The organism is Rhodococcus sp. 5A-K4 (genome assembly GCF_046097995.1).
Lineage (GTDB): Bacteria > Actinomycetota > Actinomycetes > Mycobacteriales > Mycobacteriaceae > Rhodococcus_F > Rhodococcus_F erythropolis.
On record NZ_JBJURM010000020.1, the window covers coordinates 57,672 to 115,342 of the forward strand.

Annotated in this window: 51 protein-coding genes, 2 tRNA genes and 1 riboswitch (2 of these 54 cut by a window edge); of the genes, 27 read left to right on the forward strand and 26 right to left on the reverse strand. The window is 63.5% G+C overall.

The window, feature by feature from the left end:
• The 4 genes in view from ACKAMS_RS23560 to ACKAMS_RS23575 are tightly spaced (at most 33 nt apart) and all read left to right on the forward strand, a layout consistent with a single transcriptional unit that may run on beyond the window.
• Positions 1-726, forward strand: the 3' portion of a protein-coding gene (locus ACKAMS_RS23560; protein WP_047888145.1) for a hypothetical protein. The gene continues 360 nt to the left of window position 1, outside the view; only the last 726 of its 1,086 coding nucleotides appear in the window; the start codon falls outside the window, past its left edge; the stop codon is at positions 724-726.
• Between the two features lie 33 nt (positions 727-759).
• Positions 760-2,265, forward strand: coding sequence for a TIGR02677 family protein (locus tag ACKAMS_RS23565; RefSeq protein ID WP_408989608.1), 1,506 nt, complete (start codon positions 760-762; stop codon positions 2,263-2,265).
• Positions 2,262-3,704 (forward strand): TIGR02678 family protein, encoded by a 1,443-nt coding sequence (locus ACKAMS_RS23570; RefSeq protein ID WP_408989609.1) that lies wholly within the window; start codon positions 2,262-2,264, stop codon positions 3,702-3,704. Before ACKAMS_RS23565 ends, ACKAMS_RS23570 begins: the two co-directional genes overlap by 4 nt.
• Positions 3,701-7,876, forward strand: a complete 4,176-nt coding sequence (locus ACKAMS_RS23575; RefSeq protein ID WP_408989610.1) for a TIGR02680 family protein — start codon at positions 3,701-3,703, stop codon at positions 7,874-7,876. The genes ACKAMS_RS23570 and ACKAMS_RS23575 overlap by 4 nt, the downstream gene beginning before the upstream one ends.
• Before the next feature lie 57 nt (positions 7,877-7,933).
• Here the strand turns inward: ACKAMS_RS23575 and mshC are convergent, their stop codons facing one another.
• On the reverse strand, positions 7,934-9,175 hold the full coding sequence (mshC, locus tag ACKAMS_RS23580; RefSeq protein ID WP_020969678.1) for a cysteine--1-D-myo-inosityl 2-amino-2-deoxy-alpha-D-glucopyranoside ligase: 1,242 nt from the start codon (positions 9,173-9,175) through the stop codon (positions 7,934-7,936).
• Between the two features lie 10 nt (positions 9,176-9,185).
• Positions 9,186-11,375: an MMPL family transporter gene (locus ACKAMS_RS23585; RefSeq protein ID WP_408989611.1), complete on the reverse strand. Its 2,190-nt coding sequence runs from the start codon at positions 11,373-11,375 to the stop codon at positions 9,186-9,188.
• Between the two features lie 30 nt (positions 11,376-11,405).
• Here ACKAMS_RS23585 and ACKAMS_RS23590 point away from each other — a divergent pair, with 30 nt between their 5' ends.
• Complete coding sequence (locus ACKAMS_RS23590; RefSeq protein ID WP_003946187.1) at positions 11,406-11,867, forward strand: MarR family winged helix-turn-helix transcriptional regulator; 462 nt, start codon at positions 11,406-11,408, stop codon at positions 11,865-11,867.
• Here the strand turns inward: ACKAMS_RS23590 and ACKAMS_RS23595 are convergent.
• The 4 genes from ACKAMS_RS23595 to ACKAMS_RS23610 are packed head-to-tail and all read right to left on the reverse strand — an operon-like array spanning position 11,864 to position 14,926.
• The gene (locus ACKAMS_RS23595; protein ID WP_019748536.1) at positions 11,864-12,670 is read right to left on the reverse strand and encodes an SCO1664 family protein; all 807 of its coding nucleotides are present in this window, start codon (positions 12,668-12,670) and stop codon (positions 11,864-11,866) included. The two genes, ACKAMS_RS23590 and ACKAMS_RS23595, sit on opposite strands and share 4 nt — an antisense overlap.
• Before the next feature lie 4 nt (positions 12,671-12,674).
• Complete coding sequence (locus ACKAMS_RS23600) at positions 12,675-13,271, reverse strand: DUF3090 domain-containing protein (RefSeq protein ID WP_047888140.1); 597 nt, start codon at positions 13,269-13,271, stop codon at positions 12,675-12,677.
• A 55-nt stretch (positions 13,272-13,326) separates the two neighbouring features.
• Positions 13,327-14,022 (reverse strand): histidine phosphatase family protein, encoded by a 696-nt coding sequence (locus ACKAMS_RS23605; RefSeq protein ID WP_019748538.1) that lies wholly within the window; start codon positions 14,020-14,022, stop codon positions 13,327-13,329.
• Positions 14,023-14,080: 58 nt separating this feature from the next.
• On the reverse strand, positions 14,081-14,926 hold the full coding sequence (locus tag ACKAMS_RS23610) for an undecaprenyl-diphosphate phosphatase (RefSeq protein WP_408989612.1): 846 nt from the start codon (positions 14,924-14,926) through the stop codon (positions 14,081-14,083).
• Between the two features lie 228 nt (positions 14,927-15,154).
• On the opposite strand from ACKAMS_RS23610, the gene ACKAMS_RS23615 reads away from it, so the two are divergent.
• The 5 genes from ACKAMS_RS23615 (at position 15,155) to ACKAMS_RS23635 (ending at position 19,894) form a co-directional block, all read left to right on the forward strand.
• The gene (locus ACKAMS_RS23615; protein ID WP_003946175.1) at positions 15,155-16,090 is read left to right on the forward strand and encodes an aldo/keto reductase; all 936 of its coding nucleotides are present in this window, start codon (positions 15,155-15,157) and stop codon (positions 16,088-16,090) included.
• A gap of 92 nt (positions 16,091-16,182) precedes the next feature.
• Positions 16,183-16,869: a heme oxygenase (biliverdin-producing) gene (locus ACKAMS_RS23620; RefSeq protein ID WP_003946162.1), complete on the forward strand. Its 687-nt coding sequence runs from the start codon at positions 16,183-16,185 to the stop codon at positions 16,867-16,869.
• Positions 16,866-17,873: a hemin ABC transporter substrate-binding protein gene (locus ACKAMS_RS23625; RefSeq protein WP_408989613.1), complete on the forward strand. Its 1,008-nt coding sequence runs from the start codon at positions 16,866-16,868 to the stop codon at positions 17,871-17,873. The genes ACKAMS_RS23620 and ACKAMS_RS23625 overlap by 4 nt, the downstream gene beginning before the upstream one ends.
• A 63-nt stretch (positions 17,874-17,936) precedes the next feature.
• Positions 17,937-19,034: an iron ABC transporter permease gene (locus ACKAMS_RS23630; protein ID WP_020907826.1), complete on the forward strand. Its 1,098-nt coding sequence runs from the start codon at positions 17,937-17,939 to the stop codon at positions 19,032-19,034.
• On the forward strand, positions 19,031-19,894 hold the full coding sequence (locus ACKAMS_RS23635; protein ID WP_408989614.1) for a heme ABC transporter ATP-binding protein: 864 nt from the start codon (positions 19,031-19,033) through the stop codon (positions 19,892-19,894). Before ACKAMS_RS23630 ends, ACKAMS_RS23635 begins: the two co-directional genes overlap by 4 nt.
• On the opposite strand, the gene ACKAMS_RS23640 is transcribed toward ACKAMS_RS23635, so the two are convergent.
• Complete coding sequence (locus tag ACKAMS_RS23640; protein WP_408989615.1) at positions 19,875-20,297, reverse strand: hypothetical protein; 423 nt, start codon at positions 20,295-20,297, stop codon at positions 19,875-19,877. The two genes, ACKAMS_RS23635 and ACKAMS_RS23640, sit on opposite strands and share 20 nt — an antisense overlap.
• Before the next feature lie 183 nt (positions 20,298-20,480).
• Between ACKAMS_RS23640 and ACKAMS_RS23645 the strand changes: the two genes are divergently transcribed.
• The 3 genes from ACKAMS_RS23645 (at position 20,481) to ACKAMS_RS23655 (ending at position 22,900) form a co-directional block, all read left to right on the forward strand.
• Entirely contained in the window at positions 20,481-21,506 is a 1,026-nt protein-coding gene (locus ACKAMS_RS23645; RefSeq protein ID WP_408989616.1) for a YncE family protein, read from the forward strand.
• Positions 21,506-21,754 carry a DUF5703 family protein gene (locus tag ACKAMS_RS23650; protein WP_003946171.1) on the forward strand — a complete coding sequence of 83 codons (249 nt, stop codon included), beginning with the start codon at positions 21,506-21,508 and terminating at the stop codon, positions 21,752-21,754. The genes ACKAMS_RS23645 and ACKAMS_RS23650 overlap by 1 nt, the downstream gene beginning before the upstream one ends.
• A 75-nt stretch (positions 21,755-21,829) precedes the next feature.
• On the forward strand, positions 21,830-22,900 hold the full coding sequence (locus ACKAMS_RS23655; protein WP_408989617.1) for a quinone-dependent dihydroorotate dehydrogenase: 1,071 nt from the start codon (positions 21,830-21,832) through the stop codon (positions 22,898-22,900).
• A 58-nt stretch (positions 22,901-22,958) separates the two neighbouring features.
• Here ACKAMS_RS23655 and ACKAMS_RS23660 read toward each other — a convergent pair whose 3' ends face one another.
• Together ACKAMS_RS23660 and ACKAMS_RS23665 are read right to left on the reverse strand one after the other, a co-directional pair.
• Positions 22,959-23,495 carry a YbhB/YbcL family Raf kinase inhibitor-like protein gene (locus ACKAMS_RS23660; protein WP_007733394.1) on the reverse strand — a complete coding sequence of 179 codons (537 nt, stop codon included), beginning with the start codon at positions 23,493-23,495 and terminating at the stop codon, positions 22,959-22,961.
• Between the two features lie 65 nt (positions 23,496-23,560).
• Positions 23,561-24,913 carry a M20/M25/M40 family metallo-hydrolase gene (locus ACKAMS_RS23665; protein ID WP_003946170.1) on the reverse strand — a complete coding sequence of 451 codons (1,353 nt, stop codon included), beginning with the start codon at positions 24,911-24,913 and terminating at the stop codon, positions 23,561-23,563.
• Positions 24,914-25,031: 118 nt separating this feature from the next.
• On the opposite strand from ACKAMS_RS23665, the gene ACKAMS_RS23670 reads away from it, so the two are divergent.
• From ACKAMS_RS23670 to ACKAMS_RS23705, 8 genes are all read left to right on the forward strand, one after another.
• Positions 25,032-25,117: transfer RNA gene (locus ACKAMS_RS23670), tRNA-Leu, on the forward strand.
• Between the two features lie 162 nt (positions 25,118-25,279).
• Positions 25,280-25,365: transfer RNA gene (locus tag ACKAMS_RS23675), tRNA-Leu, on the forward strand.
• A gap of 108 nt (positions 25,366-25,473) precedes the next feature.
• Positions 25,474-27,015 carry an SDR family NAD(P)-dependent oxidoreductase gene (locus ACKAMS_RS23680; protein ID WP_074447104.1) on the forward strand — a complete coding sequence of 514 codons (1,542 nt, stop codon included), beginning with the start codon at positions 25,474-25,476 and terminating at the stop codon, positions 27,013-27,015.
• A gap of 157 nt (positions 27,016-27,172) precedes the next feature.
• Positions 27,173-27,604: a universal stress protein gene (locus tag ACKAMS_RS23685; protein ID WP_182261219.1), complete on the forward strand. Its 432-nt coding sequence runs from the start codon at positions 27,173-27,175 to the stop codon at positions 27,602-27,604.
• A gap of 44 nt (positions 27,605-27,648) precedes the next feature.
• Positions 27,649-28,899, forward strand: a complete 1,251-nt coding sequence (locus ACKAMS_RS23690; RefSeq protein ID WP_021344351.1) for a trans-acting enoyl reductase family protein — start codon at positions 27,649-27,651, stop codon at positions 28,897-28,899.
• A 152-nt stretch (positions 28,900-29,051) separates the two neighbouring features.
• On the forward strand, positions 29,052-31,235 hold the full coding sequence (locus tag ACKAMS_RS23695) for a malate synthase G (RefSeq protein WP_134999312.1): 2,184 nt from the start codon (positions 29,052-29,054) through the stop codon (positions 31,233-31,235).
• 159 nt (positions 31,236-31,394) lie between these two features.
• Positions 31,395-33,089 carry a VWA domain-containing protein gene (locus tag ACKAMS_RS23700; protein WP_408989618.1) on the forward strand — a complete coding sequence of 565 codons (1,695 nt, stop codon included), beginning with the start codon at positions 31,395-31,397 and terminating at the stop codon, positions 33,087-33,089.
• Complete coding sequence (locus tag ACKAMS_RS23705; protein ID WP_195791741.1) at positions 33,089-34,237, forward strand: metallophosphoesterase; 1,149 nt, start codon at positions 33,089-33,091, stop codon at positions 34,235-34,237. Before ACKAMS_RS23700 ends, ACKAMS_RS23705 begins: the two co-directional genes overlap by 1 nt.
• 22 nt (positions 34,238-34,259) lie before the next feature.
• Here the strand turns inward: ACKAMS_RS23705 and gcvP are convergent, their stop codons facing one another.
• The 11 genes from gcvP to ACKAMS_RS23760 form a co-directional block, all read right to left on the reverse strand.
• Entirely contained in the window at positions 34,260-37,118 is a 2,859-nt protein-coding gene (gene gcvP / locus ACKAMS_RS23710) for an aminomethyl-transferring glycine dehydrogenase (RefSeq protein WP_024487228.1), read from the reverse strand.
• A 53-nt stretch (positions 37,119-37,171) separates the two neighbouring features.
• Positions 37,172-37,301, reverse strand: a riboswitch (glycine riboswitch).
• 220 nt (positions 37,302-37,521) lie between these two features.
• On the reverse strand, positions 37,522-38,076 hold the full coding sequence (locus ACKAMS_RS23715; protein WP_021344354.1) for a MerR family transcriptional regulator: 555 nt from the start codon (positions 38,074-38,076) through the stop codon (positions 37,522-37,524).
• Between the two features lie 335 nt (positions 38,077-38,411).
• On the reverse strand, positions 38,412-38,885 hold the full coding sequence (locus tag ACKAMS_RS23720) for a bifunctional nuclease family protein (protein WP_003946194.1): 474 nt from the start codon (positions 38,883-38,885) through the stop codon (positions 38,412-38,414).
• A 93-nt stretch (positions 38,886-38,978) separates the two neighbouring features.
• Positions 38,979-39,716 (reverse strand): MerR family transcriptional regulator, encoded by a 738-nt coding sequence (locus ACKAMS_RS23725; RefSeq protein WP_003946161.1) that lies wholly within the window; start codon positions 39,714-39,716, stop codon positions 38,979-38,981.
• Positions 39,716-40,210, reverse strand: coding sequence for a glycogen accumulation regulator GarA (gene garA, locus ACKAMS_RS23730; protein WP_003946166.1), 495 nt, complete (start codon positions 40,208-40,210; stop codon positions 39,716-39,718). The genes ACKAMS_RS23725 and garA overlap by 1 nt, the downstream gene beginning before the upstream one ends.
• A 211-nt stretch (positions 40,211-40,421) precedes the next feature.
• The gene (gene gcvH / locus ACKAMS_RS23735) at positions 40,422-40,826 is read right to left on the reverse strand and encodes a glycine cleavage system protein GcvH (RefSeq protein ID WP_019748557.1); all 405 of its coding nucleotides are present in this window, start codon (positions 40,824-40,826) and stop codon (positions 40,422-40,424) included.
• A 44-nt stretch (positions 40,827-40,870) separates the two neighbouring features.
• Complete coding sequence (locus ACKAMS_RS23740) at positions 40,871-41,650, reverse strand: DUF881 domain-containing protein (RefSeq protein ID WP_021344355.1); 780 nt, start codon at positions 41,648-41,650, stop codon at positions 40,871-40,873.
• A gap of 3 nt (positions 41,651-41,653) precedes the next feature.
• The gene (locus tag ACKAMS_RS23745) at positions 41,654-42,004 is read right to left on the reverse strand and encodes a small basic family protein (protein ID WP_003946178.1); all 351 of its coding nucleotides are present in this window, start codon (positions 42,002-42,004) and stop codon (positions 41,654-41,656) included.
• A gap of 13 nt (positions 42,005-42,017) precedes the next feature.
• On the reverse strand, positions 42,018-42,884 hold the full coding sequence (locus tag ACKAMS_RS23750) for a DUF881 domain-containing protein (RefSeq protein ID WP_029255416.1): 867 nt from the start codon (positions 42,882-42,884) through the stop codon (positions 42,018-42,020).
• Complete coding sequence (locus ACKAMS_RS23755) at positions 42,881-43,480, reverse strand: CDP-alcohol phosphatidyltransferase family protein (RefSeq protein WP_020907837.1); 600 nt, start codon at positions 43,478-43,480, stop codon at positions 42,881-42,883. Before ACKAMS_RS23755 ends, ACKAMS_RS23750 begins: the two co-directional genes overlap by 4 nt.
• A 109-nt stretch (positions 43,481-43,589) precedes the next feature.
• Positions 43,590-44,204 carry a CoA pyrophosphatase gene (locus tag ACKAMS_RS23760; protein WP_019748561.1) on the reverse strand — a complete coding sequence of 205 codons (615 nt, stop codon included), beginning with the start codon at positions 44,202-44,204 and terminating at the stop codon, positions 43,590-43,592.
• Positions 44,205-44,343: 139 nt separating this feature from the next.
• Between ACKAMS_RS23760 and ACKAMS_RS23765 the strand changes: the two genes are divergently transcribed.
• Positions 44,344-46,479 carry a bifunctional lysylphosphatidylglycerol flippase/synthetase MprF gene (locus ACKAMS_RS23765; protein ID WP_408989619.1) on the forward strand — a complete coding sequence of 712 codons (2,136 nt, stop codon included), beginning with the start codon at positions 44,344-44,346 and terminating at the stop codon, positions 46,477-46,479.
• Between the two features lie 4 nt (positions 46,480-46,483).
• Positions 46,484-48,751, forward strand: a complete 2,268-nt coding sequence (locus ACKAMS_RS23770; RefSeq protein ID WP_046378597.1) for a DUF2254 family protein — start codon at positions 46,484-46,486, stop codon at positions 48,749-48,751.
• Here the strand turns inward: ACKAMS_RS23770 and ACKAMS_RS23775 are convergent.
• From ACKAMS_RS23775 to ACKAMS_RS23795, 5 genes are all read right to left on the reverse strand, one after another.
• The gene (locus ACKAMS_RS23775; protein WP_007731985.1) at positions 48,713-50,002 is read right to left on the reverse strand and encodes an esterase family protein; all 1,290 of its coding nucleotides are present in this window, start codon (positions 50,000-50,002) and stop codon (positions 48,713-48,715) included. The genes ACKAMS_RS23770 and ACKAMS_RS23775 overlap by 39 nt on opposite strands.
• A gap of 65 nt (positions 50,003-50,067) precedes the next feature.
• The gene (gene pepN, locus ACKAMS_RS23780; protein WP_408989620.1) at positions 50,068-52,551 is read right to left on the reverse strand and encodes an aminopeptidase N; all 2,484 of its coding nucleotides are present in this window, start codon (positions 52,549-52,551) and stop codon (positions 50,068-50,070) included.
• A gap of 48 nt (positions 52,552-52,599) precedes the next feature.
• A complete protein-coding gene (thiD, locus tag ACKAMS_RS23785; RefSeq protein ID WP_003946192.1) occupies positions 52,600-53,400 on the reverse strand; it encodes a bifunctional hydroxymethylpyrimidine kinase/phosphomethylpyrimidine kinase in 801 nt (266 codons plus the stop codon).
• Between the two features lie 93 nt (positions 53,401-53,493).
• Entirely contained in the window at positions 53,494-54,108 is a 615-nt protein-coding gene (locus ACKAMS_RS23790) for a class F sortase (RefSeq protein ID WP_257207324.1), read from the reverse strand.
• Entirely contained in the window at positions 54,105-54,836 is a 732-nt protein-coding gene (locus ACKAMS_RS23795) for a hypothetical protein (RefSeq protein ID WP_408989621.1), read from the reverse strand. Before ACKAMS_RS23795 ends, ACKAMS_RS23790 begins: the two co-directional genes overlap by 4 nt.
• Before the next feature lie 337 nt (positions 54,837-55,173).
• On the opposite strand from ACKAMS_RS23795, the gene ACKAMS_RS23800 reads away from it, so the two are divergent.
• The 4 genes from ACKAMS_RS23800 to ACKAMS_RS23815 all read left to right on the forward strand — a co-directional run bounded on the left by ACKAMS_RS23800 (position 55,174) and on the right by ACKAMS_RS23815 (position 57,579).
• Positions 55,174-55,617, forward strand: a complete 444-nt coding sequence (locus ACKAMS_RS23800) for a hypothetical protein (protein ID WP_408989622.1) — start codon at positions 55,174-55,176, stop codon at positions 55,615-55,617.
• A gap of 21 nt (positions 55,618-55,638) precedes the next feature.
• Complete coding sequence (locus ACKAMS_RS23805; protein ID WP_408989623.1) at positions 55,639-56,460, forward strand: class II glutamine amidotransferase; 822 nt, start codon at positions 55,639-55,641, stop codon at positions 56,458-56,460.
• Positions 56,461-56,521: 61 nt separating this feature from the next.
• Entirely contained in the window at positions 56,522-57,202 is a 681-nt protein-coding gene (locus tag ACKAMS_RS23810; protein WP_041686197.1) for a hypothetical protein, read from the forward strand.
• A gap of 35 nt (positions 57,203-57,237) precedes the next feature.
• Positions 57,238-57,579 carry a hypothetical protein gene (locus tag ACKAMS_RS23815; RefSeq protein ID WP_042951966.1) on the forward strand — a complete coding sequence of 114 codons (342 nt, stop codon included), beginning with the start codon at positions 57,238-57,240 and terminating at the stop codon, positions 57,577-57,579.
• Here the strand turns inward: ACKAMS_RS23815 and ACKAMS_RS23820 are convergent, their stop codons facing one another.
• Positions 57,580-57,671, reverse strand: the 3' end of a protein-coding gene (locus ACKAMS_RS23820; protein ID WP_042951968.1) for a hypothetical protein. The gene runs 364 nt beyond the window's last position; only the last 92 of its 456 coding nucleotides appear in the window; its start codon lies off the right edge, out of view; it ends in the stop codon at positions 57,580-57,582. It lies immediately after the preceding gene.

Below are 57,671 nucleotides of genomic sequence, written 5' to 3' on the forward strand. Positions count from 1 at the left end.
CCCGCCGTCTGGGTGCGTGGACGCGGAGCCGACGCCGATCCGTGGCGGGGGCCCGGACGTCCTTCCGGACAACTGACGGGCGATCCGTCAGCTCGGGTCGTGCGTGCACTTGCCGATTTCGCGGCGCCACTGGCGATCACTGCCTTGGTGCGCCTGGCCGGTGCGTCGACGGGAGCAACCTATCGGGTGGTTCAGACACTGTCGGATCGTGAACTGGTGACCAGGCTCCCCCGCGGCGGGATCGGTGACGTCCGCTGGCCGAAGATGCTTCGTGAATGGGCGGCCGAAGCCGGCGCCAAAGCGCCGACGCCTCACGGCTTTCACGCGCCGGACGGGTTGGAAGCACTATTCGATCAACTGCGTCAGCTCAGCGGTCACATCTACGCCGGTACCGCATCGATAGCGGCGGCACCCTTTGCTCGGTACGCGCCCACTCGACGTGCCCACTTCCATGCCGACAACGTCGATCAGTTCGCCGACGCTCTCGGACTACGGCGTGTGGAATCCGGCGGTGACGTGTGGATCACCGCTCCCCTCTCACCGTCTGCCTTCGACCGATTGCTCACCCGCGACGGCATCCGCATCGTCGCCCCCAGCCAAGCGTTCGCCGATCTGCTGGTCGGCCCGGACTCCGACGAGGCGGCGGCCGAGCACCTGCTCACATGGATGATCGAGAACGAATCGCAGTGGCGACGCGCCGCATCCCCTGCTACGGATCGCCCGTAGGAAAAAGAGGGGGCGTCTCTCGCCTACCCTGTCATGGTGGAAGAAACGAGTGCGCCCGATTACGCCGCGTACGCCGACACCAATCGACTGAAGCTGTTTTCGTTCACGATCGCGGAAAAACGGGCCGAGTACCTCTGGGTACTTCGTGCCTTCGACCATGCTCGCGCCAACTACACCGTCCTGCTGCATGCCGGAGCCGTCGCGCAAATCCTCGAGAAGATCGGTGAATCAGATCCGGCGGCCGATCTGTCGGCAGCAGAGGTCACTCCCCTGTTGGATCAGCTCCATGTGTGGGAGATCCTCGAGCGCAGCTACGACGGCACCCGCGCGGCCACGCTGGCCGAGTACCGCAATCGCCACTTCGTCTACCAGTTCGGTCAGGCCGGATACCAGGTCTATCGATCAGTCGAAGACGTTCTCGCCGCACGCCTGGACTCGGCCTCGCTCTCGCGCCTCGCTCTGCCGGACCTGCTCGCAGACATGTCCGAACTCGCCGAGGCCAACCGAAGCTCCGACGGCGACCTGATCTTCCGCAAGCTCAAGCGCCTCGACTCGACGCTCTCCGACATGGCCGATCGAGCCGCGCACTTCTATCTGACCCTCGGCGACCTCGTACGGACCACGGAGATCACTCCGCAGGCTTTCCTCACGCACAAGGACGCTCTGCTCACGCACATGCGGGAGTTCAGCTCCGATCTGGCGCGCTACGCCCCCAAGCTCAAGGAAGCGATCGAGCACGTCGAATCCACCGGGGTCGATCGCATGATCCGCCTCGCCGCCGCCAGTGACGAACGGGTGTTCGTCCCGATCACCGAACGCGAAGACGACTGGGCTGCGCGTTGGCGAGGATTGACCGCCTGGTTCGTCTCCGCGGAATCGGGGATCAGCGAGTCCGAGCGTCTACGTGAGGGCACGATGAGCGCGATCGCCGCGGTTCTGGCGCTCCTTCGCCGCGTCACGGAAACCCGTCGCGGCGGCGTCAGCCGCGAGAGCCAGCTCCGGCACCTCGCCGGCTGGTTCGCCGCCACGCCGTCCGAAGACGCAGCTCATGCTCTGTTCCAGGCAGTGTTCGACCTCGGCCGTCCACGCCACCTCTCGATGGTGCATCCGGACGCCGACATCATTTCTCACTCACGTTCGTGGTGGGAGGCACCGCCGGTCGAGATCGCGCGAACACTCGCCGAAACCGGCCGCCCGCCCTCACCAGGATTGCCGAGCAAGGTCGCCCGCAACGACGGCAGCATCCGCCGCCTACGCGAAGAGCAGTTGGCAGCGCAACGTACGCGCAGCGCCGCGGCGCAATCACTCGCGTCCAACGGCGTCTATCAGCGTGAACTCAACGAGCAGGAGACCGAAGTTTTGCTGAGTCTGCTCAATGCAGCACTGACCGCGCGCGTTCCGGTGGTGGGACGCGTCAAGAGCTCCACCGGTAGTGAGAACGGGGTGAAGCTGACGCTCAGTCCCTCGGACGGTTCGACCACCATCAAGACCGCCCGCGGGCGTATGCACCTCGACGGCATCGAGGTCAGTGTTCGATGAGAGCTCGCGAGATCACGCCCCTTGCCCTCGACTCGTATCAACGCGCGGCGCGAGTGATCCTGTCCAACCACCTGATCACCTCGACGTACCCGGATCGAATTGCGTTGCCGCTCTTGCGCCGTTGGGCCACCGAGCTGCGTGACGACCTACTCGAACTGTTCGGCTACCGCCTCGAGGTGACGGAGACCGCCGCGCGCCTGTTCACGGTGTCGGATCGACTCAACCCGTCGGCACCGGCCCGAACTGCCTCCGAGCGAACCTTCGATCGCACGCGTTACGCCTACCTGGCACTGTGCCTGGCCGCGTTGGGCCGCGCCGGGAACCAGATCACGTTGTCGGAGTTGGCCGATCACGTCGCGGCCGACGCTGCACAAGTCGACGGCGTCGAACTCTCCACCGATCGTGCGTCGGACCGCGACGCCTTCGTCGACGCAGTGGGCTGGCTCGGCGTCAGAGGCGCCATCGCACTCGCCGACGGTGACGCAAACGGCTGGGCGTCCAATCCCGAAGCGGGAGAAGCGCTCTACGACATCGACCGTTCCGTCGTCGTAGCCCTGTTCCGTCCGCCGCGCGCACTGCAGCACCTGCACTCCATCCGCGGACTCCTGGCCACGGAGACCTCGAGCGCTGCCGAGGACGACGGAATTCCTGTGGACGCGAAAGAGATCGGACGCCGAGTGCGTCGGGCTCTGGTCGAGCGGCCGGTCGTACTGGCGGGTGAACTCGATCAGCACGAATTGATCGCCTTGGCGCAGCCCAAGACCGCGTCGGAAGTCGAACTACTGACGGGGTTGGTGGCCGAGCGTCGCGCCGAGGGAATCGCGATGATCGATCCCACCGGTCGCCTCTCCGACGTCCGCTTCCCGAGCACCGGAACGATCGCCCAGGTAGCGCTACTCCTCGCCGGCGAGATTGCCGACCGCGTACTCGACGTCGACGCGACGGAGCTGCCGAAACTTCCGATCCCGCACGTGTCGGACGATCACCTGATCGAACAACTCGATGCCGCCATCCCCGAGGCCGGGATCTTCGAGGACCTCGCCGACGAGGACGACGATTTCGTGCTGCCCGCCGGCGAACCGGCCGAGCCCCCGGAACCCGTCACGTACCCGATGATCGGCGACGACTGGCTCGCCGACAAGGTCACCGAGTTGGTGGACCAGTTCGGTCGCACGTTTGCAGCGCAATGGCAGGCCGATCACAACGGGCTGCGCAAGCAGGCGCTCGGGTTGCTGCAACGTCTGCGCCTGACGCATGCGGTCGACGGCGGCGTACTGGTGTTGCCCGTCCTTGCCCGGTACCGCGACGTCGTGGTCTCCGTACGCGAACGCGATCCTCAGATCGACTTCGCGGTAGACAACTCCGCACCGGATCCGGTCGACGAATTCGGCCCCGAATCTTCCACCAACGGCGAACTATCAGAGGTAGAGAACGTATGAGCAACGCCCGCTTCCGACCTACTCGGGCTGGAATCATCAACCTCTGGGATTACCGAGACCAGGAGTTCTCGTTCGCCGACGGTCGACTGGTCCTACGAGGGCCAAACGGATCCGGTAAGACCAAGGCCCTCGAGGTCTTGTTCCCGTTCGTTTTCGACGGCCGCATCGAACCGCGGCGCCTCAACCCCTTCGCCGGTGAAGAGCGCACGATGAAGTCCAACCTGCTCTACCGGGGCCAGGACAGCGCGCACTCCTACGTGTGGATGGAGTTCTGCCGCGGCTCCCTCGAAGATCCCGAGTCGGTGACCGTGGGCATCGGCATGCGGGCAACCCGCACCAACGACAAGGTCACCCGCTGGTACTTCGTCGCCGACGGCCGCGTCGGAGTCGACTTCTCGCTGATCGGCAACGACGATCGTCCTCTCACCAAGAAGCAGTTGGCCGAACAACTCGGCAGCGATTCCATCACCGACCGTCCCCTCGACTACCGCACCGCGATCGACGCGCGAATGTTCGGTCTCGGAGTGCAGCGCTACGACCAGCTGATCAATCTCATTCTCACGCTTCGCCGTCCCCAGCTCGCGAAGAACCTTGATCCGAAGGGCCTTTCGCAAGCGCTCACCGACGGCCTCCGTCCACTCGACGACCAACTCGTCCTCGAAGCTGCGCGTTCGTTCAGCGATATGGAAGAGGTCGGCCGCGCGCTCGAGGGGCTCGCAGCCGCCGATCAGGCAGCGCAGAGTTTCATCGGCGTCTACACCAAGTACCTGCGTCAGCAGTCGCGCGGAGAGATCGAACAGGTCAGCACCCGCCTCGCAGCGGTCACCAGAGGCGTTGCCGCCATGGACGAGTCGTCGCTAGCCCAGACCCGCAGCCGTGAAGCCCGGGCAGCAGCCGAGGAGCGCTTCAACCAGGCCGAGCAGGCACTCGAGAACGCGCGCGCCAATGTCGAGGCGTTGCAACGCTCGAGCGCCTACGAAGGCAAACAGCAGCTCGACGATCTCGCCCAGGCCGTCTCGACGCTCAAGCTCTCGACCGAGCAACAGGCAGACAAGTCGAGGAAGGCGCAGGCTGCACTCGCGCAGCGCGGCGACGAAGCCGACAAGGCTGCATCGTCGGTCAAGCGTGCAGCCGAGGCACTCTCACGTGCCGAGGACGAACTGCAGGCAGCCGCCGAGGACGCCGGCATCGTCTGGACTCCCCTGCCCGACGGCTCACGCAGCGACCAGATCACCGCAGCAGTGCGTGGCCATGCCGAGGAGCGTGACGGCGACGTACGCGTCGTCCGCACTGCGCTCGCGACCGTCGAGAAGGCCGCTACCGAACGAACCCGGGCCGAAAACAGCTCGCGCCGTGGACAAGAGCTGCTCGAAGCGTCCAAGGCCGCTGTGCTCGAGGGCGAAGCTGCCGTGGAACTCGCACGCAGTCAGTGCGCCAGTGGGCTGCGCGCGTGGTGGACCGATCACTCCTCCCTGTTTTCGGCTGTCGGCGCGGACACGTCGCTGTTCGAGGCTCTCGACGCGGCGCTCGCCGAGGTCGGCGACGAGGACGCTCCGGCGCTGTCCGCAGTTCTCACCGAGCACACCGAGGCAGGCACCGAGACGCTGCGCGAGCGACGTCGTGAGGCCGAAGCTGAAATATCTGCATCACACGCCTCCATCGCAGCTCTGAAATCCGAGCGCAAGGCCGTCTCGGCGGAACACGACGACGCTCCGCCGGCCTTCCACGCACGCACCGACAACCGCAGCGATCTGGGTGGGGCACCGCTGTGGCAGCTGGTGCGCTTCGCCGATTCCGTCGAACCAGACGTGGCCACGGGAATCGAATCCGCACTCCAGGCGGCAAATCTGCTGGACGGCTGGGTCTGCCCCGACGAAACGATTCCCGATCACGTCAGTGAGCAGTTCCTGACCGCTCTGCCGGTCAAGCAGCGCCCGAAGGGACGAACGCTGGCCGACGTCCTCGAGGTCGAAGGCAATGCCGACGTACCCGACGCTCGGGTACAGGACATTCTCGCGTCGATCAGTCTCGTCGAGGCACCGGGCGACTCCGATGCCAGCGTCGCGATCAGCGTCGACGGGCGCTTCTGGCAGGGCGTCGCGCGTGGCCGGCACGTCAAGGCCGACGCCGAGTACATCGGCACGACAGCGCGGGCGCGTCGACGCGAAGCTCGGATCACCGAGATCGACGCGGCTCTGGAAGAACTTGCCGCGGCAGTCGATGCAGCCAAGGCACTGGTGACGCAGACCAACGAGCAGCTGAGCCGAATCAACTCTGCGGCAAAGGAATTGCCGAAGACAGGGTCGATCCTCCGCGCACTCAAAACTGTCACCGAATCCGCCGGTGCACTCCGCACTCGCTCGGAGGCCACGGAAACGGCACAACGCGAACTCGATGCGGCGATCGCCGATCTCGCGGCGAAGGAAAAGCAACTCCGGGCGACGGCGTCGCAGCACCGGACCCCGCATATCGGCCGTGAACTCGACTCCCTCGCGGCGGCGATCCGTCATTTCGAGAAGCAGGGCGAACTGGCGCTGCGCTGCCGACGCGAACATGCCAAGGAAGTCGAACTCGAACGCGAGTCTCGCGACCGTCTCGACGAATCACGCGCCAATGCGGAGGAATTCGCCGAGGAAGCCGCCATCGCCGAGGAGAGTCTGCTTCAGCAGGTCCAGCGCCTCGAGACACTGCGCGACACCCTCGGGGCCAGCGCCGAGCAGATCGACCTCGACCTGGCAAAAGCCCGCGCGAAGATCGAAGAATGCAAGGTCGAACAGCGTGCTGCGCGAAAGGCGTACGACGCCGCCGTCCTCCAGATCGGCACGGCAGAGGGTGCGTACAACACCGCCGTCGAGACGTTGCGTCACACCCTGACCGAAACCCGCAGTGATGCAGAGCGACTCGCACCCTATGCTCGCCCGGACCTTCTCGAGTTGTTGGGCGTCAAGGAACATCTGAGCTGGCCGGCAAGTTCAGCGGCGTGGATGAGCCCCGATCAGTTGGTCTACCGCATCCAGAACGAAGACCGCAGCGAGGACGCGGCCCACCCGCCCGTCCTCCCCGAAGACGTCGACAAGTTGTACCGAGCGCTCGAGGCTGCGACCTCGGCGGTACGCGTCACCGACGGAGCCCGCAAGGCAACCCGCACGGCACTGACCTCGGCGTTGCAGGACTTCGACGCCCAACTCGCAGCGGCCGGACAGGACTACCGCCTGCAGTGGGATGCACCGGACGGACTGACCGTCGTACGAGTGCAGGACGATCAGGGCTATTCGTCGATCGGTGAATTCGCAACGCGGATCCACGATGCTCGTGGCGATCAGGAGCAGTTGCTCACCGAATCCGAGCGTCGCATTCTCGAAGATGCCCTGCTGACCGGATTGGCTCAGCAGATCCACGAGCGCACGGTCGATGCACGCGTGTTGATCGCACAGATGGGCACGGAGATGCGTGAGCGTCGGATGTCCTCGGGCAACACCATCGGCGTTCACTGGGTGCTCGCCGACAACCTCGACGACAGCTCGCGGGCGATCTCCAAGCTGCTGGATCGAGATGCGTCGGCCCTCGGCGTCGATGAACTCGCTACTCTGCGAGCTCATTTCGCGACCCAGATCCGTACCGCCCGCGCGGCGCACCCCGAACGCTCGTACCCGGAAATCCTGTCCTCGGCGCTCGACTACAGGCAGTGGCGCGTGTTCTCGTTCACCCTCATCAGCGGTGAGGGCAAGGAAGACCGCCTTACCGTCGCGCGGCACAGCGCGCTGTCCGGTGGCGAGCAGTCGGTTTCGCTGCACCTTCCTTTGTTCGCCGCGGCGCACGTCATGCTGGACTCGGCCGACCCGCACGCCCCGCGTCTGCTGGCACTGGACGAGGCCTTCGCCGGTGTCGACGACAACGGTCGCAGCGAGCTGCTCGGCTTGAGCGTTCAGTTCGACCTGGATCTCTTCATGACCGGCTACGACCTGTGGATCACGTACGCAGACGTCCCCGGCTGTGCGCACTACGACCTCGCGCACTCCACGGCCGAACAAGCGGTCAGCGCCGCGCTGCTGGTGTGGTCGAACGGTGAGCTGCTCGCCGAGCACGACGGAACGGATCTGGCGCGGGCATTGGGCTCGCCGCTACGGCGCCGGGTGCCGACACCAGCCGAAGGTGCGTTGGACTACGCCTAGAAACTGCTGTGCGCCTTTATTAACCGCCCGCGGTTAATAAAGGCGCACAGCAGGGATTCAGCGAAGCGAAATACCCAGTAGGGCGTCGACGGCATCGGCGAACTCGCCGGGTGCCTGCGTGTCGGATCCGCCGCCCTCGATGGCGCGCCGTGCCCAACCGTCGAGCGCGTCGAGCGCCTTCGGAGTGTCGAGATCGTCGGCCAAATGCTGACGCAACCGCGCAACAGTGTCGGTGGCTGACGGCGCGGAATCGAGAGCCGCTGCCTCGCGCCATACCTTCAGACGCGACTGAGCATCCTCGAGGACCTGATCGGTCCACGCGCGATCCTGGCGGTAATGGCCGGAGAGCAATCCGAGACGAATTGCTGCGGGATCGACCCCTTCACCGCGCAGTTTCGAGACGAAGACGAGGTTTCCGCGACTCTTCGACATCTTCTCGCCGTCGAGGCCGATCATGCCGGTGTGCACGTAGTGCCGCGCGAAACGGCGATCACCCGTTGCCGATTCGGCATGTGCTGCCGAGAACTCGTGGTGCGGGAAGATCAGGTCGCTGCCACCGCCCTGGACGTCGAAGCCGGAGCCGATGCGGTTGAGTGCAATGGCCGCGCATTCGATGTGCCAGCCGGGGCGCCCCGGTCCGAAGGGTGAGGGCCACGAGGGCTCGCCCGGACGCTCCGCCCGCCAGACGAGTGCGTCGAGCGGATTGCGCTTTCCGACGCGATCGGGATCTCCGCCGCGTTCGGCAAAGAACTTCTCCATCGTCGCGCGGTCGTAGCCCGACTCGTAGCCGAACTGCTCGGTCGCGTCGGCGCGGAAGTAGACGTCGGGGAACTCCGCGTCGTCGACGATGTACGCGGCGCCGGACGCCACGAATTTCTCCACCAACTCGACTACTTCGTTCACCGATTCGACGGCGCCGATGTAGTCCTTCGGCGGAAGCACGCGCAGCGCTTCCATGTCCTCCCGGAAGAGCGCGGTCTCACGCATGCCGAGGACGATCCAGTCCTCGCCGTCGCGATTTGCGCGCTCGAACAGCGGGTCGTCCACGTCGGTCACGTTCTGGACGTAATGGACGTCGTGTCCGGCGTCGCGCCAGATGCGGTTCACGAGGTCGAACGTGAGGTAGGTGGCCGCGTGACCGAGGTGGGTGGCGTCGTACGGGGTGATGCCGCAGACGTACATCGTCGCTTTCTTGCCCGGGGTGACGGGGCGAACCTGACGGTCGGCTGTGTCGTACAGCCGCAACGGCGGCCCCTGACCGGGAACGGACGGGAGTGCGGTATCGGACCAAGACTGCATGCTGCCGAGCCTAGTGGAGACTGCTCTGAGGCTGGGAAGGTGCTGGCTGATCCTGCTCCGGTTCGGGCGTCGACGCGAGCTTGCTCGGCCACCAGATCTTCTGACCGATGTCGTAGGTCAGGGCCGGGACCAGCAAGGATCGGACGATCAGAGCGTCGAGCAGGACACCGAACGCCACGATGAACGCGATCTGCGCGAGGAACAACAGCGGGATCACCGCCAACGCCGAGAAGGTTGCTGCCAGAACAACTCCGGCAGAGGTGATCACCCCGCCGGTCACGGTGAGTCCCCGCAGCGCACCCGCCCGAGTGCCGATCTTCAGCGCTTCCTCACGCACCCTCGTCATGAGGAAGATGTTGTAGTCGATTCCCAGAGCCACCAGGAACACGAACGCAAACAGCGGGACCACCGGATCCGCGCCGGGGAACCCGAAGACGTGGTCGAACACCAGCGACGAAATGCCCAGTGTCGCAGCAAACGAGAGCACAACGGTGCCCATGAGAAGCAGCGGTGCGAGAAGCGAACGCAGCAACAGGGAGAGAATCACGAACACCACGATGATCACCACGGGAATGATGAGTGTCCGGTCCCGTGTCGAGGTCGTCTTCGTGTCGAGGTCGGTCGCAGTGACGCCACCGACCAACGCGTCGGCACCGTCCACGGAGTGAACTGCATCACGTAGTCGCACGATGGTGTCTTCGGCCTCGAGTGAGTCGGCAGCGTCAGTCAACGTCGCCTGCAGGGAGACTCGTCCGTCGACAACCAGTGGGGCTCCCCCGTTCTGTACGACGCTTACGTCGCTGACGCCCTCCACGCGACTGGCTGCCGCAACGGCGTCCACCTGGTCCGCATTCGCGATGACCACGGCCGGTGAACCCGAACCCGCGTCGAAGTGCTCGCCGAGAATCTCCTGGCCTGCAACCGAATCGACGTCGAGCAAGAAGATGTCGGACGAAGAGACACCGCTGGCTTTGAACTGCGGCATCATCAGCGCGAAGATCACAAGCACCAGCGTCGACGCCACCCAGAAGCGGCGCGGGTGCCTACCGATTCGAGCAGCGAGCCCGGCCCAGAACCGGTGATCGTTCGCCTCGTCGTGGTGCTCGCGGTCGGCGTCGAACTTCGGCTTGGTCGGCCAGTACGCAGTCCGCCCGAACAGAACGAGGACTGCAGGTAGGAACGTCATCGATGCGAGGAAGGACGCGGCGATACCGATGGCGGCCACCGGGCCCAGCCCGCGGTTCGAGTTCAGGTCGGAGAGCAACAGGCACAGAACGCCCGCGATGACCGTTCCGGCAGACGCCGCGACGGGTTCGAGCGTCGCGCGCCACGCAGTCCGCATTGCTGCGTACTTGTCCTTCTCGATCCGCAATTCCTCACGGTAGCGAGAGACCAGAAGCAGCGCGTAGTCGGTGGCGGCACCGAACACGAGGATGAACAGGATGCCCTGGCTCTGACCGTTCAGTGCGATGACGTCCGCGTCGGCGAGCAGATACACGAGCAAGCTCGACAATCCGAGTGCGAAGATCGCCGAAAAGATCACCACGAACGGCAGGATCGGGCTCCGGTAGACGATGATCAGGATCAGGATCACGACGGATCCGGCTACCAACAACAGCAGTCCGTCGATACCGGCGAATGCTGCCGACAGATCCGCAACCTGCCCAGCGGGGCCGGTGACCTTGACTGTCAGTCCGTCAGGGCTCGACTCCAGCGCCGCGCGCAGCGCTTTCACGCTGTCCTTGACCTCGAGGGTGCTGTCGACCGGCAGGAACATCTGCAACGCCTGGCCGTCGGCCGACGGGATCGGCGGCGATGACGCGTGACCGAATCCCTCGGTACCGACAAACGAATCGACGGTCTGGGACAGGAAGGTGGAGTCGGTGGGCTCGAGGCCACCTGGTCGTTCCGCCACGACGATGGCCGGCACGAAGCGGGTGTCCGTGAAGCTCTCTTGAAGCTTTGCCACTTCGGTGGCTTCGGCCGACGCCGGCAGGAACGACGTGTTGTCGTTCTGCTGCACCGTGCTGAGCTTTCCGGCGAACGGGCCGCCGAATCCTCCGATTGCCAGCCAGCCGATCACAAGGAGAGCTGGCACAATCCATCGAAGGCGACGAACAGGACGATTTTGTACTGGTGTGCTCACTGGGTCTCCAGGGATCGGCAGCAGAGAGGACTTGCCGACTATTTTGTTCAGCATGCTGAGTAATTGCAAACGGAAGGCAAAAACATGAGCAGCGACGGCCTGGACGACTGGCCAACCGGCCGGCTGTTGTCCACCGCTGCGCGCCTGGTAGAGCACTCGTGGGAGAAGGTTCTGCGGTCTCAGGACATGACGCACGCGGGCCTGATCGTGCTCCACTCGATCGCCGGTGGGGCGGCGTCTCAACGCGACATCGCGAAGAACGCCCGCGTCACCGATCAGACGATGAGCCGCACGATCGACCGTCTCGAACGAGCGGGTTACGTCACGCGTGACACCGATCCGCGGGACGAGCGTCGGCGCGTGATCGCGATAACCGACGCCGGAAGACTGACGTACGAGCGACTACTGACGCTCGAGAAGGAAGATGCGGCGTTGACCGTCGGCGTCGGGGACGTCGCCGCGCTGCGCGAACAACTACTGCGATTGGTTCGCTCACCCGGATTGAAGACGGCAACTCGCGAACAGCAGGAAACGTCTCGAGACTAGAAAGCCGGCCAGGGAATCGTTCGATGGCCGTTCGGTTCGGGCATTACCGCGGACTCGGCGAACTGCATCGCCCGGACCGCCAAGGCCACGATTTCCTCTTCGGTGATCAGTTCGGACAACTCGTCCCCGAGATCTCCATCGAGAGTTGTCGCGAATTCGGCGACGTCGGCGATCAAAGCACCGGGTACGGGCTGCCCCGCCCACCCCCACAACACGGTCCGCAGCTTGTTCTCCGAGTGAAGACAGATTCCGTGATCAACGCCGTACACCGAGCCGTCGACGCCTTCGAGGGCGTGACCACCTTTGCGGTCGGCGTTGTTGATGAGGACGTCCAGAACGGCCATTCGCTGCAGCCGTGGATCGTCCGCATGGATCAGAGAGACTGGTTCGCCCTCCGAGTCGAAGGCCTGCAGGACCTCGAACCACCCTGGCGGAACATTGCCGGGACTGCACAGGTCGACCATCTCGAGTCCGCCAGATCCATCCGCGCGGCGATCGACGGTGTCAATCCAGCGCTGCACCATGCCTGTCCCGAAAGGGCCGTCCCGCAACACTGTTCGCGGAATCACTCCCCAGCCCAGCGCCTCGGACACGCGGTACGACGCAACCTCACGCCCGGCCAGAGTGCCGTCCGGGAAATCCCACAGTGGGCGTTCACCCCGCACCGGTTTGTAGACCACACGGGTGGACTGCTCCCCCAGAGTCGACTCGCACACCAGCGTGGCGTTGCTTGCCGTGGTGATCTGGCCGATCAGGGTCAGATCTCCCTCGAGCAGAACGTCCGGCACTCCAGGTTCGGACACGACGTCAGACCTCGTCGTCTGCGTCGTCGATCGCAAAACCGAAGGACTCGCCGCGGCGGTATCCGTTGGTTCGGATGCACACGTGCCCCTCGGGCGCCAGCGGCTCACCACACAGAGGGCATGGCGCGCGTCCCGCCGCGATGACGCGTTCGGATCGGAGCGAGAATTCGCGCGCTTGTTCCGGGGTCAGGAACACACGGACCGCGTCCGGACCGTCGTCGGCGTCGTCGAGGACAACCGATTCGTCGAACTCCGTCTCGCTGACGGCAAGCAACTCCACGACGACCGCACCGGCATCGGCGTCCCAACCGAGCCCCATCGTGCCGACCCGGAACTCCGCGTCGAGCGGTGTGACCAGCGGGCTGAGATCGGAGACATCGTCGGCCTGCGGCGGAACCTCGGTTCCGAAGCGTCGATGTACCTCTTCGAGGAGAAGGCCCATGCGATCGGCGAGGACCTGAACCTGCTGCTTCTCGAGCAGCACACTCACCACCCGTGAATCGTGCACGGCTTGGAGATAGAAAGACCTGTCACCGGGCTCGCCCACCGTTCCTGCGACAAATCGGTCAGGAGTGCGAAATACGTGAATCGCGCGCGACATTGCACCTCCTCGAGTTCGAGCAGAACATCACTGAATACCCATTATCCGTCACAGCTCACGCACCGACCTCTCCACCGGGGACGGACTCCTGCGCGGGAGCCGAACCGTTGGTCGCGGTCTTCGCTGCACTGATCGCTGCGAGCACGTCTCCGGTGTCGTTGACTCGAAGAACGAACGGCAGTGTGGCCGTGTAGCGAATCACGCTGACCGAGGCCGGCTCGGCGACGATCCGCTGGAACGAATCGAGGTGCATCGCAAACGCGTCGGCGAGAACCGATTTGATGACGTCACCGTGTGTGCAGGCGATCCAGACGACGTCCTTGCCGTGTTCTTCGGCCAGCCGTGCATCGTGCTCTCGGATCGCGGCAACGGCTCGCGCCTGTACCTGGGCCAGCCCTTCACCGCCGGGAAAGACTGCGCCGGAAGCGTGGCGCTGCACCACTTTCCAGAGCGGTTCTTCCAAGAGTTCCTTCAGCGGGCGACCCGTCCAGTCGCCGTAATCGACCTCGATCAGGCGATCCTCGACCACCGGCGTCAGACCACGGTCGACGGCAATGGGGCCGACCGTCTGCTCGCACCGCAACAGCGGCGAGCGGACGATCTCCGCGATGTCCAGACCGACCAGCCGATCGACGACGCCTTCGGCCTGTTTCCGGCCGTGGTCGTCGAGTTCCACACCCGGCGTTCGACCGGCCAAGGTATGGGCAGTGTTGGACGTCGACCGCCCGTGCCGCAGTAGGACAACTGTCATTCCACAACCCTAATGGGGCGGTGGCCGCACGGACGGGTGGTCGACGTCGAAACGGGCTCTATGTCGCGGACACGACCCCTGTGGCCAGCAGCGCAAGGACGACTACGCCGAGAGCGATTCTGTATCCCACGAACCAGTACATGGAGTGATCGACAACAAATCGAAGCAGCCAGGCGATCGCTGCGTAACCGACCGCGAAGGCGATGACGGTTGCCACCAGCAACTGCGGACCGCTCGCGTTCAGACCCTCACCGGCCGGCTCGAAGGCATCCGGGAGGCTGAACAAACCGGAGGCGAGAACCGCCGGGATCGCCAGCAGGAACGAGTAACGAGCTGCGGCCTCACGGGTGAGTCCGAGGAGAAGACCGGCACTGATCGTGCCACCCGAACGTGAGACACCCGGGATGAGCGCGAGTGCCTGAGCCGAACCCATGATGATGCCGTCGCGCGCTGTGAGCGATTCGATCGGGCGCGTCTTGCGTCCGTAGTACTCGGCAGCGGCGATGACGAGCGCGAACACGATCAACATTGTGGCAATCAGCCACAGATTGCGTGCGCCGGTACGGATCTGGTCTTTGAACAGAAACCCGAGGATGCCGACCGGAATGGTACCGATGATGACGTACCAGCCCATCCGGTAATCGAGATCGCCCCGGTGCTCGGCATTGAACACACCCCGGAACCAGGCAGTGATGATCCTCACGATGTCGCGCGCGAAGTAGATCAACACAGCCAGTTCGGTGCCGAGCTGCGTCACCGCGGTGAACGACGCACCGGCGTCACTGCCGAAGAATATCTCCGACACGATTCGCAAATGTCCGGAAGACGAGATGGGCAAGAACTCGGTCAATCCCTGCACGAGGCCCAGGATCACGGCCTGGAGCCAGGTCATCGCTTCGCCCATCACTCACCGATCCCGGCTGATTCGAATGGGGTTACTGCACACAGGTTTCGTGTGTCGGGTTCACGTTTCACCGGCGCCACGCTACCGGGGCCCACGGCGCCGCGCCGCGCCCGGCACGTCCGTGTCCGAATACCCCGACTCGAGGCGAGCGCCTACTAGTCTGCACGTGGTGAGATCTCTCGGGTGCCGCACTTGCGCACACGAGTCGGGCGCGAGATGCAGGCGGTTATGAAGCACAGATCTGTCGGAACGAGCGGACTTCGGGTCTCGCGACTTGGGCTCGGCACACTGACATGGGGACGCGACACGGACGGCGACGAGGCTGCGGCGCAGCTGCTCGCATTCGCCGAGGCCGGCGGAACCTTGGTCGACACCTCGCCCGCATACGGCGCCGGTGCGGCGCAACGGATCCTCGCCGAGTTGCTCGACGACGTCGTTCCACGTGACGAACTCATCATCAGCTCGAGCGCCGGCATCGATCCCACTCCGATCGGCACCGACCGCGTCGACTGCTCGCGGCGCGGATTGCTCCGCCAGCTCGACGCGACTCTTCGTGAACTCGGAACCGACTTCCTCGACATGTGGCAGGTCGCAACCTGGGATCCGCTCACGCCCGTCGACGAGGTTGCAGCAACCCTCGACTACGCGGTCTCGAGCGGCAAGGTGCGGTATGTGGGCGTGCGCGGCTACCTCGGCTGGCAGCTCGCGACGGCCGTCGGAGCCGGTGGCGCAACAACACTCGCCGCGACGCAGGCCGAGTACTCGTTGCTCGCGCGCGGCGTCGAGGAAGAATTGTTCGCAGCGGCGGCCCACCACGGCGTCGGAGTGTTCGCCGCAGTACCCCTCGCGGGCGGTGTTCTGACCGGAAAGTACCGCGACGGCATTCCCGTCGATTCCCGCGGCGCCGACGAAGCACATTCGCAGGATGTGCAGAGTTATCTGACCGATTCCTCGATCCGGGTGGTCGACGCCGTCGTTACCGCCGCCGACGGTCTGGGTACTTCCCCACTGGCGGTGGCACTGGCCTGGGCGCGCGATCGCGCCGGGGTGGCCAGCGCCGTCGTCGGCACGCGGGATCTCGCCCAGTTGACAGGAGTACTGGCAACCGAAGAATTGGAACTTCCGAAAGCGATTGCCGCGGCTCTCGACGATGTGAGCGCTTGATCTGTCCCGCTGATCGAAATACCGAAGGTATCGTGTTGGCGAGGGCAGGCTAACCTAGTAGGCAACGCTTGACTACAGCCTCAGGAGAATCAATGACCACGCTCGACGTAGACAGCCTTTCCGCAGACGCAGGCCCCGCCTTCTCCGAACGAATCAAGACCGAGACGGACGCAGCACACCGCGAGACGGAGCAGTCCCGATTCGTAGGCGCGCTTCTCGGCGGTGAGCTGACCACGGCTGGCTACGCCGCTCTTCTGGGACAGACGTACCTCGTCTACACGAGCCTCGAAGAGGCCGGCCGCACACACGCCGACAACGAGTTGGTCGCTCCGTTCCTGTCCGAGGATCTGTTGCGGGTGGCTTCGCTCGAAGCCGATCTCGAGTTCCTCGGCGGACCGAACTGGCGCGACGAACTCGTGGCCTTGCCGGCAACCGAGCGTTACATCGCCCGACTGAAGGAAGTGGCGTTCGACTGGCCCGCCGGCTTCGTCGCACATCACTACCTGCGATACATGGGTGACCTCTCGGGCGGACAGATCATCCGCCGGATGCTCGAGCGCGCCTACGGATTCGAGACCGACGGACTTCGCTTCTACATCTTCGAAGGCATCCCCAAGCCGAAGCCTTTCAAGGACGACTACCGCTCGAATCTGGATGCGCTGCAGATTCCGGCCGAAGAACAGCAGCGTTTCATCGACGAGGTGAATCTGGCGTACCGCCTCAACGGTGACCTGTTCGCCGACCTCGAAGGCGACATCGAGAGCTACCTCGTCAAATGATGAAGCGCTTGGCCGCGGCGGCACTGGTCGCAGCAGCCGGTTTCGGTCTGGTGGCTTGCGGATCCAGCGACAACTCCACGACATCTCAGGGTGCCCGGACCGCAGTACTCGAAGATTCCAGCCCGGTTCCCGTGTCCGACAACCCGACCGCAACGCTGCCCGTGACGGTGAAGAGCTTCGACGGCGTCGACGTGACCATCACCGACAACAGCCGGATCGTTGCGGCCGACCGCTACGGGACGCTCGCAACGACAACGGTGGCGCTCGGCCTCGGTGACAACCTTGTCGGCCGCGACACCGCCGCCAAGTTCCCCGCGGTCGCGGACGTACCGGTTGTCACGGTCGGCGGCCAATCGCTCAATACCGAAGCCATCCTCGATTTGAATCCCACCGTGGTTCTCACTGACACGAGCATCGGGCCCAAGAGCGTCCAGGATCAGTTGCGCGCCGCCGGTGTTCCCGTGGTGTTCTTCGACCCGACCCGAACCCTCGAAGGTGTGCCGGGGCAGATCCAAGCAGTCGCCGACGCGCTCGGCGTTCCGGCCCAGGGCGCAGCGCTGATCGATCGAACCGAATCGGAGATCGCTGCTGCGCGCGATCTGGTTCCCAACGACGGCGATCCACTGAAGATCGCGTTCCTCTACATGCGCGGATCGGCCATCACCATGATCGGCGGTGAAGGTTCGGGTGCCGATTCCTTGATCGAGGCCCTCGGCGCCACAGATGCGGGTACCGCCTCGGGCATCACACAACAGTTCGTACCCATCACCAGCGAAGCGCTCATCGCCGCGGCGCCTGACGCTCTGCTGATGATGACGGACGGATTGGCATCGATCGGCGGAATCGACGGCCTCGAAAAGGTCCCCGGAATCGCTCAGACGCCGGCCGGAAAGAGCAAACGAGTAGTCGACATGGAGGACGGTGTCCTGCTCAGCTTCGGGCCCAACACCGGACGCGTCATGGCGGCACTCGCCGAAGCGATCTACGAGCCCAGTGGATCGTGAGCAAAGATTTGTGAGTGCTGATTCGTGAGTACAGAAACAGGTAGTTCCGAAGCAGGTAAGTCTGTGTCCGCAGCCGAGGATTCACATGACGTCGGGGGCGCCGACAAGTCGGCGTCTGGCCCCGCGTCGCGGTCGCGGGTGAGTGCGGTTCTGGTCAGCTTGACTCTCGCCCTGGTGATCGTCGCAGTGCTGTCGGCGTGCATCGGTCAAGTTCCGACATCGCCTCTCGAGGTTTTGGGCAGCATTCTGCACCGCATCGGGCTCGATCTCGGTCCGATGCCCGCCCATCCCAGCGGTGAAGTGACTTTGTGGGAGGTTCGTTTCCCCCGCGTCGTGCTCGCCATCTGTGTCGGCGCGGCGCTGGGATGTTCCGGTGCGCTCCTGCAGGGTGTGTTCTCCAATCCACTCGCGGAGCCCGGGGTGATCGGAGTGTCCGCGGGCGCTGCAGTTGGCGCGAGCGCTGTCATCGTCGTCGGCGGCACGTTCGTGGCCGGCTGGGCCGTTGCTGCGGCGGCGTTCGTCGCCGGGCTGTTCACCACCGCGGCGGTCTACCTGCTTGCGCGCCACGAAGGCCGAACCGAAGTAGTGACATTGGTGCTGACCGGCGTCGCGATCAATGCGTTCGCCGGCGGACTCATCGCGTTCTTCACCTTCGTCGCCAGCCCGTCCGCTCGCGATCAGATCGTGTTCTGGCAACTCGGCTCACTCAATGGAGCGTCGTGGAATGCCGTCATGATCGTGGCGCCGATGACCGTTGTCGGAATTGCCGCGACGGTCATGATCGCTCCGCGTCTGGACCTTCTCGCACTCGGTGAACATGCAGCTCGTCACCTGGGTGTCAACGTCGAACGGCTGCGCCAGTTCGCGGTTCTGATCGTCGCTCTCCTGGTCTCGGCGAGTGTTGCCTTCACCGGCATCATCCTCTTCGTCGGACTGATCGTTCCGCACCTGATGCGCATTCTTGTCGGCCCCGGCCACCGCGCGCTGATTCCGGCGAGCGCCCTTGCCGGCGCACTGGTTCTGCTTGTCGCAGATCTCGGCTCGCGGTCGCTGATCGACAACGCAGACCTGCCCCTCGGAATGCTGACTGCTCTAGTTGGCGGCCCCTTCTTCTTCTGGCTTCTCCGACGAACACGCGCGCAACAGGGCGGGTGGGCATGAGCAGCCTCGTAAGAAACTGGCGCGAACTGTTCGGCCGCGTCGCCCCCGAACCGGAAGGCCCTGGCGTCGGTGATGTCACCCTCGAAGCGCGCGACATCACCGTCGAACGCGGTGGTCGACACATTCTCGAAGGCGTATCCATCGAAGTCCGGGCAGGCGAGCTCGTCGTCCTCGTCGGACCGAACGGCGCCGGTAAGTCGACTCTTCTTGCGGCGTTGGCCGGTGATCAGCCCGTCATCGCTGGGCGGGTTGACGTCGAAGGCACTGACCTCACTCAGTGGTCGCCGATCGACATGGCGCGCCGACGCGCGGTGCTCCCCCAGAAACACACCATCGGATTTTCGTTCAGCGCTCGCCAGGTCGTTCGCATGGGACGTGCGCCATGGGCCGGAACGCGCCGAGAAGACCGCGACGGCGCTGCTATCACCGCGGCGATGAAGACCTGCGATGTCGAGGGGTTCGCCAATCGGCCATTCGCCGTGCTGTCCGGTGGCGAGCAGGCGCGGGTCGCTCTTGCCCGGGTACTGGCACAGGAAACGTCGACCATCCTGCTGGACGAGCCGACTGCAGCACTCGATCTCGGACACCAGGAAGCGGTGATGTCCGTGGCGCGCGCTCGCGCTGCGGACGGCGATGCCGTCGTCGTCGTTTTGCACGATCTCGCGTTGGCAGCGGCGTATGCCGACCGAATCGTCGTACTCGAGAATGGACGCATCGCCGCAGACGGTCCCCCGGAATCGGTGCTACACGAAGAGCTTCTGACCCGCGTCTACGGTTATCCGGTCGAGGTGTTCCCGCATCCGACAACCGGAGCAACGCTGGTCATCCCGCGCCGAGAATTCACCGAACTGAATCGATGATCGATCCCAGCCTGTTCAGGACTGCTCTCACCGTCGGCAGGCTGCGACCCTCGCCGTGACGAACGCCGTCACCGACGTCCGGATGTGACCAATCAGTCTCGGTCGAGAGAACTGCGTCGCGGACCACACCGGCGATGCTTCGCTCGTCGGTCAGATCGATGTCGGTGACCGATCGCTCCGCCGTGGCGACAACGTCCGAAGGGGTCGGCACACTGTGCTCGCAGTATTCGCCGTATACCTCGACGAACAGCACGCTCTTGCGTACGCGGAACGCGAAAGTTCGACCGTCGGACCTGCCGAAACCGTGTGCATGAGCGCCGACGGTGAGGTCCTCGATCTCGAAGCCCGGCCGCGCCGGTTCGGGCGGCTGTGCGCCGGAATCGGTGGGTTCTGTGGGAATCACAATGATCTCCTCGGTGATTGCAGCGTCAACCGCAACCGCTGTTCGTACGGTATCGCGTCAAGGGTGTGAGCGGAATGGTCGGTAGTTCCTCGACGCGATGAACGGCGCCCGACTGCGATCAGGGATGATCGATGACAGTCGCACTGCGTGAAGAACAGATGACAAGAAAAAGAGGAACTACACATGGCTCGCCTAGGGATCCGCACCACTGCAGCAGCAATGGGGGCGGCGGTTCTGCTGGTCACAGGATGTTCTTCCGGAGATGGCGGAGACGACCTCATCACGATCGATCCCGCTACGGCAGCGGTCTCACCGGCCACCACCAGCACCCCGGACGGCGTGGTTCACCCGTATTCAGGTCTGATCGATTCCATCACATTCGACCCGATCACGCGCAGCGCTGTTCTGGTTGCCAACGACCCACGATCGGTGCTGGTCGTTCCTTCGGACAGTTTGGCCGGCGCCGACCCCGCCTCCGCAGGTCGTCCGATAGCTCTGGATTCAGACGTACGCGACGTTTCGATCGGCTCCGACGGTAGCGCTCTGCTGGCGATGGATCGCCAGGTAGTGAAGCTGAATCTGACATCGGGCGAACAGACGTCCATACCGGTCGACGGCCAGGCGAACTCCGCGGTCGAGCTGACCGACGGCCGCATCGCGATCGGCACGGACAATGGTTCAGTTCACATCGTCGACCCGAAGGCCGATCAGTCACAGACGGTTTCGGGGTTTGCATCCGTCGACGAACTTGCGGTGACCGGCGACAACCTGAGCGCCCTCGATCACCGTCAGACCTCGCTGACGGCGATCAATCTCGAAGACGGCAAACTCGGCGTCGCTCTTCGCGCCGGTGAGGGCGCAACTCATCTGGCCACCGATCGCTTCGGACGCATCCTTGTCACCGACACCACCGGCAACGAACTGCTCGTCTTCACGGCCGATCCGCTCCTGATGCACCAGCGCTACCCCGTCGGCGAGTCGCCATACGCCATCGCCTACGACGAGACCGCGGATCGGGTGTGGGTGACACTGACCGCGACCAACGAAGTGGTCGGCTTCGATCTGTCGTCCGGCATCCCCGTGGAGACCGGACGGTTCAAGACGGTGCGACAGCCGAATTCGTTGGCCGTAGACTCTTCCAACGGCAATCTGATCGTCGGATCGGCAACCGGTGACGGGCTGCAGGTCATCCCGTCACGGGAGAACTGATGGAAAAGCGTACGCGCGGGATCCCCGCGCAGTGGGAGACGTCGGACGACAAGTTCGACTATGTGCCGCTCCGGCTACCGCCGAACGTTTCGCGGGTCACGGCGTCGATGCGTCTGGCGATCTCCGCCGAGTTCGGCGGGTGGGAACTCTCCCGAGTCCGTCTCTACCCCGACGGCAGTCGTCGCGTGCTGCTCAAGCGAAAGAAGACGCCGCTGCACGTGACCGATCCGGACGGCATTCAGCACTGATCGTTCAACAGACGACCAGAACCCGCCGCTATCGAAACCGCTGACAAAATCACACCATCGAAGAGCTGGAGAATCGTGTACCAACTGCTGCTGAGCCTGATGTTCCGGGTCCCACCGGAACGCATCCACCACATTGCCTTCACCGCGATGAAACTGGTGACACGGTTCGCTCCCTTTCGCTGGCTGGTCGCAAGAGTCCTTGTCGTCGACGACCCGGTTCTGCGCAGTCAGGCTTTCGGTCTGACGTTCCCGGCACCTCTCGGCCTGGCCGCAGGATTCGACAAGGACGCCACCGGAGTCGACGCCTGGGGCCCGTTGGGATTCGGTTTCGCCGAGGTCGGAACAGTAACGGCCCAAGCTCAGCCCGGTAACCCGGCGCCGCGTCTCTTCCGACTTCCGGCCGACCGCGCTCTGATCAACCGAATGGGCTTCAACAACCACGGCGCTGGTCACGCGGCGAATTTCCTGCGACAGCGCCGCGTCACGGTGCCGATCGGTGCCAACATCGGCAAGACCAAGATCGTCGAAGCTGCCGACGCCGCTGCCGACTACACCGCCAGCGCACAGCTTCTGGGTCCGCTGGCCGACTTCATGGTCGTGAATGTCAGCTCGCCGAACACACCCGGACTCCGTGATCTGCAGGCCGTCGAATCTCTGCGCCCGATCCTGCGGGCCGTGCTCGACACCGTCAGCGTGCCGGTACTGGTGAAGATCGCGCCCGATCTCTCGGACGAGGACGTCGACGCTGTCGCCGATCTGGCAGTCGAGCTCGGGCTTGCCGGAATCGTCGCGACCAACACCACGATCCGCCGCGACGGTTTGAAGACCCCGGATGCCGAGGTAGCTGCACTCGGCGCTGGCGGGCTGTCGGGTGCACCGGTGGCCGACCGCTCGCTCGAGGTGCTCCGGCGCCTGTACGCCCGAGTCGGCGACAAGCTGACCATCATCTCGGTCGGCGGTATCGAAACAGCCGACCAGGCGTGGGAGCGCATCCTCGCCGGCGCGACGCTGGTGCAGGGGTACACCGGCTTCATCTACGGCGGACCGTTCTGGGCTCGCAGCATCCACAAGGGCATAGCCAAGCGCGTCCGCGCAGCCGGTTTCTCGTCGATCGCCCAGGCTGTGGGAGCTGAGAACCCTCGTTAGAAACTGCTGTGCGCCTTTATTAACCGCCCGCGGTTAATAAAGGCGCACAGCAAAGTGATTACTCGACCTCGAACGTCCCGGTCAGGGTTGCACGCGCAATCGCGTGATGGAACACGTTGAAACCGAGAAACGCCGGCGACGAGTCAGGGGTGACGCCGTCGAGCGTCTCCACGTCGAGGGCATGCACCGCCACGATGTAGCGATGCGGACCGTGCCCGGGAGGCGGGCCTGCACCGATGAAACCGAACCCGCCACCGTCGTGGCGGAGGGTGACGGTTCCGGCAGGCAGGACATCGCTGTCCGCCGCGCCGGCACCGGCCGGGAGTTCGGTGACGGAAGCGGGGATGTTCGCCACGGCCCAGTGCCAGAATCCTGACGCCGTCGGTGCGTCCGGATCGAACACCGTCACCACGAAGCTCTTCGTCTCGGCTGGAAAGCCGGACCACGAGAGTTGCGGTGAGATGTCTTCGCCACCGGGAACTCCGAAGGCTCCACTGGCCTGAGCAAGCTTCAGCGGCTGGCCCGCAGTGATGTCGTCACTGGTCAGCTCGAAACTCGGCAACTTCGGCAATGGTTCGTACGGATCGTGCGCCATGCGAATCCTTTCTGTGACAAGAGAGCTCGATGTGCGTCGAGCTCACGGATCTATCTACGTGCTCGTCAGGAATTGAGCAGGAAATGTTCCAGAACACGTGTCCCGAACAGTAGTGCGTCCACCGGAACTCGCTCGTCGACGCCGTGGAACAGCGCGCTGAAATCCAGCTCGGGCGGCAACTGCAAAGGTGCGAAGCCGAAGCAGCGAATGCCGAGTTTCGCGAATGCCTTCGCGTCGGTTCCGCCGGAGAGCATGTACGGAACTGTGCGAGCCTCCGGATCGTGGGCGAGGATCGCCTCGTTCATGGCGTCGACGAGATGGCCGTCGAACGTTGTTTCGTACGAATCCAGCTTGGTGATCCACTCGCGGGTCACGTCGGGGCCGATCAGCTGGTCCACCGTGCGCTCAAATTCGGCCTGCCGTCCCGGCAGCACGCGGCAGTCGAAGACCGCCTCGGCAGTCTGCGGAATGACGTTCGCCTTGTATCCGGCCTTGAGCATCGTCGGGTTCGCCGTGTCACGGAACGTCGCCCCGATGATGTTGGCTATCGTCCCCAACTTCGCGAGAGTCCCGTCGATGTCAGGTGATCCCGGATCGAAGTCCAATCCGGTCTCTTCGCCGACGGCGGTGAGGAACTCGGCAACCGAATCCGAGATCACGATCGGGAACTGATGAGCAGCGAGTCTCGAGACCGCGCCGGCGAGTGTCGCGACTGCGTTGTCGTCGTGGAGGAAGGAGCCGTGCCCGGCGCGTCCCTTGGCCGTCAGACGCATCCAACCGAGGCCCTTTTCCGCAGTCTCCACGAGGTAGAGCCGTCGGTCGGTTCCGTCCGGCCGCGGAACCGTCAGCGAGAAACCGCCCACCTCACCGACGGCTTCGGTCACTCCCTCGAACAGATCCGGGCGGTGCTCGACCAGCCACTGGCATCCGTACTTTCCGCCAGCTTCCTCGTCCGCCACGAAGGCGAACACCAGATCACGCGGCGGTACGACGCCTTCCGCCTTGAACTGCCTGGCGAGGGCCAGGATCATCCCGACCATGTCCTTCATGTCCACGGCGCCGCGCCCCCAGACGTAACCGTCCTGGACGGTGCCGGCAAAGGGATGGACGCTCCAGTCGGCGGGCTCGGCCGGAACGACGTCGAGGTGACCGTGAAGCATCAATGCACCTCGACCCGACTCAGCTCCCTTCAAGCGAGCAAAGACGTTCCCGCGGCCGGGCGCACCGGACTCGACGTATTCCGTCTCGTAGCCGACTTCTTGAAGCTGCGCGGCAACCCACTCCGCGCACGCACGCTCACCCTTGGTGGTTTCGAGTTCTCCCGTGTTCGAGGTGTCGAAGCGGATGAGAGAACTGACCAGTTCGACAACTTCTGCTTCGGCTCTGCTCGGATTCGGATTATTCGGGGTTGTGGTCATTCCACTTTCCTACCATCGAATCAAACGACGCGGGCGACCGGAATGCCCCGCAACCTGGCGATTTGGGGCAGCTGACCTAATCGGATACTCTTTCCCAGCACCGAGAAATCGGGGCCGAGTCCGAGTGGCGGAATGGCAGACGCGCTAGCTTGAGGTGCTAGTGTCCTATTAACGGACGTGGGGGTTCAAGTCCCCCCTCGGACACTCGAATACAGCAAAAAGACCCCAGCCTGATCAGGTTGGGGTCTTTTTGCTGTGCGCCTTTATTAACCCCCGGCGGTTAATAAAGGCGCACAGCAGTGGGGCGATTTGGGACCTGGCGATGGCATCGGATACTCTTTCCCAGCACCGAGAAATCGGGGCCGAGTCCGAGTGGCGGAATGGCAGACGCGCTAGCTTGAGGTGCTAGTGTCCTATTAACGGACGTGGGGGTTCAAGTCCCCCCTCGGACACTCTGTGTTGAGACAGACAGGAAAAGCTCCGGTTCATCGAACCGGAGCTTTTCTCGTAATTGGCGAAGTTCCCGCACCAGGGAACAGTCCGCGCGAGCGGCGATCGAGATGGAACAGAAGTTCGAAGTGGATACAGACACCAAGAAGTCGGATGCACTGCAGGCAGATTCGCTGGAAACAGCCGATTCAGAATCTGCTCGAGCCGAACTCACCGGCCTCGACCCCGCAGAACTCGAAATCTGCCTGAAGGTCCTTTCCGAAGCCGCCGAACTCGACGACGAGCATCCCGATTCGATCACCATGCAGCGCGCTGTCGGCCATCTGTTCAAGCGACTCAAGAAGAAGCGCCGCCTCGCCTCGCGCGCAGCCGTCAACGAAGCGGACCGCCAAGTAGTCGCCGCGACTGCCACAGGTTCACCCGATCGCATCGACGACGAGACCGCAGGCATTCCGATCAAGTCGAACACCGCCGGCGCTTCCGCCGGCACGCTCATCAAGGCGCGACCGTGCTACATCTGCAAGCAGCGCTACACCGCAGTCGACGCCTTCTACCACCAACTGTGCCCCGATTGCGCTGCCACCAGCCGCAGCAAACGTGATGCGAGCACTGATCTGACCGGCCGACGCGCACTTCTGACCGGCGGCCGCGCGAAGATCGGCATGTACATCGCGCTGCGCCTGCTGCGTGACGGCGCACATCTGACCATCACGACGCGATTCCCCAACGACGCGATCCGCCGATTCAAGGCGATGGAAGACAGCAACGACTGGATTCACCGTCTGCGCATCGTCGGCATCGACCTCCGCGACCCCGCCCAGGTTGTTGCACTCGCGGATTCCGTTGCCGCACAGGGTCCGCTCGACATCCTGATCAACAACGCCGCACAAACTGTTCGACGCTCCCCCGGTGCTTACGGCGCCTTGGTCGACGCCGAGTCCGGTGCGCTTCCCGCCGGTGAACTGCCTGATGTCCTGACCTTCGGCAAGACGAGCGACGCTCACCCCGCGGCTCTGGCCGGATCGCTGTCGGACGTCGCAAGCATCACCTCCGGAAATCTGTCCGCCGACGCGGTCAGTTCACTCGCACTCGTCGCCAAGTCGGCTTCACCCGATCGCATCGAGCAGGGCATCGCCATCGACGCCGGCGGGCTGCTGCCGGACCTCGCGCACACCAACAGTTGGGTCCAGACCGTCGAGGAAGTCGATCCGATCGAGCTTCTCGAAGTCCAGCTCTGCAACTCGGTAGCGCCGTTCATCCTCGTTTCACGCCTGCGTCCGTCGATGGCCGCGGCAGCTGCGCGACGCAAGTACGTCGTGAATGTCTCTGCCATGGAAGGCCAGTTCAGCCGCGCGTACAAGGGCCCTGGCCACCCGCACACCAACATGGCCAAGGCAGCACTGAACATGCTGACCCGCACCAGCTCCAAGGAAATGCTCGACGACGGCATCCTCATGACCGCCGTCGACACCGGCTGGATCACCGACGAACGCCCGCACTTCACCAAGATGCGGTTGGCCGACGAAGGTTTCCACGCACCACTCGACCTCGTCGACGGTGCAGCCCGCGTCTACGACCCCATCGTTCAGGGCGAGTTGGGCGTCGACCTGCACGGCTGCTTCCTCAAGGATTACAAACCCTCGCCGTGGTGATGGGCGGCACCCCTCAGTGGTGACAGGCAGCACCTAGGCGCCCCAATGTGGCGATCTCGTCACCGCCAAACCCCCGTGTCGAGTAGCTCAATTCAGGTAGGGCACAGCATTGCAGGCGATAATGGACTGCGAACCTGCTCACCGACTCGGAGGAACCATGACGATCGCCGTCGTACACAAGGACAGCCCGGAAGGCCGCGCCGCAATCGTGGCCGCCGCACGGGAATCCGCGGGTCGAAGCGAGGAACTGCTGGTTCTGCACGTCCTGGACGATGTCAACATCGGGGACACGGCCGACACCGGAGACACCGAGGACGATCGGGCCGCTCTTCGCGGCGAGATTCAGTCAGCGCTCGACGCCGGTGGATTCTCGGAGACGAAGTGGGATCTGCGCACCACCGAGCACGACGGCGATCCGGTGACCGCGCTCGTCAATCTGGTCCACGGCGCGGGTGTCGATCTCCTGATCGTCGGAACACGCCGGATGTCCCCCATCGGCAAGTTCCTCCTCGAACGCCCGCTGCAGCGTCTCCTGCTCGAAGTGGAGGCTCCGATCCTCGTCGTCAAGGAACCCCTCCCTGCTGAGTGACCTCGGTCACATCACTTTCGAGTGCGCGTTTGTAGGCTGGCTCCATGACTGGAACCTCGCCCGCCCGAGAACTCGACATCATCGTCTACGGAGCGAGCGGCTTCGTCGGAAAGCTACTCGCCGACTACCTCGTCAAACATGCTCCTGAAGGCACGAAGATCGGCCTCGGTGGCCGCTCCCTCGAGAAGTTGGCAGCCACTCGCGCCGATCTGGGTACCGCCGCGGCCGATCTCCCCTTGATCATCGCCGACGCCGACGACGCCACCGCATTGAAGGCGCTCGCGCAGCGAACTCGGGTCGTCGCCACCACGGTCGGCCCGTACGCCAAGTACGGTCACACCCTTGTTCACGAATGCGCCTCCGCCGGAACTCATTACGTTGACCTCACCGGTGAGGTGCTGTTCCACCGCGAGAGCATCGACGCCAACCATGAGCTGGCGGTCTCGACCGGCGCAAAGATCGTCCATTCCTGCGGATTCGATTCCATCCCTTCCGATCTCGGAGTTCACGTCCTCCACGAGAAGGTCACTGCCGACGGCGCCGGTGAGCTCACCGACACAACGCTGGTGGTCACGGCGCTGCGCGGCGGCGTGAGCGGTGGCACGATCGATTCGCTTCGCAATCAGATCGACGTGTCGAAAGACGATGCGCGCTTGCGGAAACTCGCGGCCTCGCCGTATTCATTGAGCCCCGATCGTGACCGGGAGCCCGACCTCGGACGACAGAGCGACGTGAGCGTGGTCGACGGCAAGAAGATCGATCCGTCGTTGAAGGGTTGGAAGGCACCGTTCGTGATGGCGTCGTACAACACACGAGTCGTCCGTCGCAGCAATGCGCTCCGAGAGTGGGCGTACGGCAAGAAGTTCAAGTACAGCGAGGTGATGAGTGTCGGTTCCTCGGTGGTGTCACCGGTAATCGCGGGCGGTGTCGCAGTCGGCCTCGGCGCGCTGGTCGCCGGACTCGCTCTTCCTCCGACGCGTTTCCTTCTCGACAAGGTATTGCCTGCGCCCGGCGAGGGCCCGAGCGAGAGCACCCAGAAGAAGGGGCACTTCACGCTCGATGTGTTCACCACGACCACGACCGGCGCTCGATACACCTCACGAGTGAAGGCGAAGGGCGACCCGGGATACAGCGCGACGGCGGTAATGCTCGGCGAATCTGCGTTGTCATTGGCGAAGGACCACAAGGATCTCCCCGCGGCCACCGGCGTATTGACTCCATCGACAGCGCTCGGCGACGTCCTGGTCGAGCGTCTAACCAAGGCCGGTTTCGAGATTTCCGCGCGCAAACTCTAGACAGAACGAATTTCACTTGATCGTTTCAGCTCTTCGCGCCCGATTATCGCAGCTCAGGGCGCGGACAGCGGTGGGAATACTCCCAGGTAACATTGATGTTGGTTCATGGCATCCATATGTGGTGCTCCGCTTTCGGAAAAGTGAGGCTATTCATGACTGAGCGCGTTCAGGTCGGCAGTCTTCAGGTTGCCAAGGTTCTCTACGACTTCGTGGTCGAGGAGGCTCTTCCCGGCACCGGTGTAGACGCCGAGACGTTCTGGGCCGGCGCCGACAAGGTCATCACCGAGCTCGCACCGAAGAACCGCGATTTGCTTGCCAAGCGTGACGATCTGCAGGCTCAGATCGATCAGTGGCATCGCGATCATGCCGGCGCTCCCATCGACGCTGCCGCATACAAGGCGTTCCTGCAGGAGATCGGCTACCTCTTGCCGACGCCTGCCGAGTTCTCGGTCACCACCGCGAACGTCGACACTGAGATCACCTCGACGGCCGGCCCGCAGTTGGTCGTGCCGATCCTCAACGCGCGCTTCGCTCTCAACGCGTCCAACGCCCGCTGGGGTTCGTTGTACGACGCGCTGTACGGCACCAACGCCATCTCGGAGGAGAACGGCGCCGAGAAGGGTTCCGGCTACAACAAGGTCCGAGGCGACAAGGTCATCGCCTGGGCGCGTGAATTCCTCGACGCGGCAGCACCTCTCGCGTCGGGGTCGCATGCAGATTCGACCAAGTACGTGATCGACGGCAGTGAACTGAAGATCACGTTGTCAGACGGTACGGTCACCACCCTCGCCCAGCCGGAGAAGTTCGTCGGCTACCTCGGCGAGAAGGACGCACCGACGAGCATCCTGCTGCTCAACAACGGATTGCACGCCGAGATCCAGATCGATGCGTCCTCCCCGATCGGCAGCACCGACGCCGCCGGTGTCAAGGACGTCGTTCTCGAATCGGCCGTCACCACGATCATGGACTTCGAGGACTCGGTCGCCGCTGTCGACGCCGACGACAAGGTTGTCGGTTACCGGAACTGGTTGGGCCTCAATCGCGGTGATCTGTCCGAGGAGATCAAGAAGGGCGCCAAGTCCTTCACTCGTACGCTCAACGGCGACCGTAAGTACACCGCCGTCGACGGCAGCGAACTCAGCCTGCACGGTCGTTCGCTCCTGTTCGTCCGCAACGTCGGTCACCTCATGACCAACCCCGCGATCCTCGATGCCGACGGCAACGAGGTCCCCGAGGGCATTCTCGACGCTTTGATCACCAGCACCTGTGCAGTGCACGGCCTCTCGATCAGTGACGCCAACGGCCCGCTCGACAACAGCCGCACCGGCTCGATCTACATCGTCAAGCCCAAGCAGCACGGCCCCGAGGAAGTTGCCTTCACCACCGAACTGTTCGGCCGCGTCGAGCAGGTCCTCGGGCTTCCCGAGAACACGCTCAAGGTCGGCATCATGGATGAGGAGCGTCGCACGACAGTCAACCTCGCTGCCTGCATCAAGGAAGCCGTCGACCGCGTCGTGTTCATCAACACCGGCTTCCTCGACCGCACCGGCGACGAGATCCACACCTCCATGGAAGCCGGCGCGATGGTGCGCAAGGCCGAGATGAAGAAGCAGAAGTGGATCGGTGCGTACGAGGACTGGAACGTCGACACCGGACTGGCCTGCGGCCTGCAGGGCAAGGCGCAGATCGGCAAGGGCATGTGGGCCATGACCGAGCTGATGGCAGACATGCTCGAGCAGAAGATCGGCCACCCCAAGGCCGGCGCCAACACCGCGTGGGTTCCTTCGCCAACCGGCGCAACGCTGCACGCGACGCACTACCACCGCGTCGACGTGTTCGCTGTTCAGGACAGCCTGAAGGGCAAGCCGCGTGCGAGCGTCGACGACATCCTGACCATCCCGCTCGCTCCCAGCACCGACTGGACGGACGCGGAGAAGAAGGAAGAGCTCGACAACAACTGCCAGTCCATCCTCGGCTACGTCGTCCGCTGGATCGACGCGGGTGTCGGCTGCTCCAAGGTTCCCGACATCCACGATGTCGCGCTCATGGAGGACCGCGCCACCCTGCGCATCTCGAGCCAGCTGCTCGCCAACTGGCTGCGTCACGGCATCGTCAGCGAGAGCGACGTTGTCAGTGCACTCGAGCGCATGGCCCCGGTTGTCGACCGTCAGAACGAGGGCGACGCCGAGTACCGCAACATGGCACCTGATTTCGATTCCAACATCGCGTTCCAGGCTGCCAAGGAACTCATCCTCGAAGGCGCGAAGCAGCCCAGCGGATACACGGAGCCGATCCTGCATCGCCGCCGCCGCGAGTACAAGGCTGCCAACGCCTGATTTCACCTTCTTCGAACTCGAAGCTGAACCCGAACAGCCTCGGCACCGCTACCGGTGTCGAGGCTGTTCGCGTAGGCCCCGAAGATTCGTCACTAGACTGGCCGAGGACACAGTCCGTTCAACAGACATTCTTCGAGTGACCAAGGTAGGGCAAGGTACGTGGGCGAACATCGCGGCGGGTCAGGCGCCAGAGGTATCAGCAAGGGGCCGATTCTCGTCGTCGTGCTGATCGTCTTGATCGTTGCAAGCTTCTTCGGGTGGAAGGCCCTCAGCAACCGGATCGACGATCAGGGCCAGCAGGCAGCAGGTACGTGCGTCGAAGGCAACAAGACACTCGACGTCACCGCGGATCCGTCCATCGCCCCACAGATCGAGGAACTGGCCAAGCGGTACACCCAGACCTCTCCGGTCGTGCGCGATCACTGCATCGCCGTCGTGGTGCACGGTGCGCCGTCCGCGTCGGTCTCGACGGCACTCGAAGCCGGTCCGGCGGCATCCTGGGACGACGCAGCATTGGGACCGCGTCCCTCCCTGTGGATCCCGACGAGCTCGTTCGAACTCGCGCCGCTGGCGGGCAAGGCCGTGATCAACGGTGATCCCCGCTCGCTCGCGAGTTCCCCGATCGTTCTGGCAGCCGGTCCCGAGACCGCGGCAGCATTGGCCGGCGCCGCATCGAGTTGGAAGACATTGCCTTCCGATCTGACGGTCGCCCTGCCGGTCGGAAGTACCGAAACCTCGATGGCCGCACAGGCGATCGCTGCCGACGTCGCCGATGCGGGTGCCGGTCCGGTCACGACGGATCAGGTGAAGTCCGCGCAGGTCAACGCTGCGCTCAGTGCGCGGGCGTTGCAGTTCCAATCCTTGCCGACTCCCCCGACGTCCACCGCCGAAGCCCTCGGAGCACTGAGCGCCGGAACACCGGATTCGGTGAAAGCCGTTCCGGCCACGGAACAGTCGATAGCGCAGAGCGCGAACGCGGCGATGACGACGTACTCCCCCGCCGGCGCAACGCCAGTCGCGGACTATCCGGCGGTCATCGTCTCGGGCAGCGGGATCGACGAAACCGCCTCGCGCGCAGCGGCGCAGTTTGCCGATTTCATGCGTGAGCCGAATCAGTCACAGTTGTTCGTCGGCGCCGGTTTCCGGGTCGAGGGTCAAGATCTTCCCGATCTCGGTGCGGTGTCTCCGGCCAAGATCTCGTCCACGTTGAAACCGGCTTCGGCCGAAACCGCAGCTGCGCTCGGTGACATCGTCGCCAATCCGGTCTCTCCGCGTAGTGCCACCATCCTGATGGACACGTCGGCGTCGATGGGTACCGACGACGGTGGCACTACCCGCTTGGCGAACGTTGCCGCGGCAGTGAACACGCAATTGGGTCGCAGCCCTGACGCTTCGGACATCGGCCTTCGCGAGTTCAGCACGGGCACCGACGGAAAACCGTCCGAGCGCATCCTGGTTCCGGGCGGTTCACTGTCCGAGCCGAATCGGCGTGCCACCATCACAGATTTCCTCAACGGGCTTCGAGCCGGCGGAAAGACCTCCAAGTACCCGGCGCTTGCCAGTTCGTACAAAGCCGCGGTTGACGGTTTCGACGCGGGACGAGTCAACTCGGTGCTGCTGATCACCTCGAGTACACATGACGAATCCACCACGACGCGAGCCGAACTGCTCAGCGCGATCGCCGCTGCGGGCAATCCGTCGCGTCCGGTACAGGTCGACGTGATCGTCGTCGGTGCGGGCGACGACGTCTCCACACTCCAAGACGTCTCGGATCGGACCGGCGGAACCTTGGTTCGCGTCGATTCGACGTCCGGCCCCGCTCTCGCGGCCACAGTGACCAAGATGCTGTCCTGATGGGGCGCGTCGCGGTTTTTGCAGTCCTTCTCGCCCTTCTGACCTGGTTCCTGCACCGCCGACTCGTTCGCGCCACCGGCATCCCGAGGCGATGGGCTCGTCTTGCCGACACTGCGCTTGTCGTCTTGGCGGTCTCGACGCTCATCGGGGTCGGCAGCGGCGAAATCTTCCCGACGTCCTGGGCGCGACCGATCGGATTTCTCGGATGGGTCTGGCTGGCTTCGTGGCTGTACCTGATTCCCGGACTGCTCGTGATCGGCCTGTTTGCCGGGATCAGTCGACTACGTGCACGCCGCACGGATACCATGACCGAAGTCGACCCGGCCAAGCGTCGTACGTTGCAGTTGGCTACAGCAGCAGTCACTCTCGCGGCGATCGGCACCGCCGGCTACGGCGTCTACGAGGCGTCGGGCCCCAAGATTTCACGCGTCCGCGTGCCGCTCGCTCGCCTGCCCGAGGGCTTCAACGGATACCGGATCGCCTTGATCACCGACCTGCACGTTGGACCGGCCCGCGGGGTCGACTTCACCCGCAAGGTGGTCGAAATCGTCAACGCGCAGAATGTCGATCTGATCGCGATCGGCGGCGATCTCGTGGACGGCACCGTCGCAAAAGTTGCTCCCGATCTTGCTCCGCTCGCCGATCTTCAGGCGCCGGACGGAATCTTCGGAGTCAGCGGAAACCACGAGTTCTACGCGGACGACGGTGGCAAATGGCTCGACGTGTGGGAAACATTGGGGATCACCACACTTCGCAACAGCCGCGCCTCGATCCAGCATGACGGCGACACCATCGACATCGTGGGCATCCACGACTACACGTCGCCGGCCCCGTACGAGCCGAACCTTACTGCCGCGCTCGCAGGTCGTGATCCGAATACTTTCGCCTTGCTTCTCGCGCACGAACCGCGTCAAGCGATCGAGGCGTCCGAGATGGGTATCGATCTGCAACTGTCCGGGCACACTCACGGCGGGCAGATGTGGCCGCTGAGGTATCTCGTTCCGCTGCAGCAGCCCTCGGTGCAAGGCTTGGACAAGGTCGGAAACACAGTGCTCTACACGACGCGTGGCGCCGGGGCTTGGGGCCCGCCGGTACGCGTCGGCGCACCGCCGGAGATCACCGTTCTCGAACTCGTACGCGAGAGGTGATGATCTCCGGCGGGCACACGCCTTAGTTGCCTGCGAACGCTTCGATCGGCGGGCACGAGCAGACCAGGTTGCGGTCGCCATGTGCACCGTCGATACGACGCACGGACGGCCACACCTTCGGGCGAGCCTTGCCTCGCGGGAAGACGGCGATCTCACGCGAGTACGGGTGATCCCACTGCGCTGCAATGCTTCCGGCAGTGTGGGGAGCACCGCGTAGCGGGTTGTCCTCCACCGTCCACTCGCCGGCGCCGACGCGATCGATTTCGCCGCGAATGGCGATCATCGCCTCGCAGAACTCGTCGATCTCTTCGAGGTTCTCGCTCTCGGTGGGCTCGACCATCAGTGTGCCGACCACGGGGAAGCTCATGGTCGGTGCATGGAAACCGTAGTCGGCCAGACGCTTTGCCACGTCGTCGACGGTGACGCCAGTGTCCTTGGTCAACCCACGGAGGTCGAGGATGCACTCGTGCGCGACCATGCCGTTCTCGCCGGTGTAGAGAACCGGGAAGTACTCGTCGAGTCGACGCGCGATGTAGTTGGCCGACGCGATGGCGGTCAGGCTGGCGCGGCGCAGGCCCTGAGCACCCATCATCCGGATGTAGGTCCAGGTGATGGGCAGGATGGACGCACTGCCGTACGGCGCTGCCGAGATCGTGCCTCTACCACCGAGTTCGGGGGCCATCGGGTGTCCGGGCAAGAACGGCGTCAGGTGCGAGCGCACACCGATCGGGCCGACGCCGGGTCCGCCGCCGCCGTGCGGGATGCAGAAGGTCTTGTGCAGATTCAGGTGGCTGACGTCGCCGCCGAATCGGCCCGGACGGGCAAGGCCGACAAGCGCATTGAGGTTGGCGCCGTCGACGTACACCTGGCCACCGGCGTCGTGTACCGCTGCGCAGATGTCGGAGATCTCGTGCTCGTAGACACCGTGGGTGGACGGGTAGGTGATCATGATCGCGGCGAGACGCTCGGCATGATCGGCGATCTTCGCGCGCAGATCGTCCACGTCGACGTCACCGTTGGGGCGGCACGCAACAACCTCGACGCGCATCCCGGCCATGACGGCAGACGCCGCGTTGGTGCCGTGAGCGCTCGACGGGATGAGGCAGGTGTCGCGGTGGTCGTCGCCCCGGCTGAGGTGGTAGTTGCGGATTGCGAGCAGGCCTGCGTACTCCCCCTGGCTGCCGGCGTTGGGCTGGAGGCTGACGTTGTCATAGCCGGTGACCGCGACCAGCCAGTCTTCGAGATCCTTGATGATCTTCAGCAGACCGGGTGCATCCGACGTGGGCGCGAACGGATGGATCGCGTTGAACGCCGGCCAGGTGATGGATTCCATCTCGGCGGTCGCATTGAGCTTCATGGTGCACGAGCCCAGCGGGATCATGCTGCGATCGAGGGCGATGTCCTTGTCGGAGAGCGCGCGCAGGTAGCGAAGCATTGCCGTTTCCGTACGGTAACGGGTGAAGGCTTCGTGCTGCAGGTAGTCGGACGTGCGCTCCTGAGCAGCCGGAACCGAGTTGCCCTCGGCTTCGATGGCGACAACAGCATCCTCGATACCGAACGCGTCGAGCACGGCAAGGACGTGGTCGGCGGTGGTGGCCTCGTCGCAGGAGATACCGACATGATCGGCATCGACCAAACGCAGGTTGATCCCGGATTCCTTGGCCGCAGCGACGACGTCGGCTGCCTTGCCCGGAACCTGAGCCAGGACGGTGTCGAAGAACGAATCGTGGACTACGGTCACGCCGCCCTCGCGCAGGCCGTTTGCCAACGCGTGTGCGCGGGCAGCGACGCGCAACGCAATCGCCTTGAGCCCCTCGGCGCCGTGGTAACTCGCGTACATCGCAGCGAGGATCGCGAGGAGCACCTGCGCGGTACAGATGTTGGATGTCGCCTTCTCACGGCGAATGTGCTGCTCACGTGTCTGCAGCGCGAGGCGGTATGCCTTGTCTCCGTCGGCGTCGATGGAGACGCCGACCAAACGGCCGGGCAGCTGACGCGCGTGCTTGGAGTGCACGGCCAGGTAACCGGCGTGCGGTCCGCCGTACCCCATGGGAACACCGAAGCGCTGGGTGGTGCCGAAGCACGCGTCCGCACCGAGTTCACCCGGCGAGGTGATGAGCGTCATCGCAAGAAGGTCGGCGCCGACGGCAACTAGCGCGCCGCGCTCGTGAGCTTCCGCGATGATCGAGGTGTAGTCCACGACGCGTCCCGAAGCGCCCGGGATCTGGGCGATGACACCGAAGAAATCGCCCTCGGGCAGTCCGGCAGTGAGATCTGCGGAGACGATCTCGATGCCGAGCGGCTCGGCGCGTGTCTCGATGACGGCGAGGGTCTGCGGATACAGGTCCGCGTCGACGACAAAGCGTGGGGACTTGCTGCGGTTCGCGCGGCGCAGGAGCGTCATGGCTTCGGCAGCGGCGGTGGCCTCGTCGAGCATCGACGAGTTGGCCAGTTCCATGCCGGAGAGATCGGCGACCATGGTCTGGAAGTTGAGGAGGGCTTCGAGGCGGCCCTGGCTGATCTCCGGCTGATACGGGGTGTACGCGGTGTACCAGGCCGGGTTCTCGATGATGTTGCGCAACAACACCGGCGGCGTCAACGTGTCGAAGTAGCCGAGGCCGATCATCGACGTCGCGACAGTGTTCTGGGCTGCGAGTGCAGTCAGTTCGGCAAGTGCCTCGTGCTCTCCAACCGGAAGCGGCAGAGCGTCGAGTCCGGCCGCGATGCCGTTCGGGGCAGCGTCGAGGATGACGGAGGGAACGGCCTTGGTTGCCAGTTCGTCGAGTGAATCGACACCGACGAGTTCGAGGATGCGCGCGAGTTCCGCGGCGTTCGGACCGACATGGCGGTCGGCAAATATACGGCTTGCAGCGTCGATCACGACAACTCCCAGACAGATCGGAGGATCAGGACACACACCGAACTGCGGTGCGTTCCTCCCCCTCTGTCGCATGCTCGATTCCCGAGCGCCTGAGAGATTCGGTAGTGATCCGCCGATAGACGGAAGCCACAGCCTTTCCCCGTCGGCGGGTGGGTTGTCCCACCGCTTTCCAGAGGCGTCGGAGCCCGTACGGTCCTTGGTGCCTGAGAGATTGACGGGGAGGTATTGCTCCTTCGGCGCCCTGATCCCGCTCACGACTGGCCTTTGAGACAAAGACTGAAACAAAGACAAGTTCGGTGAATCGGTATCCGAGGCTCTCCCGTACGCCGGCGACGCAGGCCCAGTCTAGTTGACCGAAACGCCTACCTGCACCGTGGCATCCTCCAAAGAGATGTGACGTGCGTTATCCGGTTTTGCGGCTGGCGCGATTCTTGCGTCGCGAAGCCAACTCGTCTTCCGGGTTGGGATCGCTTTCGCCGCCGTCAGCCCGCTCGGCTGGGAAGTCGGCGATCGTTCCGGTGAGTTCACGCATCGCTCCACTGACGGCGATGCCGAATACGCCCTGACCACCCTGGAGGAGGTCGACGACCTCTTCGGGAGACGTGCATTCGTACACGGTGGTGCCGTCGGAGAACAGGGTGATGTTGGCAAGATCGCGGACGCCGCGCTTACGGAGGTGATCGACGGCAACGCGAATGTTCTGCAGTGAGATGCCGGTGTCGAGCAGACGCTTCACGATCTTCAGAACGAGGATGTCCTTGAAGGAGTACAGACGTTGGCTACCGGATCCGGCAGCGCCGCGGATTGACGGAACAACCAACGACGTCCGTGCCCAGTAGTCGAGTTGGCGGTACGTGATCCCGGCGATCTGGCACGCACTGGGTACTCGATATCCGACGAGGTCGTCGGGGATGGAATCGTCCGGGAACAGGCCTGGCTGCAGCTCTTCGGAAGACATTTCTGCAGTCGGCTCGGCACTATCGGCTATGCCCGTTCCGCGCTCATTCGACTGTTCTTCCACTGCCGTCTCCCTCTCGCTTCGCCATCATGTAACCAACCTGTGCTATCAGCAGTCACGAGAATCCCGTGCCGACCGAACTTTCAGATGTGAATCCAAGGCAGGTAATTCCATGAGTGGACTTACCCAGAGTACGCCTCGATCGACAAGGCGAGAAGATCTCCACCGCACGCAACGGTAAGACCACGAGGGTGCTCGGTCAACGCAACACGCCGACCGAGACTCAACCTCTACTTGAGAGTTGAAGACTAAAGCCTGATTACGGACAAACAGGACTAACCGTCAGTGGCTTTGAAGTCGTCCGGCGAGATGGTGTCAAGGAATTCCTTGAACTTCTCGACCTCGTCTTCACGCTCGTCGGGAATGACCAGACCGGCCTCGGCGAGAACAGCCTCCGACGCGAAGATCGGAACGCCGATGCGCAGGGCCAATGCAATCGAGTCCGACGGACGTGCCGAGACGGTGGTCTGCTCGTCGAAGACGAGATCCGCGTAGAAGGTGCCCTCTTGCAGGTCCACGATCCGCACTTCCTTGAGGCTCCGACCGAATGATTCGATCAAGATCTTGATCAGGTCGTGAGTCAGCGGTCGCGCCGGCTCGACTCCCTGTTGTTCGAGAACAATCGCGGTAGCTTCGGTTTGCCCGATCCAGATCGGCAGGTACCGATCGCCGTCGGACTCTCGCAGCAACAGGACCGGCTGATTCTGAGGCTGCTCGACACGAACTCCGATCACACGCATTTCGCCCATCGAGCTTGCCTCCAACCTGACGTGATCCAGCCGACCGACTCCGATGCGGTCGTACTGAAATTCTATTCGAGTGTGCCCCGCTGATCGAGGAACTCAGCGATCGAGACTTCCCCGAACCGCCGACTTGACCAGACATGTGTGCAATGTCAGCGACAGCGCAGCCAGTTCCCGGACCATTTCCTCGGCACGATCACGTGCTCCGGCGTCACGACCCTTGGCAACCGGTCCGGCGATCTGGGTCACGAGTCCCGCTTCACGATCAGCAGCCAACTTGAACGCCCGCAGATGACGAACCTCCAAGCCGTACTCGGACATCGCCTTCGCGGTGCGCGCCAGCGTCACGGCGTCCTCGTCGAAGAAGCCCGCTGCGCCGGGAACGACCAAACCGGTACGGATCAGATCGGTCAGAAACCGATCGTCGATGTCGGCGCGAGCGAGAAGGTCCTGACGACCGACTCGAACTTCGCGATCGACCCGGAAAGCCTCGGGTGAGACATCGCCCGTAGCGATCGACAGGACGCGAGCACGACGAGGCGCAGGAACTTCTGCACTCACCGTCGCTGCGCCGCTGTCGATCGCTTCGAGTTGTTCTTTGATCACTTTGAGCGGCAGGTACTGATCACGTTGAGCGGTCAGCACGAAGCGAAGACGCTCGCAGTCCTCGACAGAGAATCTGCGGTATCCCGACGGTGTCCGTTGTGGGCTGATCAAACCCTCGGACTCGAGGAAACGGATCTTCGAAATCGTCACGTCGGGAAAATCTGGACGCAACCGATCCAGCACGGAACCAATCGACATTCCGGGCTGGCTCTGCTGCCGCACTGCCGTCATTAGCTACCCGCACCTGCTGACGACTCGCCGACCTGCGAACCGCCGGCACGAGGGCCGGTGAGGAACACCAGACGGAACTTGCCGATCTGAACCTCGTCACCGTTCGCGAGAACTGCCGAATCGACAGGCTCACGGTTGACGTAGGTGCCGTTGAGGCTTCCGACGTCGACGACGTGGAAATCTGCATCTTCCTGACGGAACTCGGCGTGACGACGGCTGACGGTCACGTCGTCGAGGAAGATGTCGCTGTCCGGGTGCCGACCTGCCGACGTCGTCGGCTGATCGAGCAAAAAGCGGGATCCTGCATTCGGTCCCCGCTTGACCACCAGAAGGGCGGCTCCGGCGGGAAGGCCTTCCACGCCCGAAACCGGCTGCTCGGCGGCCGGTGCTGCAGAGGAGGTGTTGTCGAGCTCATTGAGGAAGTCCGCACGGAAAACCGAAGTGGTCTCCGCCGGCGACTCCCCATAGCCCGCGTCGTTACCGTTCTCGCTCACTGTTTCTCCTCCTGGGTCAATCATCCAGATCATGAATCACTGGACTACGCAGTGCACTTTCTTCACGAGCATCTTTCACAGTCACGTTCGATACGGCCCTGCGCCCCGACTCGGCACATGCGTACCTAACGACCGTACCCTGCGCAGACCGCCGCGTGCAGCGAGACAGGCCGCGACACAACACGAGTTGGCCGGTCCACGCGCAGGTTTTCTACTCGGACGTGAGTCCCTTGTATGCCTCCGCGTCCAGCGTTGCCGCGAGTGCGGCGTCGAGTGTGGCCTCGTCGGCGACCTCGAGCTCGACCAACCAACCCGTGTTGTACGGATCGGTGTTGACGAGGTCAGGCTGTCCGTCCAATTCACCGTTGGCTGCAAGAACTTTCGCAGTGAACGGAGCAAAGATGTCGGAGACGCTCTTGGTCGACTCGACCTCACCGAGCGATTCACCGGCGGTCACGTCTTCGTCGACAGCAGGAAGCTGGACGAACACGACGTCACCGAGCTGCGACTGAGCAAAGTCGGTGATACCGACTCGAACTGAGGTCGGGCCGGTCCGCTTCACCCACTCGTGCTCCGCGGTGTAGCGCAGATCGGTAGGTGTATCGAGCTCACTCACAGTGGCTTCCTTTCACAGGCCGTCCGAAAGTCGGACGCAAAAGATCAATTTCCGGGTTGAGCGTATTGGCGCGGATTCAATTGTCGCAAGACGGAGATCGTGACCTGCTGCGATTGGTCGACTGAGGAAGTTCCGCCGTTGCGTGCGACGTTGTCGAAAACGCCTCCGGGAATGTTCAACGCTGCTGCCAACGTCGGTGGATCCCCGATCGCGGTCACAGTGTACGGCTGCTCGATCCGGGTTCCGTCCAATTCGATCTCGCCGCCGCGCCCGCTCACCCACGAGTTCACGCCGATACGAATGGGTTCGCCGTTCGCACCTGCGATCGAGATGGCTTCGGCCCCGGCAGCGCGTAGTTCCTGGATGAGATCGAGAATCACTTCGGAGCCGACGCCCCCTGCTGGATCCGTCAGGGTCATCGTCACACCTGGTCCGGTAGCAGGAGCGGTCCCCACCTGAATGGAGAGCGAGGTCAGCCGCGCCCGCGCCTCGTCGAGCGCTGCTCCGGTGTTGCCGCCGGCTTCCAAAGTGGCAAGCGATTCCTGAAGATTCGCGACTTCCTGCCTCAGCGCGGCTTCACGCCGATTCAAGTTGTCGAGAACCACCAGGAGGTCGGCAGGGCGCGCAGCGTCGAGTGAATCTCCGGCCACGGTGCTGCGTACCTGTGTGGCAATCGCGACACCGAGCACACCCAGAAGCACGGCGGCGAGGATCGCGAACACCACGTTCGTGCGATGTTTCGACGGCGAACGCAACTCGTGACGACCTTCACCCGTAGTCGTCACCGGTGGTTCTTCGGGGTCAGTCGTGGCGTGGTCGGACATGGCTCACGCTCCGAACAGTCGTCGTCGCAATGCCGCTGCGTTGCCGAAGATCCGGATACCCAACACGACGACGATTGCCGTCGAGAGTTGAGTACCCACACCCAACTGATCGCCGAGCCAGACGATCAACGACGCGACGAGCACGTTGAAGACGAAGGAGACCACGAACACCTTTGCGTCGAAGATCTCGTCCAGATACGCGCGTAGTCCGCCGAAGACGGCGTCGAGTGCCGCAACGACAGCGATCGGAAGATAGGGCTGGATGACGTCGGGGACCTGCGGGCTGAAAACGACGCCCAAGACGATGCCGACGACCAGTGCTGCGAGTCCGTACAGGGCGGAACCGGCCTTCATCGAACTCCTTCTGTCACTTGGGTTCTGTGGGTTCTGTTGCCACCCGGACCGCACGAGGCGTCGCGGGCGGCAGTGTCAACGAGTCGTCCTCGGCCACTGCGAAACCGACTCCGTACAGTTGCGAGACGCTCGACATTCTCACGTAGGCGTCGCTCACGACGAACTCTCGCTGCAGCGCGCGCGTGTCGCCGATCGCCTCGACGCGGTACGGCGAGAAGACAGGTTGGTTGTCGACGAGCATCGCGCCGCCGGCCTGACGGATGGTCACCGTCGGCCCGATTCGCACGCCGCCGACGGCGATTGCCTCCGCGCCGCCAGCCCACAGGGCGTTGACGACGGTCTGCAGATCGCGATCGAGGACAACTGTCTTACCGCCGACGCTGCGCTGGGACGCATCCGAGAGGTTCGGGCGCCCGGCCGGGTCCGTCAACGTCACCACCAGCCCCTCCCCGTGAACAGCTTCGGCTCCTGCGCCGGATTCGACCGCTCGCAATTGATCGAGGACCGCGCTGCCTCTGGCATCGCCTTCGAGCGCCAAGCCACGGGCGGCGTCGACGTCGCCGCCGAGTGAATCGCGGGACGCGGCCAGCGAATCGATTCGATCCTCCGCGTCACGGACCTTGGCGACCAACTCGCTTCGAACCTCCTCGGTGCCGGTCACCTGCTTGGTGGCCTGAACTGCAGAGACCGCGACAATGAACCCGATCAACAGTGCACCGAGGGCCAGCCACGGCCCCGTCTTCGAGGATCTGTTCGTCGTGTGCTCGTGTTGGCGTTCGAATGCCGTCGCTTCGTAGCCCGGATCGAGATGTTCGGTCATGAGCGACCGAAGCAGCGACGGTACCGGGTTACGACGGACGTCCTCCCCGGTCGACTTCATCGGCGCACGACCTCGTGCGTTCGCGCAACGTCAACGGCTTTGAGCACGTAGATCGCGGCAGTCCACACGTACAGGACGGTTCCCCAGATCAGGAAAGCGAAACCGAAGGCATGGGTGAACGGTCCGATGGCCCAGTCTCCATGCCCGGCAAGAATCAACGGCAGAGCGAACATCAGCAGGAAGGTCGCAGCCTTGCCGAGGTAGATGACCTCGGGCGGCGGCAGTCCACGCCGGCGGTAGATCGGCAACGTCAACGCGAGTAGAAGATCACGGCCGATCAAAATCGCCGCGACCCACCAGGGAATGAAATCGCGGGCAACGAAGGTGACCAGTGTCGTCACGACGTACAGGCGATCGACCAACGGGTCGAGAAGCGCTCCCAGACGCGAGGTCTGCCCGAGCACCCTGGCCAACTTGCCGTCGAGCCAGTCGGTGAACCCGCTGAGCATCAGCAGCGCCAATGCCCAGCCGTCCGAGTGCGTGACGAGCAGCAGGTAGGCGAACAGCGGCAGAGCGAGTAGACGCACGATACTGAGCACGTTGGGAACAGTGAGAATCCGATCCGTGGGGACCAGTTCTTGTTCGCCAGAGTTCACTGCACACACCTCGCGTCTTTCGATTGCCGTGCGGCCAGCTTTCCACAGCACGACGGACTATTCGCCGAGGCGCCGTAGCCCGAACTGTCCCGAGCGTGTCGAGCCGACCTTATCGCCAGGCGAACACCGGCTGCTCGAGGTTGTCGATGCGCGTGTTCCGTCCGTTCAGCACTTCGCGGAACTGATAGATGACGGCTCCGGTCGGCGCATGGATCAGGCTCGTTCGGAAAGGCCATTGGATCACCGGGTTCGGTGATTCCTCGATGGTGACGAATCGCGAGTCCACGTCGAGTTCCTCCGACGTCACGGCATACACCTGGGCCACCTCGTCGGGATTGGGTACCAGTCCCCCGATGTCCTCACCGGACCAGACGACGAACGGTCGGATCACAAATCCCGAACGGGTGACGTAGTCGTCGAGCCGGCCGATGATGTTCGACTCAGGGACGTCGACGCCCAACTCTTCGGACAGCTCCCGAACCGCTGCTTGTTCGGAAGACTCACCCGGGTCGACGCTTCCGCCTGGCAACGCGAACTGACCGGGGTGAGCGCGCATCTTGCTCGGCCGCTTCGTCACCGGGAACACGGGTGTTCCGTCCGCACTCCGCATGACGACGATGACCACCGACGCCGAGCGCCTTCCGTCCAATTCGACCGACCGAGGTTCGAAAGCGGCAAGTGAGGCGACCAGGTGGTCCCGATTCAGTAAATCTCCGTTCACCATGACTCGACAGTAGCGCCACGAGACTGAGACCCCCAGTCAGTCTGGTCCATTTTGACCGCTTCGCCTGATTATCGGTCTGTATTCCTGTCATGCTGAACAGGCAGAATCCACCGTGCGGTATGGCGAGAAGAGAACCTCGATGGCTGAGCAGTCCCAGACCCCCACCCCGCAGACCGACCAGAGCGCGCCGGGCGCGCCGAACCGGGCCTCTCGCTTTGCCTCCGACGCGCTGAGCGTCCTGCGGCGCGTGCCGTTCACCTCGATCGTCGTGCTCACCATCACCATCGTCGGGATCGCGACCGGCGCCTTGTGGAATCACGTCCGTACCTACTCGTGGTTCGACGACATCGCCTACGGAGTCCCTGCCTTGCAGGAAGGTAAGTGGTGGACCCTCGTCACGGGTTGGTTCTTCGGCTTGACGCCGGGTCAGTATGTTTCGATCATCGTCGTTTTTGCCTTCGCGGTCGGCTGGTGCGAGTGGCGCCTGGGAACCAAGAACGCGGCCATCGTCACGATCAGCGGTCAGTTGGCGGGCGAACTGGGTGCATCGCTCCTCCTCTGGGCGGGCAGCCACACCGATTGGGATTGGGCTCGCAACCTCGCCACCCACCGCGACGTCGGTGTCACCACCGCCATCATCGCCGCACTCGCCGCGACCACCGCAACTCTGCGCTCGCCCTGGCGAATGCGAGTGCGCGCCATCCTGTGCGCGTACATCGCGATCGCCTTTCTCTTCGAAGGTCGCCTCGCCGACGTACAGCACCTCATCGCGGTTGCGATCTTCCTTCCGGTCGGCGAAAAGTTCTTCGGCGACGGAGAGCGCGGGTTCATCCCCCGAACGCGACGCGAGATCCGTCTGCTCGGATTCATCGGCCTGCTCCTGATCGGAGTGGTCGAGATCGCCGTGTGGTTGTTCCCCGGCAGTGGACCCTTCGGGCCGACGGAAGCCGAAACCGGTTCGGGCTGGACCGCATTGGTCGACGTGATCATCGTTGCACTGATCGCGGATCAGTTGCGACGAGGTCGCCGCTGGGCCTGGTGGGTTGCCGTGGTGTTCGGCTCTCTGACGGTCTTGGCCACCGCCCTCGTCCTCGGTTCGGTCATCTTCTTCGACTACGAAAGCGCCGGAGCCGTCACGGTCGGTACCGCGCTGCTCTGGCTTCTCGAACTCATCTTGCTGATCAAGGGCCGTCACGCTTTTCACGTGCCGATGCGGCGCAAGATTCGAGGCGGACCGCTGTCCGGGAACGATCCTCGCGCCACTGCTCGGGAACTGCTCAAACAGCACGGCGGCGGAACCATGTCGTGGATGACGACGTGGGACGGCAACAGCTACTACTTCGGTGAGTCGGGAGAGAGCGTCGTTGCATTCCAACGGCATGTCGGTGTCGTCGTGGTGCTGGCCGATCCGATAGCGAGCCCCGAGCGACTTGCCGCGGCGGTCGACGAGTTCACGACGATGTCCGAAGCCAACGGCCTCACTCCCTGCTTGTTCTCCGTAGGAAAGGAAACAGCCGATGCCGCCACACGGCGGGGGTGGCGCACCGTTCAGGTCGCCGAGGACACGATCGTCGACCTGCCGGAATTGCAGTTCACCGGAAAGTCCTGGCAGGACATCCGTTCGGCGCTCAACAAGGCCAAGAAGGACGACATCACCTTCCGGATGACAACACTGGCAGACGAGCCGTTTTCCGTCTTGGCTCAAGTGCGCGCTATATCCGAGGAATGGGTGGGCGACAAGGGACTCCCCGAGATGGGGTTCACCCTCGGCAGCGTCGAGGAGGCGCTCGATCGCGACGTCCGGGTCGGTTTGGCCGTCGACCCGACGGGAAGTATTCACGGCGTCACCTCGTGGTTGCCGGTGTACGGCGAAGGCGGCGTGGTCCGGGGTTGGACGCTCGACGTCATGCGTCGACGCCCGGACGGCTTCCGGCCGGTGGTCGAGTTCCTCATCGCATCGTCGGCCCTCGAATTCAAAGAACAAGGTGCCCAATTCGTCTCACTGTCCGGCGCGCCGCTGGCCCGCAGCGACGACGGCGCCGACGCCGCATCGATGGACCGCCTGCTCGACATGCTCGGAGCCGCGATGGAACCGCTCTACGGCTTCCGGTCTCTTCACGCATTCAAGAAGAAGTTCAAGCCGAGATACGAACCCGTTTTCCTGTGTTTCCGCGACGAGGCCGACCTGCCTCGAATCGGAATCGCGCTCACGCGTGCTTACCTTCCGGACGCGACAGCTCCTCAGCTGATCAAGCTCGCCACCAGCAAGAGCTGACGCCGTGCGGTCCTGGTTCGAGCACACGGTCGTCGACACCGGCAGACTCCCACTGTTCTTCCTTCTGCTCGCCTTTGTCCTGACGTTCCTGTTCATTCGGTTCAGCGTTCGAATGATCCGAGCTGAGGTCTCGTGGTGGCCAGGCAATGTCACGCCCGGTGGAATGCACATCCACCACATGGTTTTCGGTTTGATGATGATGCTCGTGTCCGGCTTTGCCTTCATCGCTCTGGCCGACTATCACACCCCGATCGCCAACTGTGTTCTTGCGTCGGTGTTCGGTATCGGCAGCGCGCTGGTCCTCGACGAGTACGCACTCGTGCTACATCTGCGCGACGTCTACTGGGCCGAAGAGGGTCGCTCGTCCATCGACGCGGTGTTCGTTGCCATCGCGATCTCGTTCCTTTTCCTTCTCGGAGTCCACCCGATCGGGTTCGCGGGAGAGTTCGACCCGTATGAGCAGGACCGTAGCCTGGCGACGTTGATCGGCGTTGTCGTCGCGATCGTGATCCAACTCGGACTCGCCGTGATCACGTTGATGAAGGGCAAACTCTGGACCGGCTTGATCGGACTGTTCTTCACCCCGCTTCTGTTGGTCGGAGCAATTCGGTTGAGTCGCCCGGGTGCGCCGTGGGCGCGTTCGCGTTACCGCGACAAGCCCGCGAAGATGAGCCGGGCAGTCGCCCGTGAGCAGCGGTATCGCGAGCCGATGATCCACGCGAAGATCTACGTTCAGGAAACGGTGTCAGGAAGTTTCGGTTCCACTCCTCCGACCCCACCACCACTCCCAGTCGTCGACACCACGACGCCTACGACGAAAGTCGGACTATCACGGCGGCTTTCGGACAGAATTCGCTGGCGCCGAACTCGCCGACGATTACGAACAGTCCCGGTCTGGCGCCTCCCCGTGATCCTCGTCGTGCTGTCCGTCGTCACCGCGAACATCCTCGTCGGGATCGACGGAGACCTGGTGAGCGACGGCGACGTCGGTACCATTTCCGAGGGCGTGGACGCCGGTGCCACCGCAACGCTGCTCAGCGTCATCGCCGGCGGGATGATCACTCTCACCGGTCTGGTGTTCACCGCCATCACCCTCGCAATGCAGTTCGGCGCATCGCAGATTTCGGTGCGGGTGGTCCCGATGCTTGCGCAACAGCGAGTGATGCGGTGGTCGATCGGCATGTTTCTGGCCACGTTCGTCTTCTCCTTGATCATTGCGCTCGATCTGGCGCTCGATTCGGAGAATTCCTCACCGACCATCTCCACGGCGATCGCACTGCTTCTGGCATTGGCCAGTGCGATCCTGTTCATCGCGTTGGTGGCGAAGGTCGGGTCGATCCTCAATTCCAGTCGGTTGCTGCGTTGGATAGCGGCCCAGGGTCGCAGCGCGACGATTCGTGCCTATCCGCTGTACGAGGACTTACCTTCCGGCGCACCGAAACCCAGTCAGCCGCTCCCACTCCCCCAACCGCGCGAGTCCGAAACCTCCGAGAGCGCCGACGCACTGGTGATTCGCCTGCGCCACCTCTCACCCGACGGCCGGATTCTGCTGGCGATCGATCTCGCACGACTGCAGCGGTTGGCGAGCCGCTGGGACGTCTCGGTCGAGGTCGTCCCCAGCATCGGCGAGTTCGTCGCCCAGAACGCGCCCCTCTTCGAGGTACGCGGACCGTCGCTGAAGGTACGTCCTGACACCTTGATGTCGTGCTTGATCTTCGGTGACACGCACAGCCCGGTCGTCAGCCCCGGTGCAGCGCTTCAGTCGATCGTGGACATCGCGCTCAAGGCACTGTCACCCGCCATCAACGACCCGGGCCGAGCCGTGCAGGCTCTCGACCACATCGAAGATCTTCTGGTACTTCTCGCCCCGCGGGTCCGCTTCGACACGTCAACCTCGGATCTCACGCTGATCCGAGGGCAGCAACGCACCTGGACCGATTACGTGTCCGTCGCCACCGACGAGATCCGGCACTTCAGTACCAATTCCGCGCAGGTCCAGCGCCGTCTACGCGCGGTATTCGCGACCTTGCTCGAAGCCTGCCCGCCGGACCAGCACCCTCCGCTACTCGAGCGCGTCGACGCACTCGATGCGCAATTGACCCGAGAATGGACCGGCGCACTCGACCTTCGGCTCGCGAGTGTGGCGGATCCGCAGGGATTGGGCTCCGAAGCCGGGGCGACCGGAAGAATTCACCCGCTGATCATCGGGTCTTCGGAACTTCCAGACGATCGTTCATCCGGGCAGACCGAGTCGCGTTCCCAGCCAACCTAATTGACTCGCCAATCCAGCCGACCACACCTGGAAGCTGTGTCCACCGTCGACCTCGGCGTACTGGACGTCCATTCCTGCGGCTTTTGCGGCTTCGTAGAGCGTTTGAAGACCTGGGCGGTAGTCGTTGTCCTGCTTGCCGACCACGAACACTCCGGCGCTGTCGGGGAACTTCTTCTCCCGGAGCAGATCCTGCGGATTCACTGCCACGAACGCGGCTTCGTTACCGCCGAACGCTGCATCGACGGTCTGCTTCCGATCACCGAGGGTGGGTTCGATCTGACCGGACAGATCCAGGAACGTCGGATATACCGCGGGGAAGTTCGTTGCCATCTGGAACGCGCAGGTACCGCCGTACGAAAGTCCCCCGATCGCCCACTTCCTCGGGTCGGGATCCACCTGGAGGTTCCCGCGCACCCAGTCTGGAACATCGCGCGAAAGGTACGTTGCGACGTTCCCGAGTTGGGAATCGACACAGAGCGGATTCGCCAGTTCCGACCCGGTCCCGTCAGCAACGACGACAACGGGAGCCAAGCCCGAATGCGCAGCGGCGTAGGCGTCCATGGTCTGGACGAGACGTCCGCCCTGTAACCAGTCCTCGGGCGCGCCTGGTTGGCCGGCAAGCAGTACCAACACCGGCAACTCCGGTCGTGGGTTGGTGAAATACGCGGGCGGTAGGTAGATCTCGGCGTCGCGGGCGCTGAATCCGGAGACCGTCCCCGCAATCGTGACCGTGCTGACCTTGCCGGCCGACGGCATGTCCGCTGGAGCCTTCCATTGCGAAACCGGTACCGCCCCGTCCTTGCCGTCGTCCAGGTCGGCGAGTGAAACCTTCTCCGCGTCCGAGAGTCCCAGCGCTGTTCCCAACGTCGGATACGACTGGAACTGCAGATTCACGTGAGCCGCGCTCGACACGACCACCAGGAGCACGGACACCACGGTGAGCACGCGGCCGTCGATCCGCGTCGCCGCAAAGACCCGCGAAACACCCAGCAGCACGCCGAGAATGCCCAACCCGATCCACACGTAGACCGGACGGGCAATCGGATCGGGGAACGGGTGCCACACCTTCTCGATCAGCCAGTACAGCACGAGAGTGATCGCAATTGCCGCGACGATGCAGACCGGAATCGAGATCAGCACGTGACGCCTCGATCTCGAGAAGATCAGCCACAGAAGTGCCAGAATTCCGAGCACCGTCACCACGGGCGGAACCGGGCCCGTGACCAGCGAAAGATCCGTGATCGTGTGCACGTCGTCTCCCGTCGCAGCCCTGTTTAGACAATATCCAAGAACAGGACATTTCGGAGCTGATGGCGTCAGATCACTGCGTTCGAGGCCTGAGCACGTAGGTCTCGGGCCAGGTGATCCCGACGCTCGAGAACAAGCCTCCGCAGCGACGCGGGCGCCTCAGCATTGGCCTGGATCCAGGAATCGACAGCAGAGGTGTCTTCAGCTGCCGGGAAGAGCCCGTTCACCAATCGTCGCGCGATCTCGATGCTGCGTTCGGACCACCACTTCCCCAGGGACGAGAAGTACTCGACCGCATATCCCTCGATCAACGACGGGTCTGTGCCCGAACGGAATCCGGCGATCGTCGCATCCAGGCGGTCGTTCGAGAGTGAGGCATCGGTGGTCGCCGACGCCCAGGCAGCCGCCTTGGTCTCGGCATCGGGAATCGACGCCGCGGCGCGGACGTACGCCGTTCGACCCGCTGACGTGCTGTCCTTGCTCAGCTCACTGTCAAAGTCGCTTACACTCGCATGCCCGGTCGCGGACAGGGCGATCCACAATGCCCACCGCAGATCAGGATCGAGAGCCAGTCCGACCGGTCCCGGGCACGTGCCGTCGAGTATCGACCGCAACTCGCCGGCGCGAGCATCGTTGACCGCTGCGGCGGCCGACAGAGCCCGTGCCCATGCCAGCTGTCTTCCGGACTCCGGTTCGGCTTCGAACAACGCCTTCCAGGTCGTTTCCAACCAGCCCGCACTGACATTGGGCCGCAAGCTTTTCGGAACGTAGTGAAGAACCGCGTATTGGGCATCGGTCAGGATCGCGCTGAGAATCGCAAGATCTGTCTCTGCGGGAGCGAATCGTTCCACCATGTCGAGGTATCGGAACACCGAGAGCTGCGCATCGCGCACCGAGTTCCACAGCGACGACCAGATCACACCGCGCGCAAGCGGATCGCTCACGCGGTCCAGGGACGCCTCGACCGTGGACAGAGATTCCGCGTCCAATCGCACCTTCGCGTAGGTGAGGTCTTCGTCGTTGAGCAGTGTGAGCGCTCCGGGCGGAAGGTCGACCGACGTGCGGGATTCGGTGATGTCGAGTTCGACGCGTTCGGTGCGAACAAGATCTCCGGACTCGTTGTAGTCGTAGATTCCGACTGCGAGCCGATGCGGCCTCGGGTCCGTCTGGACCAGGTCTGTTCCGTCGAGCGACAGCGTGGACACTCCGGTGGTCTGCAACCAGATTCGGGCCCATTCGCGCACATCACGTCCGGAAGTCTCCGCGAGCACGTCGAGCAGATCAACCAGCGTGGTGTTCCCGAAGGCGTGGGCCTTGAAGTACCGTCGTGCCGCTTCGAAGAACGCGTCACGGCCGACGAAAGCCACGAGTTGCTTGAGGACACTGGCGCCCTTGGCGTAGGTGATTCCGTCGAAGTTCAGCTTTGCAGCTTCGAGATCGACGATGTCGGCGACGATGGGATGCGTGGTCGGCAGCTGATCTTGGAGGTACGCCCACGCCTTTCGCTTGATGGCAAATGCTACCCAGGCATCGGTGAAGCGAGTAGCTTCGGCGCTGACCAGCGATCCCATGAAGTCGGCGAAGGATTCCTTGAGCCACAAGTCATCCCACCAGACCATGGTCACGAGATCGCCGAACCACATGTGCGCCATTTCGTGCAGGATCGTGTTGGCGCGACGCTGATGCTGCTCGTCGGTTGCGGTGCCGCGGAACACATACGCCTCGGTGAAGGTCACCAGTCCCGGGTTCTCCATGGCGCCGAGGTTGTACTCGGGGACGAAGATCTGGTCGTACTTGCCGAACGGATACGGAAAGTCGAAGTGCTGGGCGTAGAAGTCCAGCCCCTGACGGGTGATGCCGAAAACGTTGTCTGCATCGAGGTGTGGAGCCAACGACGCCCGGCACAAAGCGCCCAACTCGACAGTGAGTTCGCCGCGACTCCACGACGAGGCCACGCGGTGATACGGCCCGGCCGCGATCGCGGTGATGTAAGTCGAGATCGGCAGCGTCGGTGCGAAAGTGACGCGTTGCGCACCGTCGACGGAGAGAGTCCGTGTCGCGGGCTGATTCGACAGGACTTCCCAGCCGTCAGGTGCTGTCACCTCGAATGTGAAGGGCGCCTTGAGGTCCGGTTGCTCGAAGCAGGCGAAAACACGCCTGGCATCGGCGGGCTCGTATTGCGTGTACAGATACGTCTGATCATCAGCGTCGTCGACAAATCGGTGCAGCCCTTCGCCGGAAAGGCTGTAGTGGCCGTGTGCTGCCACCCGAACGACGTTCGATCCGCCGAGTCCGCGCACCACAATCCGGGACCCGTCGTACTCCACCGGAATGGACGCACCGTCGACCTCTACGGAATCGACTGCAGCACCGATGAAGTCGAGCCACGTGGACTCCGCCGACGACTTCAGATCAATTGTCGTGACGGTCGAAAAGGTCTTCGCGGCAGAGTCCGCCGCCGATCGCAGATCCAACTCCACCCGGTACCCGGTGACGTCGATGGTTCGAGATCGTTCGGCGACTTCGCTTCGATTCAGGTTCGCAGTACTCACGCACTCGATCCTGCCAGGCCGCACGCGGCGATGTGAGCCGCAGTGTGCCTATCCCTTGAAAGCGCCCTGCCAGACGGTGTCGAACGGCGTGTGTGCCGAGACGCGGCCTTCGATGCCCGCCGTGACGAACTTCTTGGCCAGAGCGACGGCTTCTCCCACGTCGGCGCCCTTTGCCAGTTCGGCGGTCACCGCGGCGGCCAGCGTGCAACCGGCACCCGAGACGCGCTCTTCGCCGACCTTGGGGGCGGAGAGAACCGTCACGTCGGTGCCGTCGAACAACACGTCGACGGCGTCGCCACCGGCGAGTTCGACACCACCCTTTGCGAGCACGTACTTGGGTCCGAGGTCGTGGATACGACGTGCGGCCTCGATGAGGTCGTCCACGCTTTCGATACTGTCCATTCCGGCGAGGGTGCGTGCCTCGAACAGGTTGGGTGTGACGACGGTGGCGAGCGGGAGGATCGAATCACGAAGTGCTGTATCGGTATCGAGAGCCGCGCCGGGCTCCTGGCCCTTGCAGATCAGGACCGGGTCGAGGACGACGTGGCGCCAGGACTGCCGACGCAGACCCTCTGCCACAACCTCGATCGTGGCGGGAGTGCCCAACATGCCGATCTTGACGACGTCCAGATCGTGAGCCGCAGTGGCAGCCTCGATCTGATCAGCGATCACGTCAGGAGCGATCGGCACGAAGCGATGACCCCAGTTGTTCTTGGGATCGAACGAGACGATGCATGTGGTGGTCGCTACGCCGTAGACGTCCAATGCCTGGAACGTCTTCAGGTCGACCTGCAGGCCGGCACCGCCAGTCGCTTCGGACCCAGCGATGACATAGGCGAGGTCAACCACAGCACAATCTCCTTCTTCGGACTTTCGAAACGTGCGTGGATGGCCACGAACGCGGGGCCCAGTTTATCAACCGTTCCGACGTCTGGTTTTCGGCTATGCGGGCACCGGAGTTCCCCACGCGACGTCGTTGTCCTCGTAACCGAAGGGTGGACCGACGAACTCGCCGCCGCAGGTGATCAGCGCGAGGGTTTCCGGTCCGTCGAGGCTGTTCAATCGCTCGACCGGCAGCTCGCCGTCCTTGCCGTAGTGATCGACCGCATCGATACGGTAGTTCCAGGTCTGTCCCCCGGCGCCCGCCACGGTCACGATCGAGCCGATTTCCAGTGTCGAGAACTTCTTTCCGAAACCGTCACCCTGATAGATGTCGTTGATGTGTCCGGTGATCACCACGGTGCCCGCGCCCGAACCCGGGAATGCCGAATCTGCCCACCATCCGATCTCACTGACATCCTCGGGCGGAATGAGCGAGCCGTCTGTCGTCGTCTTGATCGACAGAACGTCAGCGGTGCTGTCGACTATGCGAAGCGTGGTCGGGACATCCGGACCGTCGACCACAGCGCGAATCTCTGGCGGCAAATCTTGTTGGCCGGTCGCGAGGACGCGGGTCGGCGAGTCACCGTCGTCGGAACATCCGCCGATCAAGAGCATTGTCGCCACTACTGCAGCGGCCCATGTTCGACGGACCGTGGATCCAGGTGCCGCTGTCACGGGCGAGAAGTCGGGCCGGACGGAATCTGGGAAATTGGTACTCGGTTTCCTACGTCACGACCAGGAAGTGCGTCACCGGAATCCCCACCGTTCCCACCGGAACCGTCACCACCGACGTTCCCGCCACCGCTTCCATTCCCGCCGCCGCCGGAGCCCGGGCCGGGGCCGGGGCATTCACCTCCCGGATCGGTGGTGTCGCCTGCCAAGACAATCTTGACTGCCGAGAGGTTGACCGTCTGGTTCTGTGCCACTTGTCCAGGAGTTGTGACGTCGAATGCGAGCTTGGCACGAACCGGAATGACCGAGCCGTCGTCGGCATCGGTGACCGTCGATCCTGAGCGACCGAGATCTTGGGTCAACGTCATTCTGGAGATCAAATCCTGATCTCCGGTCAAGCCGGCGCCGTCGATCCGAAGGGTCCCTCGGACGGGACTTCCGTGGGCTCTGATCGTCACCGATGCGCGAAACTCGAGGATGTCTCCCGGCACTGTCCGCCAAGCCTCGATCGAGTTGATCTTCGTTCCCGGTGAACCAGTCGAGATGTCGTACCAACCGTCTATCACTGCCGGATCGAGTGACATCGAATTGTCGTTGATCTCGGGAGTGCACGCGTGAGTGAGTGCGACCGGTGCTGCCGACCCCACCGCGGGAAGTGCCGTCGATACAACAGCTGCCAAGACGAAGGCCGTCGCGGAGATGCCCGCGGAACGCCTGCCGAAGATCGTCATTCTCTCGCTACTCTTTTCCGCGGACCGTAGCTTCCGGTCAATTCAGTCAAAATACCAGTACAGCTGGACAAATAGGTCAAATTCCGTGCCGAATTCTTCTTGTTTTCTGTGAACTTCGGTTACGAGCAATTCCTCCGCACACGCATTCCGGCAAGGGGTACATCGCATCAACAGGGGCCAGAAGTTACATTTCGTCCGCACATCGGAGCAGAACGCACTGATTTCTCACCGAACCGGACCGGCATTTCCGTTTCACGGCAGTCGGCCGGTGGAACAACGATCGGTACAACGTGCCGGGCACGTGTCCGGTCACCCCACCGAATCAAGGGAAACCGCCATGTCGGATACAACGTCAGTCAAGCAGGGTTTCGCGGTAGGAACATCGATCGGGGCAGCAGTCATCCTGGTGACGGTCGGTATCGTGCAGTTCTTCCAAGGAATCGCTGCCGTCGCCGAAAACGAAGTGTTCGTAGTCGGGATCGACTACGTCTATCAATTCGACCTGACGACGTGGGGTTGGATCCATCTCGTGCTGGGCGCGCTCGTCGCTCTCGTCGGTCTCGCACTGTTCACCGGAACGGCGTGGGCACGGGTATCGGCAGTCGTGATCTGTGCGATCTCGATCATCGCGAACTTCTTGTGGCTGCCGTATTACCCCTGGTGGTCGACTCTCATCATCGCGCTGAACATCGTCGTGATCTGGGCTGTGTCGACATGGAAGCCCACCCAGACGACGCACGCCGCTGCGCATGCACCGACAACGCCGACTCAATCTGTTTGAGTTGAAAGCATGTGTAGGTGGATGGCGTATTCGGGAGAGCCGATACTCGCCCATGACTTGCTGTTCAGGCCACAGCACTCGCTGATCGACCAGAGCCTGCATTCTCAACTCGGGGCAACGACGACGAATGGTGACGGCTTCGGAATCGGTTGGTACGGGGAGGGGTCCCAACCAGCAGTGTTCAAGAGCATCGAACCCGCGTGGAACGACTCGAACCTGCGCGAGGTCACCTCTCAACTGCGCACCCCGCTCATGTTCGCCCACGTGCGCGCTTCGACGGGCACTGCGGTGCAGCGCAGCAACTGCCACCCATTTCGGCACGGCAATTGGTTGTGGATGCACAACGGTTCACTACGCGGATTCCACGACATGAAAAGGGAATTGGTGACTGCCATTGATCCGTCGCTCTTTCCGGACCTCGAAGGGTCGACGGACTCGGAAACCTTGTTCTTCCTCGCGCAGACGTTCGGTCTGGCCGACGATCCGTTCGAAGGTGTCGCGAGGGCCGTCGGATTTGTCGAGCACACGGCTCGCTCGCAGGGTATCGACGATCCGGTCCAGATGACCGTTGCTACGTCGGATGGCGTCTCCACCTGGATCTTTCGCTATTCGAGCGAGAACCGGTCGAGGTCACTGTTCTTCTCCACCGAGATCTCTACGTTACGCAAGCTCCATCCTGAGGTGGATGCCCTGCACCATCTGAGTGAGGAGACCCGAATCGTCGTATCCGAGCCTCTGCGCGACCTTCCCGGAGCATGGAACGAGGTGCCCGAATCCGCCGCAGGCGTAATACGCCCCGGACGGGACGAGATGCGGACCTTTGTGCCGATCCCACCCCGATAGGTAAAGCATGACGCAGACCTGTTGCGCCGAATTCTCCCGCGGGATGGGCCAAGATGGCTTGATGTGGAAACAGGCACTCGGGTTTGCTTTGTTCGGTGCGACCGTTGCCATCGTCACGGCGGCGCTGACACAAGGATCGTCACAGGCGTCGGCCACGATCACCCTCTTTTCGGGTGGCACGACAATCTCGGGCTTCGCGGGTGAATCGCAATGGGCCTGGCCCATCGAGGCTGCGGTGATCGGCGCCGTTCTGGGCGCGCTGACCGGGCTCGTACTCCACCTCGCGGGTGTGCGAATCTCCGGAGGTCAGGACAATCGAATGCTTCGAACTGTGGTGGCAGGCCTCGTGGGAGTCACGCTTGGGTTGACGCCCCTGTTGGTCTTGATCAGCATGGCATTCACCAGGTCGGTTGACATCGGATGGTCCCCGCTCCTGGTTTATGCCGTCAGCGGTTTCCTGGCCTACGGTCTGGCGGTCGCCGCCGTGTTCGGAGTTCTTCGCGCTGCCGGGGATCGACTTACTACGCGCACGGCGCAGGCGGTGGCGGCGATGCTTCCGGTCGGGGCGTTGGCGGCGACGACTGTAGGTGTCGGTACTGCGTGGAGGCTGGGCTTTTCCACCGCCGCTCCCACCTGGATCGCGGTCGTACTGCTGGTGGTTCTCGTATTGGCCATGACGTTCGTTGCGGCCCGGGCGTGGGCTCTACGGATTCAGCCTCGTGACTTACCAGAAGTCGCATAGGCAGTGGGACGATTGATTCGGACGGGTGCGTTGAGATGAGGGGCGAACGAATCTTCGCGGGACTCGTCGTCGGCCTCCTACTGGGGCTGTTCGGCTACCTGCCATTGGTACTCCTGTGGCAACACTTCGCGGATGTCCCGCAGCCGCAGCTGTATCCGAACCGTTCGTTCACGTCGTTCGGGCCCAACCCACCACCGCTCACCTACTGGATAAGTTGGGCGGCGCCTGCCGCCGTGTTCGTCTTGCTCGGACTTATGACTATTCCCAGTCGCACCGGCCGGCAATTCGCGATGCCATTGGTGTTTGCGTTCCTTCCGGTCGCTGCAATGGTGGCGTGGTTCTGGATCTCGATGGAACTGTTCTTCAGCCCCACCTGATCATTCACTCGACCGCGCATCGCGAACTCCACCGCGCGCACGCGCAATGGCGCCCTTGTTGCGCAATGCGATCCCCTGATGCACTGCGGCAA

Excerpts from the sequence above, each read along its gene's own strand:
- ACKAMS_RS23565 (WP_408989608.1), top strand. The coding sequence starts at position 760 with ATGGTGGAAGAAACGAGTGCGCCCGATTACGCCGCGTACGCCGACACC.
- ACKAMS_RS23570 (WP_408989609.1), top strand. The coding sequence starts at position 2,262 with ATGAGAGCTCGCGAGATCACGCCCCTTGCCCTCGACTCGTATCAACGC.
- ACKAMS_RS23575 (WP_408989610.1), top strand. The coding sequence starts at position 3,701 with ATGAGCAACGCCCGCTTCCGACCTACTCGGGCTGGAATCATCAACCTC.
- mshC (WP_020969678.1), bottom strand. The coding sequence starts at position 9,175 with ATGCAGTCTTGGTCCGATACCGCACTCCCGTCCGTTCCCGGTCAGGGG.
- ACKAMS_RS23585 (WP_408989611.1), bottom strand. The coding sequence starts at position 11,375 with ATGCTGAACAAAATAGTCGGCAAGTCCTCTCTGCTGCCGATCCCTGGA.
- ACKAMS_RS23590 (WP_003946187.1), top strand. The coding sequence starts at position 11,406 with ATGAGCAGCGACGGCCTGGACGACTGGCCAACCGGCCGGCTGTTGTCC.
- ACKAMS_RS23600 (WP_047888140.1), bottom strand. The coding sequence starts at position 13,271 with ATGTCGCGCGCGATTCACGTATTTCGCACTCCTGACCGATTTGTCGCA.
- ACKAMS_RS23605 (WP_019748538.1), bottom strand. The coding sequence starts at position 14,022 with ATGACAGTTGTCCTACTGCGGCACGGGCGGTCGACGTCCAACACTGCC.
- ACKAMS_RS23610 (WP_408989612.1), bottom strand. The coding sequence starts at position 14,926 with ATGGGCGAAGCGATGACCTGGCTCCAGGCCGTGATCCTGGGCCTCGTG.
- ACKAMS_RS23615 (WP_003946175.1), top strand. The coding sequence starts at position 15,155 with ATGAAGCACAGATCTGTCGGAACGAGCGGACTTCGGGTCTCGCGACTT.
- ACKAMS_RS23620 (WP_003946162.1), top strand. The coding sequence starts at position 16,183 with ATGACCACGCTCGACGTAGACAGCCTTTCCGCAGACGCAGGCCCCGCC.
- ACKAMS_RS23625 (WP_408989613.1), top strand. The coding sequence starts at position 16,866 with ATGATGAAGCGCTTGGCCGCGGCGGCACTGGTCGCAGCAGCCGGTTTC.
- ACKAMS_RS23635 (WP_408989614.1), top strand. The coding sequence starts at position 19,031 with ATGAGCAGCCTCGTAAGAAACTGGCGCGAACTGTTCGGCCGCGTCGCC.
- ACKAMS_RS23645 (WP_408989616.1), top strand. The coding sequence starts at position 20,481 with ATGGCTCGCCTAGGGATCCGCACCACTGCAGCAGCAATGGGGGCGGCG.
- ACKAMS_RS23650 (WP_003946171.1), top strand. The coding sequence starts at position 21,506 with ATGGAAAAGCGTACGCGCGGGATCCCCGCGCAGTGGGAGACGTCGGAC.
- ACKAMS_RS23660 (WP_007733394.1), bottom strand. The coding sequence starts at position 23,495 with ATGGCGCACGATCCGTACGAACCATTGCCGAAGTTGCCGAGTTTCGAG.
- ACKAMS_RS23665 (WP_003946170.1), bottom strand. The coding sequence starts at position 24,913 with ATGACCACAACCCCGAATAATCCGAATCCGAGCAGAGCCGAAGCAGAA.
- ACKAMS_RS23680 (WP_074447104.1), top strand. The coding sequence starts at position 25,474 with ATGGAACAGAAGTTCGAAGTGGATACAGACACCAAGAAGTCGGATGCA.
- ACKAMS_RS23685 (WP_182261219.1), top strand. The coding sequence starts at position 27,173 with ATGACGATCGCCGTCGTACACAAGGACAGCCCGGAAGGCCGCGCCGCA.
- ACKAMS_RS23690 (WP_021344351.1), top strand. The coding sequence starts at position 27,649 with ATGACTGGAACCTCGCCCGCCCGAGAACTCGACATCATCGTCTACGGA.
- ACKAMS_RS23695 (WP_134999312.1), top strand. The coding sequence starts at position 29,052 with ATGACTGAGCGCGTTCAGGTCGGCAGTCTTCAGGTTGCCAAGGTTCTC.
- ACKAMS_RS23705 (WP_195791741.1), top strand. The coding sequence starts at position 33,089 with ATGGGGCGCGTCGCGGTTTTTGCAGTCCTTCTCGCCCTTCTGACCTGG.
- ACKAMS_RS23715 (WP_021344354.1), bottom strand. The coding sequence starts at position 38,076 with ATGTCTTCCGAAGAGCTGCAGCCAGGCCTGTTCCCGGACGATTCCATC.
- ACKAMS_RS23720 (WP_003946194.1), bottom strand. The coding sequence starts at position 38,885 with ATGGGCGAAATGCGTGTGATCGGAGTTCGTGTCGAGCAGCCTCAGAAT.
- ACKAMS_RS23725 (WP_003946161.1), bottom strand. The coding sequence starts at position 39,716 with ATGACGGCAGTGCGGCAGCAGAGCCAGCCCGGAATGTCGATTGGTTCC.
- ACKAMS_RS23740 (WP_021344355.1), bottom strand. The coding sequence starts at position 41,650 with ATGTCCGACCACGCCACGACTGACCCCGAAGAACCACCGGTGACGACT.
- ACKAMS_RS23745 (WP_003946178.1), bottom strand. The coding sequence starts at position 42,004 with ATGAAGGCCGGTTCCGCCCTGTACGGACTCGCAGCACTGGTCGTCGGC.
- ACKAMS_RS23750 (WP_029255416.1), bottom strand. The coding sequence starts at position 42,884 with ATGAAGTCGACCGGGGAGGACGTCCGTCGTAACCCGGTACCGTCGCTG.
- ACKAMS_RS23760 (WP_019748561.1), bottom strand. The coding sequence starts at position 44,204 with ATGGTGAACGGAGATTTACTGAATCGGGACCACCTGGTCGCCTCACTT.
- ACKAMS_RS23765 (WP_408989619.1), top strand. The coding sequence starts at position 44,344 with ATGGCTGAGCAGTCCCAGACCCCCACCCCGCAGACCGACCAGAGCGCG.
- ACKAMS_RS23795 (WP_408989621.1), bottom strand. The coding sequence starts at position 54,836 with ATGACGATCTTCGGCAGGCGTTCCGCGGGCATCTCCGCGACGGCCTTC.
- ACKAMS_RS23800 (WP_408989622.1), top strand. The coding sequence starts at position 55,174 with ATGTCGGATACAACGTCAGTCAAGCAGGGTTTCGCGGTAGGAACATCG.
- ACKAMS_RS23805 (WP_408989623.1), top strand. The coding sequence starts at position 55,639 with ATGGCGTATTCGGGAGAGCCGATACTCGCCCATGACTTGCTGTTCAGG.
- ACKAMS_RS23810 (WP_041686197.1), top strand. The coding sequence starts at position 56,522 with ATGTGGAAACAGGCACTCGGGTTTGCTTTGTTCGGTGCGACCGTTGCC.
- ACKAMS_RS23815 (WP_042951966.1), top strand. The coding sequence starts at position 57,238 with ATGAGGGGCGAACGAATCTTCGCGGGACTCGTCGTCGGCCTCCTACTG.